At 69.2% G+C, this 42175-nt stretch carries 43 protein-coding genes, 2 tRNA genes and 2 pseudogenes; 16 read left to right on the top strand and 31 right to left on the bottom strand.

Translation table 11 applies throughout. The annotated features are described in order from the left end of the window. The 18 genes and pseudogenes from NS334_RS01230 to NS334_RS01150 all read right to left on the bottom strand — a co-directional run. A pseudogene (locus NS334_RS01230) lies at nucleotides 1-272 on the bottom strand (tail tape measure protein); the annotation flags it as partial. After that, nucleotides 265-456 (bottom strand): phage tail assembly chaperone, encoded by a 192-nt coding sequence (locus tag NS334_RS01225; RefSeq protein ID WP_058754159.1) that lies wholly within the window; start codon nucleotides 454-456, stop codon nucleotides 265-267. The pseudogene NS334_RS01230 and the gene NS334_RS01225, both read right to left, overlap by 8 nt. Then, entirely contained in the window at nucleotides 453-755 is a 303-nt protein-coding gene (locus NS334_RS01220; protein ID WP_058754158.1) for a gene transfer agent family protein, read from the bottom strand. The genes NS334_RS01225 and NS334_RS01220 overlap by 4 nt, the downstream gene beginning before the upstream one ends. Beyond that, complete coding sequence (locus NS334_RS01215) at nucleotides 752-1159, bottom strand: phage tail tube protein (protein ID WP_058754157.1); 408 nt, start codon at nucleotides 1157-1159, stop codon at nucleotides 752-754. Before NS334_RS01215 ends, NS334_RS01220 begins: the two co-directional genes overlap by 4 nt. Nucleotide 1160: 1 nt before the next feature. Further along, the gene (gene gp17 / locus NS334_RS01210; RefSeq protein ID WP_153002535.1) at nucleotides 1161-1529 is read right to left on the bottom strand and encodes a tail completion protein gp17; all 369 of its coding nucleotides are present in this window, start codon (nucleotides 1527-1529) and stop codon (nucleotides 1161-1163) included. After that, a complete protein-coding gene (locus tag NS334_RS18485; RefSeq protein WP_193752966.1) occupies nucleotides 1526-1702 on the bottom strand; it encodes a hypothetical protein in 177 nt (58 codons plus the stop codon). Before NS334_RS18485 ends, gp17 begins: the two co-directional genes overlap by 4 nt. Beyond that, complete coding sequence (locus tag NS334_RS01205) at nucleotides 1699-2211, bottom strand: head-tail connector protein (RefSeq protein ID WP_083500173.1); 513 nt, start codon at nucleotides 2209-2211, stop codon at nucleotides 1699-1701. Before NS334_RS01205 ends, NS334_RS18485 begins: the two co-directional genes overlap by 4 nt. A 167-nt stretch (nucleotides 2212-2378) precedes the next feature. Beyond that, complete coding sequence (locus NS334_RS01200; protein WP_241491766.1) at nucleotides 2379-3380, bottom strand: phage major capsid protein; 1002 nt, start codon at nucleotides 3378-3380, stop codon at nucleotides 2379-2381. A 41-nt stretch (nucleotides 3381-3421) separates the two neighbouring features. Continuing rightward, nucleotides 3422-3790, bottom strand: coding sequence for an HK97 family phage prohead protease (locus NS334_RS01195; RefSeq protein WP_058754153.1), 369 nt, complete (start codon nucleotides 3788-3790; stop codon nucleotides 3422-3424). Further along, a complete protein-coding gene (locus NS334_RS01190; RefSeq protein WP_058754152.1) occupies nucleotides 3787-4104 on the bottom strand; it encodes a DUF6127 family protein in 318 nt (105 codons plus the stop codon). Before NS334_RS01190 ends, NS334_RS01195 begins: the two co-directional genes overlap by 4 nt. Further along, complete coding sequence (locus tag NS334_RS01185) at nucleotides 4101-5177, bottom strand: phage portal protein (RefSeq protein WP_058754151.1); 1077 nt, start codon at nucleotides 5175-5177, stop codon at nucleotides 4101-4103. The genes NS334_RS01190 and NS334_RS01185 overlap by 4 nt, the downstream gene beginning before the upstream one ends. A 395-nt stretch (nucleotides 5178-5572) precedes the next feature. Further along, on the bottom strand, nucleotides 5573-6880 hold the full coding sequence (locus NS334_RS01180; RefSeq protein WP_058754150.1) for a DNA-packaging protein: 1308 nt from the start codon (nucleotides 6878-6880) through the stop codon (nucleotides 5573-5575). Beyond that, the gene (locus NS334_RS01175) at nucleotides 6877-7371 is read right to left on the bottom strand and encodes a hypothetical protein (protein ID WP_058754149.1); all 495 of its coding nucleotides are present in this window, start codon (nucleotides 7369-7371) and stop codon (nucleotides 6877-6879) included. Before NS334_RS01175 ends, NS334_RS01180 begins: the two co-directional genes overlap by 4 nt. A 147-nt stretch (nucleotides 7372-7518) precedes the next feature. Further along, nucleotides 7519-8007, bottom strand: a complete 489-nt coding sequence (locus tag NS334_RS01170; protein WP_058754148.1) for a hypothetical protein — start codon at nucleotides 8005-8007, stop codon at nucleotides 7519-7521. Beyond that, nucleotides 7994-8488, bottom strand: a complete 495-nt coding sequence (locus NS334_RS01165; RefSeq protein WP_058754147.1) for a Panacea domain-containing protein — start codon at nucleotides 8486-8488, stop codon at nucleotides 7994-7996. The genes NS334_RS01170 and NS334_RS01165 overlap by 14 nt, the downstream gene beginning before the upstream one ends. A gap of 88 nt (nucleotides 8489-8576) precedes the next feature. After that, a tRNA-Gly gene (locus tag NS334_RS01160) sits at nucleotides 8577-8650 on the bottom strand. A gap of 36 nt (nucleotides 8651-8686) precedes the next feature. Beyond that, nucleotides 8687-10099: a DEAD/DEAH box helicase gene (locus NS334_RS01155; protein WP_058754146.1), complete on the bottom strand. Its 1413-nt coding sequence runs from the start codon at nucleotides 10097-10099 to the stop codon at nucleotides 8687-8689. Nucleotides 10100-10200: 101 nt separating this feature from the next. Then, the gene (locus NS334_RS01150) at nucleotides 10201-10674 is read right to left on the bottom strand and encodes a hypothetical protein (protein WP_058754145.1); all 474 of its coding nucleotides are present in this window, start codon (nucleotides 10672-10674) and stop codon (nucleotides 10201-10203) included. A gap of 79 nt (nucleotides 10675-10753) precedes the next feature. On the opposite strand from NS334_RS01150, the gene NS334_RS01145 reads away from it, so the two are divergent. The 3 genes from NS334_RS01145 (at nucleotide 10754) to NS334_RS01135 (ending at nucleotide 13627) form a co-directional block, all read left to right on the top strand. Next, the gene (locus NS334_RS01145; protein WP_058754144.1) at nucleotides 10754-12199 is read left to right on the top strand and encodes an FAD-binding oxidoreductase; all 1446 of its coding nucleotides are present in this window, start codon (nucleotides 10754-10756) and stop codon (nucleotides 12197-12199) included. Nucleotides 12200-12282: 83 nt separating this feature from the next. Continuing rightward, nucleotides 12283-13050, top strand: a complete 768-nt coding sequence (locus NS334_RS01140; protein ID WP_058754143.1) for a SapC family protein — start codon at nucleotides 12283-12285, stop codon at nucleotides 13048-13050. 28 nt (nucleotides 13051-13078) lie between these two features. Then, nucleotides 13079-13627, top strand: a complete 549-nt coding sequence (locus tag NS334_RS01135) for a cytochrome b (protein ID WP_058754142.1) — start codon at nucleotides 13079-13081, stop codon at nucleotides 13625-13627. Between the two features lie 197 nt (nucleotides 13628-13824). Here NS334_RS01135 and NS334_RS01130 read toward each other — a convergent pair whose 3' ends face one another. Further along, nucleotides 13825-14667 (bottom strand): N-formylglutamate amidohydrolase, encoded by an 843-nt coding sequence (locus NS334_RS01130; protein ID WP_058754141.1) that lies wholly within the window; start codon nucleotides 14665-14667, stop codon nucleotides 13825-13827. A 132-nt stretch (nucleotides 14668-14799) separates the two neighbouring features. Between NS334_RS01130 and cpdR the strand changes: the two genes are divergently transcribed. Beyond that, nucleotides 14800-15177, top strand: coding sequence for a cell cycle two-component system response regulator CpdR (gene cpdR / locus NS334_RS01125; RefSeq protein WP_058754163.1), 378 nt, complete (start codon nucleotides 14800-14802; stop codon nucleotides 15175-15177). A gap of 82 nt (nucleotides 15178-15259) precedes the next feature. Then, a tRNA-Val gene (locus tag NS334_RS01120) sits at nucleotides 15260-15334 on the top strand. Between the two features lie 50 nt (nucleotides 15335-15384). On the opposite strand, the gene NS334_RS01115 is transcribed toward NS334_RS01120, so the two are convergent. The 3 genes from NS334_RS01115 to NS334_RS01105 are packed head-to-tail and all read right to left on the bottom strand — an operon-like array spanning nucleotide 15385 to nucleotide 19700. Continuing rightward, the gene (locus NS334_RS01115; protein ID WP_058754140.1) at nucleotides 15385-15756 is read right to left on the bottom strand and encodes a response regulator; all 372 of its coding nucleotides are present in this window, start codon (nucleotides 15754-15756) and stop codon (nucleotides 15385-15387) included. Further along, complete coding sequence (locus NS334_RS01110; protein WP_058754139.1) at nucleotides 15749-19174, bottom strand: CheR family methyltransferase; 3426 nt, start codon at nucleotides 19172-19174, stop codon at nucleotides 15749-15751. The genes NS334_RS01115 and NS334_RS01110 overlap by 8 nt, the downstream gene beginning before the upstream one ends. Next, entirely contained in the window at nucleotides 19167-19700 is a 534-nt protein-coding gene (locus NS334_RS01105) for a PAS domain-containing protein (protein ID WP_241491765.1), read from the bottom strand. Before NS334_RS01105 ends, NS334_RS01110 begins: the two co-directional genes overlap by 8 nt. Before the next feature lie 184 nt (nucleotides 19701-19884). Between NS334_RS01105 and NS334_RS01100 the strand changes: the two genes are divergently transcribed. Together NS334_RS01100 and NS334_RS01095 are read left to right on the top strand one after the other, a co-directional pair. Beyond that, the gene (locus tag NS334_RS01100; RefSeq protein ID WP_058754137.1) at nucleotides 19885-20889 is read left to right on the top strand and encodes a threonine aldolase family protein; all 1005 of its coding nucleotides are present in this window, start codon (nucleotides 19885-19887) and stop codon (nucleotides 20887-20889) included. After that, nucleotides 20886-21827 (top strand): DMT family transporter, encoded by a 942-nt coding sequence (locus NS334_RS01095; protein ID WP_058754136.1) that lies wholly within the window; start codon nucleotides 20886-20888, stop codon nucleotides 21825-21827. Before NS334_RS01100 ends, NS334_RS01095 begins: the two co-directional genes overlap by 4 nt. Here NS334_RS01095 and NS334_RS01090 read toward each other — a convergent pair. The 4 genes from NS334_RS01090 to NS334_RS01075 form a co-directional block, all read right to left on the bottom strand. Beyond that, the gene (locus tag NS334_RS01090; RefSeq protein ID WP_058754135.1) at nucleotides 21737-22558 is read right to left on the bottom strand and encodes a hypothetical protein; all 822 of its coding nucleotides are present in this window, start codon (nucleotides 22556-22558) and stop codon (nucleotides 21737-21739) included. The genes NS334_RS01095 and NS334_RS01090 overlap by 91 nt on opposite strands. 94 nt (nucleotides 22559-22652) lie before the next feature. Next, nucleotides 22653-23384 carry a PEPxxWA-CTERM sorting domain-containing protein gene (locus NS334_RS01085; RefSeq protein WP_058754134.1) on the bottom strand — a complete coding sequence of 244 codons (732 nt, stop codon included), beginning with the start codon at nucleotides 23382-23384 and terminating at the stop codon, nucleotides 22653-22655. Nucleotides 23385-23553: 169 nt separating this feature from the next. Next, on the bottom strand, nucleotides 23554-26109 hold the full coding sequence (locus NS334_RS01080; protein ID WP_058754133.1) for a glycosyl hydrolase: 2556 nt from the start codon (nucleotides 26107-26109) through the stop codon (nucleotides 23554-23556). Between the two features lie 223 nt (nucleotides 26110-26332). Then, nucleotides 26333-27451 carry an acyltransferase family protein gene (locus NS334_RS01075; RefSeq protein WP_058754132.1) on the bottom strand — a complete coding sequence of 373 codons (1119 nt, stop codon included), beginning with the start codon at nucleotides 27449-27451 and terminating at the stop codon, nucleotides 26333-26335. 194 nt (nucleotides 27452-27645) lie between these two features. On the opposite strand from NS334_RS01075, the gene NS334_RS01070 reads away from it, so the two are divergent. From NS334_RS01070 to NS334_RS01045, 6 genes are all read left to right on the top strand, one after another. Then, nucleotides 27646-29481: a hypothetical protein gene (locus NS334_RS01070; RefSeq protein WP_058754131.1), complete on the top strand. Its 1836-nt coding sequence runs from the start codon at nucleotides 27646-27648 to the stop codon at nucleotides 29479-29481. 410 nt (nucleotides 29482-29891) lie between these two features. Beyond that, on the top strand, nucleotides 29892-31040 hold the full coding sequence (locus NS334_RS01065; RefSeq protein ID WP_058754130.1) for a glycosyltransferase family 4 protein: 1149 nt from the start codon (nucleotides 29892-29894) through the stop codon (nucleotides 31038-31040). After that, complete coding sequence (locus NS334_RS01060) at nucleotides 31040-32119, top strand: glycosyltransferase family 4 protein (RefSeq protein WP_083500169.1); 1080 nt, start codon at nucleotides 31040-31042, stop codon at nucleotides 32117-32119. The genes NS334_RS01065 and NS334_RS01060 overlap by 1 nt, the downstream gene beginning before the upstream one ends. Then, the gene (locus tag NS334_RS01055; protein ID WP_058754129.1) at nucleotides 32116-33318 is read left to right on the top strand and encodes a glycosyltransferase family 4 protein; all 1203 of its coding nucleotides are present in this window, start codon (nucleotides 32116-32118) and stop codon (nucleotides 33316-33318) included. The genes NS334_RS01060 and NS334_RS01055 overlap by 4 nt, the downstream gene beginning before the upstream one ends. Continuing rightward, the gene (locus NS334_RS01050) at nucleotides 33315-33818 is read left to right on the top strand and encodes a serine O-acetyltransferase (protein ID WP_058754128.1); all 504 of its coding nucleotides are present in this window, start codon (nucleotides 33315-33317) and stop codon (nucleotides 33816-33818) included. Before NS334_RS01055 ends, NS334_RS01050 begins: the two co-directional genes overlap by 4 nt. A 212-nt stretch (nucleotides 33819-34030) precedes the next feature. Next, the gene (locus NS334_RS01045) at nucleotides 34031-35095 is read left to right on the top strand and encodes an acyltransferase family protein (RefSeq protein WP_058754127.1); all 1065 of its coding nucleotides are present in this window, start codon (nucleotides 34031-34033) and stop codon (nucleotides 35093-35095) included. A gap of 4 nt (nucleotides 35096-35099) precedes the next feature. Here the strand turns inward: NS334_RS01045 and NS334_RS01040 are convergent, their stop codons facing one another. Genes NS334_RS01040 through NS334_RS01030 form a run of 3 tightly spaced genes read right to left on the bottom strand, consistent with a single transcriptional unit; the run spans nucleotide 35100 to nucleotide 36986 of the window. Next, a complete protein-coding gene (locus tag NS334_RS01040) occupies nucleotides 35100-35306 on the bottom strand; it encodes a hypothetical protein (protein ID WP_241491764.1) in 207 nt (68 codons plus the stop codon). A 1-nt stretch (nucleotide 35307) separates the two neighbouring features. Continuing rightward, nucleotides 35308-36441, bottom strand: coding sequence for a tRNA guanosine(34) transglycosylase Tgt (tgt, locus tag NS334_RS01035; protein WP_058754125.1), 1134 nt, complete (start codon nucleotides 36439-36441; stop codon nucleotides 35308-35310). Continuing rightward, nucleotides 36438-36986, bottom strand: coding sequence for a calcium-binding protein (locus NS334_RS01030; RefSeq protein WP_083500166.1), 549 nt, complete (start codon nucleotides 36984-36986; stop codon nucleotides 36438-36440). The genes tgt and NS334_RS01030 overlap by 4 nt, the downstream gene beginning before the upstream one ends. An 86-nt stretch (nucleotides 36987-37072) precedes the next feature. Here NS334_RS01030 and NS334_RS01025 point away from each other — a divergent pair, with 86 nt between their 5' ends. Beyond that, on the top strand, nucleotides 37073-38266 hold the full coding sequence (locus tag NS334_RS01025) for a carbohydrate porin (protein ID WP_058754124.1): 1194 nt from the start codon (nucleotides 37073-37075) through the stop codon (nucleotides 38264-38266). Between the two features lies 1 nt (nucleotide 38267). Here NS334_RS01025 and NS334_RS01020 read toward each other — a convergent pair whose 3' ends face one another. Then, nucleotides 38268-39020 carry a FadR/GntR family transcriptional regulator gene (locus NS334_RS01020; protein ID WP_083500165.1) on the bottom strand — a complete coding sequence of 251 codons (753 nt, stop codon included), beginning with the start codon at nucleotides 39018-39020 and terminating at the stop codon, nucleotides 38268-38270. A gap of 191 nt (nucleotides 39021-39211) precedes the next feature. Here NS334_RS01020 and NS334_RS01015 point away from each other — a divergent pair, with 191 nt between their 5' ends. After that, nucleotides 39212-40780, top strand: a complete 1569-nt coding sequence (locus tag NS334_RS01015; protein WP_058754123.1) for an alpha-N-arabinofuranosidase — start codon at nucleotides 39212-39214, stop codon at nucleotides 40778-40780. Beyond that, nucleotides 40780-41814 (top strand): annotated as a pseudogene (locus tag NS334_RS01010) (glycoside hydrolase family 43 protein); the annotation flags it as partial. The gene NS334_RS01015 and the pseudogene NS334_RS01010, both read left to right, overlap by 1 nt. Nucleotides 41815-41912: 98 nt before the next feature. On the opposite strand, the gene NS334_RS18800 reads toward NS334_RS01010, so the two are convergent. After that, the coding region (locus tag NS334_RS18800) for a hypothetical protein (RefSeq protein WP_206542625.1) at nucleotides 41913-42175 on the bottom strand (263 nt) is incomplete at its 5' end.

Here is a 42175-nt window from a genome sequence, read left to right as displayed (position 1 = left end):
CCGCCCCCGCCCAGCACGCTGCCGATCCCGGCGCGGATCGCGGAGGCGGCGATCTCACCCATCGCGCTCAGTGCCACCGCCTTCAGATCCTCGAACCCCAGCTTGCCGGTCCTGACCGCGCGCGCCAGCGCCGTCTCCACCGCGCGCCCGGCGCGATCCGCGCCACGCGACAACGGCCCCTCCAGCGTGTCGCGTAGTACCGCCACGTCGCGTGCGAACCCGCTGGTGTCGGCGCGCACGCCGATCACCAGTCGCTCGATTTCCTCATCCATCCGGAAAAGCCTCCTGCATCGCCGCGATCAGCCCCGCATCGGGGGGCGTCGCCGCCTCGGGCACGCATGCATGCACCAGCGTCGCCAGTTCGTCGGGGGTGGCGCGCCAGAAATCGTCGGGACGCCACCCGAACGCGACGCCCGCCAGCCCGGCCAGCCGCCGCGCCTCCTCGGCGAAGGTCATCGTCCCGCCAGTATCTGCCGCAGCAGCACCTTCAGCGCCGGGGTCGCCGCACCCAGCCCCGCCTCGACCACCGCCTCGCCCAGCCGCTCGCGGGTCAGCGCCTCGGGCGCATCGTGCCGGCAATGCCAGAACAGCGCGACCAGATCCGCCAGCCCCAGCCGCCCCCCGGCCGCCCGCTCGACCAGCGCGAACAGCGGCCCCAGTTCCTGCTCCGCCGCCACCAGCGCCGCGAAGGTCGGACGCAGCACCAGGGTCTCGCCCGCCACCCGCACCGCCGCCTCGCCCCGCGCCGGGTTCACGCGCTCACCACCGGGCCGGAGCTTTCCAGCGCGATCGTATAGCTGCGCTCGCCGTTGTAATCGCCGGCATAGTCCAGCCGCGTCACCAGGAACCGCCCGGTCATCGTCTCGCCGCTCTCGAACGTCAGCCGGTAATCGTCGAGCGTTCCCGCCAGCGCGCTCGCCTTCACCCGCGTCTCCGCCGCCGATCCGGTGAACACCCCCGCCGCCGCGACGCTCACCGATCGCACGCCCGCGCCCGACAGCAATTCGCGCCACCCGCCCGAATCCTTGCTGGTGATCGCCACCGCCTCGCCGTTGACGCTCAGCTGGGTCGTGCGCAGCCCCGCCACCGTCCGGTAACTCACCGGATTGCCGCCATCGCCGACCTTCAGCAGGAATGCGCTGCCCTTTTCCGCCGCCATCTCACACCTCCTCCAACATCCGCACCCGCACATCGACCAGCGCCGCCCAGCGCCCCGCGCCATCGGGCAGCAGCACGTTGCGCGCCGGCACCACGGTCACGATCCGCCACCCCGCGACCACGCCGGCCAGCGACAGCAACGCCGCCTCGGCCTCCGCCGCCAGCGTCAGCGCGCGCGCACCGCTCTCGCCCTCGTCGCGCACCGCCACCCCGATGCGCAGCTCGCGCCCGGCGCGGTCCTTCGTGCCCCAGTCGCCCGCGCTCCATTCGCGCAGCGTCAGGAACGGCACCGTCCCCTTCGCCGCCGCGCTCTCGAACACGCGCGTCACCGCCACCCGCTCGCGCAGCCGCGCCAGCACGACCGCCCTCATCGCCGCCACCACGCCAGTCGCGGATCGTCGAGCCACCGCCGCACCAGCCCGCGCGCGCCGACGACCACCCCGTCGTCCCGCTCCTCGATGACCGCCCCGGGCAGCAGTTCGCGCAGTCGCGCCGCCACCCGCCCCCGGGCCCCGGCCAGCGCCCGCTCCACCGCGCGTCTCATGCGTGCGCCGCCTGCGCCAGCCGGACGCTGCGATACGGCCGCCACAGCGCGCTGACGGCGGCGGGCACCGGCGCGCTTCCCGCACGATCGGTGAACAGATGCGCCGCCAGCATCGCCACCCCCTGCCGCAGCGGCGCGGGCAATCCCGTCCAGCCGCTCGCCAGCCCGGCGGTGAACGTCACCCGAACGGCGGTTGCGCTCTTCACCCAGCCGGTGGCATCGGCGTCGATATCCACCGCAAAGCCGTTCGCCGCGATCGCGCGCACCGGCGCGGCGGGCAGCGCCTGCCACCCGACCGCGCCGTCCAGATCGGCCACCACGTCGCGCACGATCAGCACGCGCCCCGTGAACTGCTCCGCCAGTCCCAGCGCCGCCTCGACGAACGCGATCGCCAGCGCATCGTCGTCCACCGTCGCCGCCCGCAGCTCCGCGCGCACCGCCGCCAGCGCCAGCGCGCGATCGGCAGCCCCCAGCGTCACCGCGCCGGGCTCCCCCGTCACGATTGTCATACGTCCCTTACTCCTCGTCATCCCGGCGCAGGCCGGGATCCATCCGTCCGCGCACGCTGCCGCCCCTGGCGACACACCGCACCGGCAACGCCGTCAGACGGGGACGGCTTGCGCCGCCCCGCTGCCCGGCCTTGCCGAGTCCTGCGATGGCTCACGCCATCGCAGGCTCAGCTCACGGCGAACCGCATCAGCTTGATCGCCTCGCTGTTCGACACGCACCCGCCGACGCGCTTCGTCGCGTAGAAGGTCACGAACGGCTTGTTGCTGTACGGATCGCGCAGCACGCTGGTCTCGGCGCGCTCGGCGATCAGATAGCCCAGCCGGAAATTGCCGAAGGCGATCGAATGCGATCCCGCCGCGATGTCGGGCATGTCCTCGGCCTCGACCACCGGATAGCCGAGCAGCGTCGCCGGCTGCCCGGTCGCCATCCCCGGCTGCCACAGGAACTGGCCGTCGCTGGTCTTGAACTTGCGGATGCGCGCCGCCGTCGTCGCGTTCATCACGAACGTCGCGCCCTGCCGGTACGGCGCGCGCAGCGCCTGCACCAGGTCGATCAGCCGCTCCGCGCCGTTGCCGCCAAAATCGGCCGCCGCCCCGGTCGGCACATATTGCAGCGTCCCGAACGCGCGCGCCGCATCGCCGGTCGCGGCGGTCGGCGACTGCAGAAACCCGCGCGGACGGTTGGTGCCGTTCCCGTTCACGAACGCCGCGCCCTCCGCCTTGGCGAACTCGGCCGCGATCTCGCCCGCCAGCCAGCCCTCGACGTCGAACAGCGCGTCGTCCAGCATCGCCTGGCTGGCGGACGGATTGGCGTACAGCTCGCCCATCGGCGGCGCGATCTCGACGAAGGTCGGCGTCGCCGTCACCGGCCGCACGTCCGTCTCCGCCGCCCAGCCCGACGGCGTGCCCCCAGTCGTCACCAGCTTGCGATAGCCCGCCGACCCGACCTGCACGACATTGGCGATGCTCCTGATCGGGCTGGCCGCTTTCAGCACCGCGTCGATCTGCGCATCGATCTCCTTGGGGATCGCATAGCCGCCCTGATCGCCGGTCGCGCCGGCGAACGCCTTGGTCTCGATCACCGCGCCCGACCGCACGAAGCCGTCGAACGCACTTTCCCTCGCCCGCGCGCCATCCAGCACCGGGCGCGCCACCACCGTATCGCTCATGCTCTTCTCCATGAAAGGGGTTCCCCAGCGAACCCCGAACCTCAATCGTCGAGGATGTCGTCCACCCGCGCGGCCGCCTGCATCGGCACCGCCACCAGGCTCACCTCGACCAGGTCGGCGCGGCGGATCGCGCGCCACGCCCCCTGCTGCACCACGCGCGCGCGATAGCCGACCGACAGCCCCGGCAGCGCGCGACACCGCACCAGCCGCGCCACCGCCGCGTCATCCACCCGCGCCTCGATCCGCAGGCCGGTTGCATCCTCCGCGACGCTCAGCACGTCGCCGATCGCCCGCCCGCGATGCTGCATCAGCAGCGGCACCGGCCCCGCCTCGGCAAAGGCCCCCCTCCGCACCACGTCCCCGGCCCGATCGACGCGATCGAACACCGCCGCGTAACCGACGATCCTCATTTCAGCGCCTCGTCGAAGCCCAGCCGCACCGCGATCCCCGCCAGCAACAGCGCCAGCACGATCCGCACCACCCACGCCCCCAGCGCGCGCCACGCCGAGCGTTTCGCATCGCGCCACGCCCGCAACAGCTCGCGCAGTTCCGCGACGTCCCCCGCCGCTCCGTCGTCCGCCAGCCCCAGCCGTTTGAGCGCCCGCACCGCGCCCAGCTCGCCCGCCTCCTCGGCGATCGCGCGCAGGGTGGCGATATCCGCGCCCTCGCCGCGCCCCTGCGCCAGCAATTGCGCCAGCACGCTCCCGGTCGCCGCCGCGCTCACGACCAGTCCACCATCTGCCGCTTTTCGTCGCGCGTGATGAAGTCCGCGCCCGCGACCATCCGCCACAGCCGCTCGCGATCCTCGACCAGCGCGGGCACGCGATCCAGATCGATCTGCAACCGCGCGCCCGGAAACTCCGCCGCCAGCCCGTCGCGGAGCGCCGACAGGATCGTGCCCGCCAGCGGCAGCACCGTCAGCCGCCACAGCGCCTTGTTCGCCTCGCGATAATTGGCGTGCGTGCTGTCGCCCGGCAGGCCGAGCAGCATCGGCGGCACCCCGAAACCCAGCGCGATCTCGCGCGCCGCCGCCGCCTTCGTGCCGGCGAAGTCCATGTCGGCCGGGGTCAGGCTCATTGCCTGCCACTTGAGGCCTCCCTCCAGCAGCATCGGCCGCCCTGCATTGGCCGCGCCCGCGAATCCCTGTTCCATCTCCTCGCGCAGCCGCCGGAACTGCTCGGGGGTCAGCACTGATCCGTCGCCCGCGTCGTACACCAGCGCCCCCGATGGCCGCGCGGCGTTATCCAGCAGCGCCTTGCTCCACGCCGCCGCCGCATTGTGGATCGCGATCGCCGCCGACGCCGCGCTCAGGCACCCCAGCCCGTAATGATCGTCGACCGGGTTGAAGCGCCGCACGTGAATGACGCTCGCAGGGTCAAGCCGCGTCGTCCGCACCCCCACCCGGTACAGATACGCCCCCGGCCAGCCGTCCGCCCCCAGCTCGACCGACACCCGCTCGGGCCGGAGCGCGAACAGCTCCGCCACCCGCCCCTCGCCGTCGCGCAGCACCTGGACGAACGCATTGCCATGCAACAGCATCTGCGCGGTGATCGCCTCCAGCAGGCCGCGCCCGGCCACCAGCCCGCGCAACCGCTCGTCCACATCCAGCGGCGCGCCCTCGACGCTCTCCGCGACCAGCTTCACCGCGCGTTGCGCCACCGCATTGCCGCAATAGCCGGCGCGCACCTGCGCCTCGTAACCCTGCGGCCATTCCCCGATCGCACGCGGCACCCCGCCGGCACGCCCCAACGCCGGACGCGCGACCGCGCGCCCGGACTTCCATCCGAACCATGCCATGTCCGTTCTCCGAAAATTGCTACTTGGGCGAGATCCGACCGCCCACCGTCATTGCGAGCGCAGCGAAGCAATCCAGGGCGTCCTGATCCGTCGCTGGATTGCTTCGCTACGCTCGCAATGACGATTTGAAGCGCGCCTCATCCGATAAAGCGCACCCGCCGACCCCACCCATCACCACCCCGGCGAACGCCGGGGCCCAGTTGGGGGACGCCTGACAGGCTCATCGCCCGCCCTCACTCAGCCCACAAGACGCGTCCCCAAGCGCCAACATCCCGCCCGATGAAACGCCCTCCCCCCAACCGTCATCCCGGCGAAGGCCGGGATCCACCGATCCGCGCACGCCGCCCCCGCTTACCCTTGCAGCACGCCAGATGCCGGGCTGACCGACAGCCCCCTCACATCACCCGCACCCGTCCCTCGCCCTGCCGCTCCAGCATCAGCGCCGTCAGCGCCCACACGCACGCATCGGCGCGATCCGGCGAGCGTCCCGGTCCCTCATATCCCCCGCCCGCGACCAGCCCGGCGAGTTCGTCCTCCAGCGCCGGAAACGCCCGCGCATGCCACACGCGCCCGCTTTCATAGAGCGCCGCTACCGGCTCCGCCCTTGCCGCCTTGCCCCGCGTGGCATGGACCAGCCGGATCGGCAGCGACGCCTGTGCGGCGCGCAACACCTGCTCGACCATCGCCCCGCCCTGGTTCGCCTCGGCGACCACCCGGTCCGCCGACACCCGCGCCGCGCACGCCACGACCGCATTGGCCCAGCGCTCGGGGCTCGCCCCCGTCACGCTCGCATCCTCGATGACATAGCCGTGCCCGTCGCGCCCGACGCCCGCCGCGACGATCCCGCACGCATCGCCGCCGATCCCGGCGGGCGGATCGACCCCCACCACCACGCGCATCAACTCCGGCACCGTCGCCGCCCGCTGCCGCTCGATCAGCGCGCGCGACCACAAGGCACCCGCGACATCCTCGATCAGCTCGCCGTCCAATTCCTGCCGGCCCAGCCGCGTGCCGCCGTAACTCGCCTCCATCGCCGCCACGAAGGCGCCGGGCAGGTGGACGTTGTCGCGCGTGCTGCCGCGCGTCACCACCGTCCCCGGTGCACCCCGCACCGCCCGCATCAACGCGGTCGAACGCGGCGTCGTCGTCACCAGCACGCGCGGTCGCGCACCCAGCCGCAGGCCCATCGTCAGATTGTCCCAGGCAGAGGCATGGCTCCATTTCGCCAGTTCGTCGGCCCAGGCGAAATGATGCTCCGGCCCGCGCAACTTCTCCGGCGCGGCCGCCGAATAGAGCGTCGCCACCGCGCCATTGCCGAACCGCACTTCGCTGCTGGTCGGTCGCCACACCATGCCGTCGGCGGGTCGCGAAACCGCGACCACGCCGCTCGGCCCCTCGACCATCACCTTGCGCGCATCCTCGATCGTCGCGCCGACCAGCGCGATCCGCGCGCCCGGCACCGCACGCGCCATCGCCCGCACCCATTCGGCGCCCGCGCGCGTCTTCCCGAACCCGCGCCCGGCCTGCAACAGCCACACCCGCCAGTCGCCCGGCGGCGGCAACTGCCCGGCATGTGCCCACACATCCCACGCCTGCGTCAGTTCCTCGACCGTGCCGCCGGCCAGCGAGGCGACCAGCCGCTCGGCCGCCTCGGCATCCAGCCGCCCCAGCCAGCGCAGCGCGCGCTCCGCCCCCGCGCTCATACCGGCGACGCCGTGCCGGTGCGCTTGGCGAAGGCGCGCACCCGGCGCAGCAACTCGCGCTCCGCCGCCGCCCGCGTCGCCTTGCCGTCCGCCGCCTTGCGTTTCGCCGCTTCCGTCGCCTCGCCGGTCGCCACGCGCCGGCGATCCAGCAACAGCATCGCCGCGCCGACATCCAGCGTCGTCTGCGTTTCGCCCAGCACCTGCCGCAGCACCGCCGCCTCCAGCCGGTCGTATCCGACGTCCAGCGCCGCGCGCCACATCAGCGCGAACCGCGCGCTGCGCCGCCGCATCGAAAAGGCCGATCGCGCCGTCTTCCCGATCGCCCCGGCCGCCGCCGCGACATCGCCGGTCATCGCCAGATGATCGAAGAACGCCCGCCAATGCTCGACCGTCCAGGTCCGCGACTGATGCTCCTTGCCCTCCGAGAGGTCGTCATCTGCCGGCACGTCGATCGTCTCGCCGCCCGCCGTCACGTCATCGTCCCCGTGCATCCCCGCCCCCCGCTACCGCCCAAACGCGATCGGGCCGGCGCGACCGGAGCCAAAGCCCCGAGCCGCCCGGCCCGATTCACATCATCTCGATGTTCACGTTTTGTACCCAAGCAGCGTCGCGCTGTCAAGCGGAAACGCGCATCGTGCTCACGAAGGCTTGATCGTGTTCATCAATTCATGGATCGCCTTCACCTGCGGCGGGATGAACTCGTCGCCTTGTCGCTCATGCGCCGAACGGAACACCGATTTTGCCAGCCCCTGCAACAACAGGACGCCGGCCGCGAACATCGCGATGATGACGCCGGATTGCAGATAGACCGGCAGGCGCATGAACCACGGCGGTTGCGCCATCATGATCGCAATCGGAAACAGGAAGAGGATGATGGCGCCCGTCACGACGACCACGCCGACCTGCCGCCGGATCGTACGTGTGTCGGCCGCCTCCTGTCGCAGGTCGTCGACATAGCGCGCCAGTTCGGTCTGGTATTTCGACGCGAGCGCCACTTGTTCCAGGGCCAGTTCCATGCGCGTCACGCGCTCTTCAATCTTCGTGTCCTCGACGACAGTCGGCGCACGATGGCTTAGCGCGTCGCCGATAACCTCGGAGAAATCGAGGTCGTCTTCAGGCGGCGGCACGCTGGCGCGATGCCTTCAACTCGTCGAAATGCGCCTTGATGTCGTGCAGGGCGATCGGGGAATAGGCACCGTTCTGATACGCCTTGCTCCAAGGCGTGCCAGGTTGATGCGTCAGGTCGGAAAGCTGGAAGGCGGACAGTTTCCCATAGGTATCGAGAATGGCGGCCAACACCCGCTCCTCCTCGGGGGCGAACGATTCCTTGAACGCCACGTCGGTGCCGGGGATCGTCGCGGGTGCCGTTACGGGGTTCGGGCCGAAGCGTTTAAAGGCGCGATACAGGTCCGGATAGACCGGCCCATACTGCCATGCCTGCGGTTCGGTCTTGGACAGCGGGCGCCCGATCAAGGTCGTTGCCCAGCCATCGGCGACATAGACCAGCTTGATGAGTTGCATGACCGTCAGCGGCTTCTCACCCGCATCACGCAGTTCGAGGATACGGTTGGCGATCGCACGCGGATCATGAGCATTGGTGCGGTTCATGCGGCCAACCCTCCCTGTTCGCGTCCACCTTCGGACACATATAGGGTATAGCGGACGTCCGCACAACGCACCGTCAGAGTTCAGCAGGTGGAGCGGGTAACGGGAATCGAACCCGTGTATTCAGCTTGGAAGGCTGCTGCACTACCATTGTGCTATACCCGCGCTGCGGACGCTCCTGCCACGGAGCGCCGCTGCAGGTCAAGCGACGCGCGGCACGCCGACGTGCAGGAAGTCCGGCACCGGGCCGTTCCACGCGCCGTCCTCGACCGCGTCGATCGTCGGCGCGCGCTCGCGCAGCGGCGCGGCGTCCTCGCGCTGCCGGCGCGGACGTTCGCGACGCGGCGTGTCCTCGGCCACCGCCGCGCTGCGCGGGGTGCGGCGCGGCGCGTCCTCGGGCGCGCGGTCGGTGCGCGACTCGCGGCGGGGGCGCTCCTCGCGCTCGCGGCGGGGGCTTCGCTCGCGCTTCGGCGCGGGTTCTTCCGCCGCCTCCGGCACGCTCTCGACCCGCGCGATCTTCTGCCCGGTCAGCTTCTCGATATTCTCGATATTCTCGACGTCGTCCGGGCCGACGAACGTATAGGCGACCCCGGTCGCGCCGCCGCGCCCGGTGCGGCCGATGCGGTGGACGTAATCGTCCGGGTGCCACGGCGCGTCATAGTTGAAGACGTGGCTCACGCCCTTCACGTCCAGCCCGCGCGCCGCGACGTCGCTGGCGACCAGGATGTTGACGTCGCCCTTCTTGAACCGCTCCAGCTCGGCCAGCCGCGCGGGCTGGTCCATGTCGCCATGGATCTCGCCGCTGGAAAAGCCATGCCCCTTCAGGCTCTTGTTCAGTTCGCGAACGGTCGTCTTGCGGTTGCAGAAGATGATCGCGGTCCGCACGTCCTCCTGCGCCAGCAGCGCGCGCAGCGCCTTGCGCTTCTCGAACGCCGGGCCCTTCACCGGCACCACCCACTGGGTGATGTTGGTGTTGGTGGTCGCGGGGCGCGCGACCTCGATCGTCTTGGGATTGTTCAGGAAACGATCGGCCAGCTTCTTGATCGGCGCCGGCATCGTGGCGCTGAACAACAGCGTCTGGCGCTGCGCGGGCAGCTTGGTGCAGATTTCCTCGATGTCGGGGATGAACCCCATGTCGAGCATCCGGTCCGCCTCGTCGATCACCAGCATCGAACAGCCGGTCAGCAGGATCTTGCCGCGCCCGAACAGGTCCATCAGCCGCCCCGGCGTCGCGATCAGCACGTCGACGCCCTTTTCCAGCGCCTTCACCTGATCGCCCATCTGCACGCCGCCGATCAGCAGCGCCATGGAGAGCTTGTGGTACTTGCCGTAGATCTCGAAATTCTCGGCGACCTGCGCGGCCAGTTCGCGGGTCGGCTCCAGGATCAGGCTGCGCGGCATCCGCGCGCGGCTGCGCCCGTGCGCCAGGATGTCGATCATCGGCAGCACGAAGCTGGCCGTCTTGCCGGTCCCGGTCTGCGCGATCCCGATGATGTCGCGCATCATCAGCACCGGCGGGATCGCGCTCGCCTGGATCGGCGTCGGCTCGGTATAGCCGGTGTCGCCAACGGCGCGGAGTAGTTCGTCGGATAGGCCGAGGTCGGCGAAGCTCATGCGGATGTCCGGGCTGTCGGGCGGCGCGGCGTGGCGTTTCCCATTGCCGTCCGCGCTTCCCGATCTGCCGCCCAAAGTCAAGGATTTTGCGCCGCTCGGGCCTATTTCCCGCCCTTCTTGGGCACGAGCAGACGATAGCGGGTGATCGCGCAATAGGCGCCGGACCGCGATCGGATGCCGTCGCGCTTGGCGCACAATTGCCCGTCGGCGGTCGGTTTCAGGTAGAATCCGCGATAGAAATCAAGGGTCGGACAATCGTCGTCCAGCTTCGCGCGGATCCGCCGCGTGCCCCCGACCACCAGGTCGACCTCCCCCTCGCGATCGACCGCCGCGCCGGTCAGCGCGGTCACCGCGATGCACGCCGGCCCCTTCTTTTCCTCCCAGCGGATCGGCGACTGCGCCGGCGCGACGCCCCGCGCGGGACCGGGGGAAACCCGAGGAATCCGAATGATCAAGCGCTCATGGATCGTCAGCTGCGCGAATTGAACGCCGTCCAGCGACTCAGGCACGCTCGCCGACACCACGAAGGGTGCCGCCGATGCGATCAGCAGGACGGGCGGAACACGCAGAGTCATGTCGTGGTCCGGTCATTGCCGCGCGCGCTTGAACGATCGATGAATTGCACGCCGCCGCGCCGTTCGGCACTTAGGCGCCATGACCACCCCCGCCGCCCGCCTCGCCGCCCGGCTCGCCCCGCTCCTGCCGCCGCGCGCGATCGTCACCGATCCGGACGTCATCGCCCAGTCGCTCACCGACTGGCGCCGCCGCTATCGCGGCGCGTCGTCGCTGCTGTTCGCCCCCGCCTCCGTCGCGGAGGTGCGGGCGATCGTCGACGCCGCCCGCGCCGAAGGCGTGCCGCTGGTGCCGCAGGGCGGGAACAGTTCGATGGTCGGCGGCGCCACGCCCTCCGCCGACGGGCGCGCCGCGATCCTGTCGCTGCGCCGCATGAACCGCCTCCGGCATCTCGACGCCGAGGCGGGGCTGGCGATCGTCGAGGCCGGGATGATCCTGTCCGACCTCCATGCAGCGGCACTCGCCGCCGGCCGCCGCTTCCCGCTGTCGCTCGGCGCGAAGGGCGTGGCGACCATCGGCGGGCTCGTCTCCACCAACGCCGGCGGCACGCAGGTGCTGCGCTTCGGCACGATGCGCGCGCTGGTCGCGGGAGTCGAGGCGGTGCTGCCCGACGGATCGCATTACGACGGCCTGTCGGCGCTGAAGAAGGACAATCGCGGCTATGACATCGACCAGCTGCTGATCGGCGCGGAGGGGACGCTGGGCATCGTTACCGCCGCGACGCTGCGGCTGGTGCCGGCGGTCGCGGCGCGCTGCGTCGCGTGGGTCGGATTGGCCTCACCCGATGCGGCGCTGGCGCTGCTCCGCCGCTTCCAGCGCGCCACCCCGGCGCTGGAAAGCTTCGAGCTGCTCCCCGCCGAATCGCTGGCGGCGGTGCTGGCGCATATCCCCGCCACCCGTGCCCCGCTCGCCGGCACGTACCCGTGGCATGTCCTGCTGGAGGTCACCGCCGACACCCCCGCCGACGATCCCGCCGGCCCCGTGGAACGAGTCCTGGCCATGGCGCTGGAGGACGATCTGATCGACGACGCGACCATCGCCGCCAGCGAGGCGCAGGCGGAGGCATTCTGGCGCATCCGCGAGTCGATCTCCGACGCCGAGCGCGCCACCGGTCCCGCCGCGCAGCACGACATCTCGGTTCCGGTGGAGGCGATGCCGCGCTTCATGGTCGAGGCGGCGGCCGCGTGCGACGCGCGCTTCCCGGGCACGTGCGCGTCGGGGTTCGGGCATCTGGGCGACGGCAACGTCCATTTCCACGTCCGCGCCGCGCCGGGCACCGATCCGGCGCATTGGTATGCCGAACAGGTGCCGGTCGTCTCCGCCTTCGTCCACGACCTTGTCGTCGCCGCGGGCGGGTCGATCTCGGCCGAACATGGCATCGGTCAGATGAAGCGTGCGGAGCTGGAACGGCTTGGCCCGCCCGGACGCCTCGCGGCGCTGCGTGCGGTGAAGCGCGCCTTCGATCCGCACGAACTGTTCAATCCGGGAAAGCTGGTGACGCTTGCGCCGGCCGCGCCCATTCAATAGCACCTGCACGGGTCCGGGGGGGCGACTGGACGTGACGCACCCGCGAGCAATCGTACACGAATCCGTCTGTTCTGGAGATTCCGATGGCCAGCGCGCCGCAACTTCCGCTGTTCTACAATGGCCTCGAACCGCTTTCGAGCGAGGTTCACGCCAATTACAAGGTCAAGCCGTCCGACACCGCGCCGTTCCTGGTCAACCAGCATGCGGTCCCCGTCACCGTCGAGGAATTTCCGCTGATCCAGCGGCATATGCCGATCGTCTTCTCCTCGGGCGACGACGCGATTCCGATCGCGCTGATGGGCCTGAACGAAGGCGTGAACGTGTTCATGACCGACGAGGGCAAGCTGGCCGACGAGAGCATCTACGTCCCCGCCTATATCCGCCGCTATCCCTACATGCTGGCACGTCTGCGCCCCGATACGGACGAACTGTCGCTCTGCTTCGATCCGTCGTCGCCGACGATCGGCGCGTTCGAGGACGGCGATCCGCTGTTCGTCGATGGCCAGCCGTCGGAGCTGACTCAGAATGTGCTGAAGTTCAACGAGAACTTCGAACAGGCTGCTGCCCGCACCGGTCAGTTCATGAAGGAGATCAAGGAACTCGACCTGCTGATGGAAGGTGAAGTCACCATCCAGCAGGACGGCATCGAGCAGCCGTTCGTGTATCGCGGCTTCCAGATGATCGACGAGAAGAAGCTGTCGGAACTGCGCGGCGATCAGCTGCGCAAGATCTCGCAGTCGGGCATGCTGCCGCTGTTGTATGCGCACCTCTTCTCGCTCGCCCTGATGCGCGATATCTTCGCGCGGCAGGTGAAGCTGGGCAAGATGCCGCAGCCGCAGCTGACGGTCTGATCCGACCCTGACGATAGAAGGAACCGCGATGGCGACCCGACTGCCCACCACGCAGCGCTACTCCAGCATCGCCATCGCGTTTCACTGGACGATCGCGCTTTTGGTGATCGTCAACCTGATCGTCGGCATCGGCCATGAGGCGGTGCCGGCGCTCCGGGCCTGGATGCCGGGGCACAAGGCGATCGGCATCACCGTGCTGGCGCTGACGCTCGCACGGGTCGCCTGGCGCCTCATCCACCGGCCGCCCCCGCTGCCCGCCTTCACCCCGGCCTGGGAACGCGGTGTCGCACATGCGACGCACTGGACACTCTATCTGCTGCTGATCCTCATGCCGCTTACCGGCTGGCTGATGGTATCGGGGCCGGAGGGCCGGCGCCCGTTCACCTGGTTCGGCGCGTTCGACATTCCGTATCTTCCCGTCGGCGGGACGACCGCCGGCGCCGGGCACGAGGCGCATGGCATGCTCGGCTGGCTGATGCTCGCGCTGGTCCTGCTCCACATCGCCGCCGCGCTGCGCCACCATCTGATCCTGCGCGATTCGATCCTCCTGCGGATGCTGCCATCGGGAAGGCGCTGACCCGACATGACCGCGCGGCGCGTCGGTTTACCGTTTTTCGGGAACGTCACGCAGTGGGGGTCTTGCAACCAAACGCCGGCTTCCTAAGTTATGGCTGTACGGTGCTCGTGTCCCCCCTTTCGCGGGCCCGTATGACACGCTTCGGCGTGTCTCCTCCCTGAACCTTGGCCACCGGGTGCGTGCACCCGGTGGTTTTTTTATTCCGCGGCGGCCGTCAGCGCGTCGGGCGCGGTCAGCGCTTCCTCGGCCAGCGCATCGATGATCGCGCGCAACAGCCGCGTGGTCGCCGCCGCTCCCGGACCGGGCTGGTCGAGCCGCCGGTCGAGGTACAGCGTCCGGTCGATTTCCAGCTGGATCGCATGCACGCCGTCGCCGGGCCGCGCATGGCGCTCCAGAATATGCCCGCCGGCATAGGGCGTGTTCATCGCATGATGCACGCCGGCGGTGATCAGCTCGCCTTCTACGCGCCGTACGAACCGCGCACCCGCCGCCCGGCCGAAGCGGTCGCCGATCACCACCCGTGCCCGACCCCCGGCGATCGGCGGCATCGAATGCACGTCCAGGAGCACCGCGCAGCCGAACCGTGCGCGCGCCGCCGCGAGTATCTCGGCCAGCCGTTCATGATAGGGACGATGATCGGCCGCGATCCGCTCCTCCACCTCCGTCGCGCTCAATCGGCATCGCCACAGTTCGCCGGCGCCCGCGGTCCGTCTCGGCACCAGCCCGATCCCGGCGCGCACCTTGGGTGAGGCCGCGCTGCCGCGGCAGGCGCCCTCGTCCAGCAACGGGTCGCGCTCATGCTCGGCACGGTTCAGGTCGATCCACGCGCGCGGCGCCGTCTGCAACAGCAGCGTTTCGCGCTCTCGAGCCGCCAGCGCGATCGCATCGACATGCCGGTCCTCCAGCGCGGCGAGGCTGGCCAGCGGCGCGCGCAACGCCATCCGCAGCGTCGGCGGATAGTCGCGTCCCGCGTGCGGCACCGACAGCACCACCGGACTTTCCGGCGCCAAGTCGCCGATCATGCGAAAAGAGCGCGTCATTCCGGCTCACCCTATGGAAGCCGTCCCGTCACCGCAACGTGTCGTCGCTGTCCGCGCGTTCACCATGTCCACAGGTGGAAAAATCAACGCCCTTCGGGCATATGGAGCGCGAACGGGAGTTTGGTGGTCGCGATGGTACGTATTCTGCTGGCGGAAGATGATGCGGTGATGCGCGAGTATCTCGCCCGCGCGCTGGAGAAGTCGGGCTACGAGGTCAGTTCGGTCGATCGCGGCACCGCCGCGCTGCCGCTGCTGGAGCGCGAGCGGTTCGACCTGTTGCTCACCGATATCGTGATGCCGGAAATGGACGGGATCGAACTGGCACAGAAGGCGCAGGAAATCGCGCCGGGGATGCGGGTGATGTTCATCACCGGGTTCGCGGCGGTAACGCTGAAGGCCGGCAATGCGATGCCACAGGCGCGCGTCCTGTCGAAGCCGTTTCACCTGCGCGATCTGGTCCTGGAGGTCGATCGGCTGTTCGATTCCGGCACCGCCAACGAGCTGATCTGAGGTTCCGGCACGGTTTCCGCAAAAAAAGACCAAAACCGCTTGCGCGCCTCGGCACCAGTCGTTAGAGGCGCACCCCTACGGAGGGCGTGTAGCTCAGTGGTAGAGCACTGTGTTGACATCGCAGGGGTCGCAAGTTCAATCCTTGCCACGCCCACCATATAAAAACCCCGCCGGACCATCGGTTCGGCGGGGTTTTTCTCGTATCGTTCAGCCCACGCGCGTCATCTGGACGCACCGCAACAGCGCGGCGGACAGGGTATCGGGCGCGCTCGGCTTGGGGCAGACCATCGCCAGCGGGTAACGGCGGCGCAGGTCGGCGTCGTCGGCGTGGCCGGAATGGAACAGCAACGGCACTCCCGCCGCATGCAGGCGATCGGCGGCCGGGAATACCGTGTCGTCCGCCAGCCGCACGTCGAGCAGCGCGGCGGCGAACCGCGCACCGTGCCGATCGATCGCCTCCTGCGCCTCGGACAGCGTGGTGCACGGTCCCTCGACCCGGAACCCGGCGTCCTCGATCGTCCCTTGCAGGTCGAGCGCAATCAGCAGCTCGTCCTCCACCAACAGCACGAGATCAGTCACGGGCGATCACGCCCGCCGGCAACCGCATCTCGCGCCGGAACGATCGGTCGGTCACGATATTGCTCATTTCACCCCTCAGTTGCCGCACGCTCGTCTCCACCAGTACGGAGCCGAAACCCCGCGTCGCGGGTGGCGTTCCGGGAGAGGTTGCGGCGCTTTCGTTCCATATCAACACGATTCCGCTCTGGTCCGCCGTCCAGGTGACGCGCAACGCGCCGCCCTCGATGCCGCTCAGCGCGCCATATTTCACCGCGTTCGTCGCCCATTCGTGCAGCACCAGCGCCAGCGACGACAGGCAGGCACGATCCAGCGCGACGCGCGGCCCCTCGGTCTCGACCGCGGCGTGGTCGCGATACGGTGCCAGCGTCGCCGCGACGAGCTCGTCCAGCCCCACCGCCTGCGGCTCGCCCGCCGGAGAGGCCAGCGAGTGCGCGCGGCCCAGCGCGGCGATACGACGCCGGATATCGTCGGCGAAGGTTGCCACGTCACTCTGGCTGCGCGCCGCCAGGCTGATCATGCCGGAGATCACCGCGAACAGATTCTTCACCCGGTGGTTCATCTCGCGCAACATCAACTCGCGGGTTTCCGCCAGCGCATATTCGGACGTGACGTCGATCGACACGCCGATCAGGCGCAGCGGCACGCTGCCCGCAACGACGCGGCCGAACCCCTTCACCCAGCGCGTCTGTCCATCCTCGCGCGGCACGCGGAAGATCGTCTCGTAATCGCCGTTCCGCTCCACCGCACGGCGCAGCGCCGCCTCCACGGCGGCGCGATCCTCGACGTCGATCCGATGGAACAGGCGGTCGATATGGGTCGCCTCGGCGGGATCCAGCCCGAACAGGCGCTGCTGGACGGCATCGGCGACGGTTTCGCCGGTTTCCGGCCGATATTCCCACACGCCGATCCCGGCCGCCTTGATCGCCAGGTCTAGCCGCTCGCGCTCGGCGGTGAGCTGCCGCTCCATCGCCAGCGCGTCGGTGATGTCGGTCATCACCAGCGAGGTGCCGTCGATCGCGCCGCTCTGCGCACGATACGGCAACACGCGCATCGACAGCACGCGGTCACCGCCCGCCGTCATCACCCGCCGCTGCGTCGCAGGCGCGCCGCCCGCCACCGCACGCGCGTCATCCAGATGCTCGCTGCCCTGCAACCGGCTGGCGACGTCGGTCAACGGTCGGCCGCGATCGGTCGGCTTCAGCGGAAAGATGCTGGTCGCGGCATCGGTGTAGCTGCGCACGCGCAGGTCCGCGTCCAGCACCACTACCGCCAGTTCGGTCGATTCGTAGAAATTGCGGAGGTCGGAGTTGGCGACGGTCAGCTGATCGACCTTGCTTTTCAGTTCGTCGTTGACGGTCGACAGTTCCTCGTTCGTCGATTGAAGCTCCTCGTTCATCGACATCATTTCTTCGTTGGAGCTTTTCAGCTCCTCATTCGCCGTCTCCAGTTCCTCAATGGCGGAGCGCAGCCGGTGGCGCGTCAGCCGCAGTTCGTCTTCCAGCGCCTCCAGATGATCGTCACCCGGCTCCAGATCCGACAGATCGGCCGGGTCGGCCGGGCGGAACGGCCCGCTGTCGCGGAACACGAACAACAGCGATCCGTCGCCCAGCGGATCGCAGATCACCTCGGTCGGCTGGACGCCATAATCGGTTTCGATCGTGACGTCGCGGGCCACCACGCGCCGCTTCTCGTCGCGGGCCTGCCGCAACAGCGGTCCGATCACGGTTCGCAAGCCCGGCCGCGCCAGGTTCACCGCGCTGCTGCCGCCGGTGCGCGTGACCGGAAATTCGAAATAGCGGCTCAGCTTGCCATGGGCGGAGATGATCCCGCCATCCTGATCGACGATCAGGCTCGGCGGCGCGTAACGCTCCACCATCCGCCGGATCGCCAGCGTCTCCTGCGCCAGCGACGCGCTTTCGCCGCGCCCTTCGCGTTCGCGCCGCGACACCGGTGTGCGCCCGCTGCCGGGCAGGTCGATGGGATAGTTGGGCGCTCCGGGCGTCCGTTCGAACAGCCGCGCCGACTGATCCAGCGGCCGGAACAGATGCTCGAACCGCCCGACGCTCTCGGACGGGCCCAGGAACAGGAATCCGCCCGGCCGCAGCGCATAATGCAGCAACGGCACCACCGATTGCTGAAGCCGGTCGTCGAAATAGATCAGCAGGTTGCGACACGACACCAGATCGATGCGCGAGAACGGCGGATCCTTGACCAGACTGTGCGAGGAAAAGCGGATCATGTCGCGGATCGGCGCGACGATCGAGAACCGCTCCGCATGTGGCACGGTATAGCGTTCGCGCAACGCGGGCGGCAGATCGATCAGCGCGGCGGCCGGATAGCTGCCCTCACGCGCGATCGACAGCATCTGCTCGTCGATGTCGGTGGCGAAGATCTGCACGTCCGCGGCCACGTTGGCCAGTCGCGCCGCCTCGGCGAACAGCATCGCGATCGTATAGGCTTCCTCGCCGCTCGAACAGCCCGGCACCCAGACGCGCAGTTCCTCGTCGGCGGGACGGCCACGCACCAGCGGATCGATCACCCGCGCGCGCAGCGTCTCGAACGCCTCGGCATCGCGGAAGAAGCGCGTGACGTTGATGAGCAGGTCGCGGAACAGCGCCTCGCACTCGTCGGCATCGCCGCGCACCCGCGCCAGATAGGCGCGGCTGGTGTCGATCCCCAGCACGTGCATCCGCCGCTCGACCCGACGCACCAGCGTCGATCGCTTGTAGCCCGAAAAATCATGGCCGATCGCGGCGCGCAGCACGCGGCACAATTCGTCGACATGATCCGCGACCATGTCGGCCTCGGCCTCGACCGGGTCGCTGCTGCGCCGCCTGAAGAAGCCGCTGATGCATTCCAGTATCTCGCCCGCCGGACGGACGAAATCGATCAGCCCGGTGCCGACCGCCGACAGCGGCATTCCGTCATAACGGGCGCTTTCGGGCTGCTGCACTACGCAGATCCCGCCATTCTCCTTGATCGCGCGCAGCCCGGTCGTGCCGTCCGCGCCGGTGCCCGACAGGATCACGCACGCCGCGTTCGATTGCTGGTCGCTGGCCAGCGAGATGAAGAAATCGTCGATCGGCCGCCGCAGACCGCGCGGCTGCTGGAAATCGGTCAGTTCCAGCACGCCGTCGCGGATCGCCAGCCCGTGGCCCGGCGGAATGATGAAGACGGTGTCGGGCGCGATCCGCTCGCCGCCCGCGCATTGCAGCACCTTCAGCACGGTGTTGCGGTCCAGCAGCTGCGCCAGCATGCTTTCGTGGTTGGGATCCAGATGCTGGACGACGACGAAGGCCAGCCCGGTCGGCAGTTGTGCGGGCGTCAGCATCTCGCGCAGCGCCTCCAGCCCGCCCGCCGAGGCACCGATCCCGACCACGGGGACGATCGCGTCGCTGACCGCCGTCGCCTCAGTCACCGGTTACACCGTTCAGGTCGTCGAGCATCAGCTTGGCCTGCGCGACCGTCGCCGCGCTGTTGGCGATCGTCATCAACGTCCCCTCCACGACGATCCCGGCCTCTCCCGCGATCGGTGCCAGCCGCCCCAGCACCGCGCCCAGATCCCGGTCGTAATCGGCCAGCAGCTCCGGCTGCGACCGGCTGACGTCAAATTGCGATGCGAAGATGAAGCTGGTCGCGCCGTTCAGCGACCGCAGTCGCGACATGTAGAGCAGGTTCACGAACGGTGTCCCGTCCTTCCGGAAATTGACGATCGCGGTCCGGACGTTGGGCTGACGCGGCCGGGTCAGAAACTCGCGCAGCCGCGTCCGCTGCTCGTCGTTCGGCGCATCGCGTTGCAACAGGCGGCAATTCTTGCCGACCACGTCCGCGGCATCATAACCGGTCAGGTCACAAAAAGCCGGGTTGACCATCAACAGCGGATTATCCTCCTCCACCGATGCCAGCGCCAGCGCGACACGCGACTGTACAAGATAGTCGATCAACGATCGGGGAAGTTCGATGTCCACTCAGGCTAAGGCTCCAGCGGGGATAAACTTGGATTGCATCCGGTAACCGGCGTACAACAACCCGTGAAACACGCAAGCGCTCCGCATTACATGTCGATGACGCAAGATCGACCGGCTGCCGATATTGACCCGGACGACCGCCTGATCGAAGGCAGCGGCCATGCGCTTCTTTTCCGACAATGCCGCCCCCGTCCACCCGGCCGTGCTTCGCGCGATCGCGGCGGCCGACTCGCTCGACACCGCCTATGACGGCGATCGCTGGTCGAAGGCGCTCGACGAACGCTTCTCCGCCGTGTTCGAAACCGAGGTGCGTGTGCTCTGGGTGCCCAGCGGCACCGCCGCCAATTGCCTGGCGCTCGCGGCGCTCTGTCCGCCGCACGGATCGATCGTCTGCCACCGCGAGGCGCATATCCAGAACGACGAATGCGGAGCGCCCGAATTCTACACCCATGGCGCGAAGCTGTTGCTGGCGGACGGCGATGGCGCGAAGCTGACCCCTGCCGGCGTGGCGGATGTGCTCGACCGGCAACGCTACGACGTCCACCAACAGCGTCCCCACGCGCTGTCGATCACCAACGCCACCGAATATGGCCGCGTCTATACGCCTGCCGAGGTCGCCGCGCTCGGCACGTTGGCGAAGGCGCGCACGCTCGGCTTCCACATGGACGGTGCGCGTTTCGCCAATGCGGTGGTCGCGACCGGCGCGTCGCCCGCGGACCTGACGTGGCGCGGCGGGGTCGATGCGCTCAGCTTCGGCTTCGTCAAGAACGGCGGGATGAATGCCGAGGCGCTGGTGTTCTTCGACACCGCGCTGGCCGCTGACACGCTCTATCGCCGCAAGCGGGCCGGCCATCTGCTGTCGAAGGGTCGTTACCTCGCCGCGCAACTGCTCGCGATGCTCGACGACGATGTGTGGCTCGACTGCGCCCGCGCCGCCAATGCCGGCGCGGCGCTACTGGCGCAGGCAGCGGGCGCGCGGCTGCTCCACCCGGTCGAGGCCAACGAGGTGTTCCTGCGCGTCACCGCCGAGGAGGCCGCAGCCTTGCGCGCCGCCGGATTCGACTTCTACGACTGGGGCGTGGGCGAGGCGCGGCTGGTGGTCAGCTGGAACCAGCGCGCGGAGGATATCCGCCCGCTCGCCGACGCGATCGCCTCGCTCGCATGAGCCCCGCCGATCCCCCCAACAGCACGCGCGCCGGTGTGCTGATCCCCTTCGCGCTGGTCGTGTTCATCTGGGGATCGACCTGGATCGTGATCCGCGATCAACTCCACGGCGGCGCGCTGGCGGTGCCGGCGAGCTGGTCGGTGAGCTATCGCTTCCTGGTCGCCGGCGCGACGCTGGCCGGCGTGGCCGTGTGGCAGCGCGCGCCGGGCACCCGCGCCCTGTTCGCGCAAGGCGGCTTCTGGCGCTTCGCCACGCTGCTCGGCGTGCTGCAGTTCGTGCTCAACTTCAACTTCGTATATCGTGCGGAGGAGCATATCACCTCCGGGCTGGTCGCGGTGATCTTCGCGCTGCTGCTGGTCCCCAACGCGCTGTTCGCGCGCGTCTTCCTCGGGCAGCGGCTGGGGCGGCAGTTGCTGGTCGGATCGGCGATCGCGATGAGCGGGGTCGCGCTGCTGTTCATCAAGGAGGCGCGCGGCGACCCCGGCGGGCCGACCGAATCGCTGATCGGCATCGCCTTCACGCTGTGCGCGATCCTGTCCGCCTCCACCGCCAACGTCATGCAGGCGACGAAGACCGCCGCGCGCTATCCGATGATCCCGACGCTCGCCACCGCGATGCTGATCGGCGCGGGTCTGGATGCCGGCTGGGCGTGGATCACCACCGGGCCGCCGGTGTTCGACGGGCGTCCCGGTTATGTCGCCGGGGTGCTGTACCTCGGCATCATCGCCTCGGCATTGGCCTTCACGCTCTACTTCCGCATCATCCGCACGATCGGCCCGGCCAAGGCGGCCTATAACGGCGTGATCGTGCCCGTAATCGCGATGCTGCTGTCGACCGTATTCGAGGGCTATCGCTGGACACCGCTGGCGGTGGCGGGGGCCATGCTGGCGGCGATCGGGCTGGTCGTGGCGCTCAGGGCGCGGAGGCCGGCGCGGTAATCCGGGTAGCGCGGCTGCCAGCCGAGCAGCCGCTTCGCCTTGCCGTTCGCGACGCGCCGGTTCTCGGCATGGAAGGCGCGCGCCGCCGACCCCAATTGCTCCAGCGGCACGATCGGCGGCGGTGCGACGCCCAGCAGCAGCGCGGCATAGGCGACCACCGCATCCTGCGCGGCGGGTTCGTCGTCGGCGAGGTTGTACGCCCCCGCCGGGGCATCGAAGCCGGCGACCACCCCGCTGGCGATGTCGGCGACATGGACGCGGCTGAACACCTGGCCGGCGATCCCGGTGCGGTGCGCCTCGCCCGTCGCCACGCGTTCCAGCGGCGAACGGCCTGGGCCGTAGATGCCCGGCAGCCGGAAGACCCGCGCTCCCGCCGCCAGCCACGCCGCGTCGGCGCCGTTGCGCAGCGGTCGCCGCCCACGGTCCGCCGCCGCGTCCTCATCCACCCATGCCCCGCCGGTGTCGCCATACACGCCGGTCGAGGAGAGATAGCCCAGCCACCGTTCCCCCAGCACCGCGCCATAAGCACGCAGCACCGGATCGCCGATCTTATCGGGCGGCACCGATGACAGGACATGCGTGCTCGCCGCGATACCGGCGCGCACCGCCGCGGCGTCGTCGAAGCGTATCGTGCCATCGCGTCCGTCGCGCGTCGTGGCGAGCAGCGGCGCACCCGCCGCATCCGCGATCGCCCGCGCGGCATAGCCCAACCCGAACACGAACAACCGCATCGCCTGCTCCTGACCGCTCCGGCATGGCGCCGTCTCGGCGACGAGGAACGCGCGCGTCAATCCGCCGGTTGCGCGCGCTCCCTTTGGGCGGCCTTCAGGCGAACCGCACCCGCGCCTGAACCCGGCGACCGCGGCGCAGCGCGACGCCCGCGACGGCGAAGCCCGCCACCATCATCGCCCAGGTCGCCGGCTCCGGCACCGCCGACATCGCCTGCGCGCGGATCGAGGTCACCGACAGGTCGGCGAAGGTGGTTGGCCCATAGGTACCCGTCGCGGCATTACGGTTCGTGATGCGCACGTCCCCCTTCGCATTGTCGGCGGTCGTCAGGTTGACCACACTCGCGTTGGTGAAGTCCGCACTGCCGAGCAGATCGCGCAGCGTATCGAAGCTGACATAGAACAGCGTGTTGTCGGGCGGAGACAGGGCGAAGTTGGTGTCCTCGACCATGTACATCAGGCTGTCCGTGCCGCCCTTCCCCGCGCCGTTGGTGGCGCGCGCCGTGCCGCTGTAGCTGCCGGCGAAGTTATAGGTGCCGCTGCCGATCGTCAGCGCCGCACTGACCGGCGAGGCGGCGCCGCGCCCGAACAGATAGTTCAACGTGCCCGTCTGCACGCGCGTATCACCGCGCGACGGATCGACGGTGAAGATCGCGCTGAACGGCAACCCGGCCAGGCTGGCCCCCGCTGTACCGAAGGTGCCCACCGCATCGAAGCCGCTCAACACCGTACCCGTCACCGTCACGGTCGCGGGCGCCGCCATTGCCGGTCCGGCGATACCGGCCACCGCCATCCCCATCGTTCCCGCGAGCACCATCTTCAGCATCATCGTGTTCCCCTGTGTTCCAGGCGTAAATGATGGAACGGGCCGAAGGTGCCGTGCGCTAACGCTTTTTGCTAACAGGGTTTTGTGTCGACATGCCCGATCGCGGGACAGGTTTTGGTAAACGCTGTCCCGCGTCGGAACGAACCATCGCGATACGGGTTCTTGGCGCCCCTCAGATAAAGCCGAAGCTGCCGCCGGTGAACGACAGATGGTCGGCGGTGATGCCGGCGACCAGGATCGAGTCGCCATGCCCCAGGTCGATCAGCGATCCGCCCTGCACGTTGGTGACGGTCGGCGCATGGTCGAAGCCATAGGCCGTCAGGTCGATGCGATCGCCCCTCGCGAAGTCGGCGATCACGTCCTTGCCCGAGCCGTCGGCGAAGACGAAGCGGTCGGCACCGGCCCCACCGTACAGCGTGTCGTTGCCCGCGCCCCCGGTGATGACATTGTTCAGCGCGTTGCCGCGGATCACATTGTCCTGCGCATTGCCGGTCGCCGACACCGCCGTGCCGGCCAGCGTCAAATTCTCCAGGTTCGCCCCCAGCGTCCAGTCGATGGACGCGATGACCGTATCGACCCCGCCCAGTCCACCTGCGACATATTCGACGATCCGGTCGCCGACATGGTCGACATAATAGGTGTCGTTGCCGTTGCCGCCTTCCATCACATCGGCGCCGGTGCCGCCGTCGAGCAGGTCGTTGCCGTCGCCGCCGTACAGCGTATCGCTGCCGGTGCCGCCGTACAGCCGGTCGCTACCCGCACCGCCGCGCAGCACGTCGTTGCCGTCCAGCCCGTAGAGTGTGTCGTCGCCGTTGCCGCCGTAGATCGCATTGTCCAGCGCGTTGCCGGTGCCGACCCGCGCCGCGCCCGCCAGATACAGCGCCTCGACATTCGCGCTCAGCGTATAGTCGACGGTGGCATGCACCGTGTCATAGCCGCCGTTGCCCCCGGCATGGAATTCGACGACCTTGTCCAGCGCATTGTCGACGTAATAGGTGTCGTCGCCATTGTCGCCCTGCATCACGTCGATGCCGCTGCCGCCTTCCAGCACGTCGTTGCCGTCGCCGCCGTACAGCCAGTCGTTCCCCGCCCCGCCGTGCAGATAATCGTTGCCGGCATTGCCGCGGATATAGTCGTCGCCACCCATGCCATACAGCTTGTCGTCGCCCGCGGTGCCGTTCAGGCCGTTCGCCAGCTCGTTGCCGGTTCCGATCCGCGCATCGCCGGTCAGGTACAGATGCTCGACATTGGCGGTCAGCGTATAATTGATCGAGGCATAGACCGTATCGACCCCGCCCGCGCCGTTCATGTTATACTCGATCACCTGGTCGCCGGCATTGTCGACGACATAGGTGTCGTTGCCGGAATCGCCCTGCATCACGTCGGCGCCGGTGCCGCCGTCGAGATAGTCGTTACCCTCCGCGCCATAGAGCGTGTCGTTGCCCGCGCCGCCGAACAGCGCATCGTCGCCGGCATAGCCCTTCAGCACGTCATTGCCGTCCATGCCCTTCAGGATGTCGGCCGCGTTGGTGCCGTGCAGGGCATTGTCCAGCTCGTTGCCGGTGCCCTTGGTCGCGGTGCCGGTCAGGTACAGGTTCTCGACGTTGGCGGCCAGCGTATAGTCGACGCTGGCGCGCACCGTGTCCACGCCCTCGCCGAACTTCTCGACCACCTTGTCGCCGACATGATCGACGATGTACGTGTCGTTGCCGGTGCCGCCGACCAGCGTATCGGCGCCGGCGCCGCCGTCCAGCCGGTCGTTGCCGGCACCCCCGTACAACTTGTCGCTGCCCGCGCCGCCGTACAGATTGTTGTCGCGGCTATTGCCGGTCAGGATATTCGCGAGCGCATTGCCATAGCCGTTGACGGCATTGCCGGTCAGCGTCAGCGCGACGTCGGTCAGGCCCAGCGTGGCATCGACACTCGACGTGACGGTGCGCGCCGTGTCCGCCGTCGTCGCCAACTGGTCCAGCATCGTCAGATAGGCGGCCGCCGCCTGCTTGTACTGGCCGTCGCTCAGATCGCCCTGGAAGGCGGCGTTCGACTCCCAGTAATTCTGATAGACCATGTCATGATCGGCCATCCACTGCAGCGCCAGCTTGACGAACTCCGGATTGTCGCTGTTCAGGCCCCATTCGCCGACCGCGGTCGCCTTGCCGTGCCTGGCGGCGAAATCCTGCTGCCATTGCAGGCCATAGGGTTGCTTGATGAACCAATCGAACGCCTTGGCGGCATCGGCATTGTGCCAAGCGGTATTATAATACATGTCGACGCCGATCACATCGACATAATTGTCACCCGGATAGGCGTCTTCCGGGTTCATGTCCCACGTGTCGAGCGCGGAGCACCATTCGAAGACGAACTTGTCGGAAACGCTGCGCGCGGCATCGACGAACTTGCGGAACGCCGCGACGTAATTCTGCGGCTCACCCACGGCCGACGACGAATTCCAGTCGTTGCCGTTGAACTCCCAGCCCAGCCGGACATAGATCTTGTTGTCGCCCTGCGACGCGGCGGCCAGCTGCTTGGCCATCGCCACATACTTGCCGTCGTACTTGCCCGCACCGGCATCGCCCAGTGTTGCGCCATACGGAATCAGCGGGATCGACCACATGATGTCGATATCGTGGTTCGCGAACATGTCCGCCTGCCACTGCACCGACGACAGCCAGTCGTTCCACCCGGCAGTGCCCCCATGCAGCTGGATCGCTTCCAGCCGATCGCCCATCCATTGTTGATCAGCCGCAAGATCGGCAACACTGTTGCCGTTGTAAATCGACGTTAACATGTTGAAAAGTCTTCCCGCCTTGCACGATATCCCCCGATACCGCGCGTACCCCCAGAGTTTTCCTTATAAACGGGGTATATGACGGGTTAACTATGTTTCCCGGCCTATCGTCGTAACTTACGCCCGTTTGACCCGAAACCGGAAAGGGACGGGCGGTCGAGCGTCAGGGCAGCGGCGGCGCTGCCGGACCGGGGGTGTCGCCGCCGAGGGCGGTCGGTTCCTGCCGTACCGCGCGCGGATCGCGGCGCGGCCAGCGGTGCGACAGCCGGATCGCCGGCAGCTCGATATAGCTGTAGGTCAGCATCGCCATCGGGATCGAAATCGCGATGACCCCGGCGATGTACGCCCAGCCGGTCAGCCCGGTGGCCGCGATCAGCCACAAGGCGAAGGTGTGCATCAGATAGACCGAGAAGCTGATCTCCCCCAGCTTGCGCAGCGTGACGTCCAGCGCGTGCGGCAGCTTCAGCAGGAACGATCCGAAGAACAGCGCATAGCCGAACGTCCACGACAGCGCGATCGCGCGCAGGCTGAAGTCGATCTTGCCATGATAGCCGCTCAGGCCGAAGCCGATGACCAGCCCGGCCGCGATCGCGGGCACCAGCACGGCGGCGGGGATCAGGAACGCGCGCAGGTTGCGCTCCGACACCGCGCGATAGGCGAACAGTCCGACGCCGCATGTCGCCAGCATCCCGGCGCGGCCCATCGGCGCGCGGTGCCCGGTCAGCGTCAGCACCGCCATCGCCCCGATCAGCGCGACGAACAGCGCGACGATCGTCGTCGCCGAGCGGTTGCGGTTCAGGAAGAACAGCCCCGCGAACAGCACGTACCACACCGCCTCGATCGACAGCGTCCAGGAATTGCCGACATAGTTGCGGGTGTGCAGATACTCGGAGGCGAACGCGACCTGCGCGACGATCGTCTTCACGCTGGGTACGTCACCGATCACCATGGCGGTCAGCGCGAACGTGACCAGGTACAGCGGATAGATGCGCAGGATGCGGCTGGTCGCGAACCGCTTCAGGCTGCGCCCCTTCTCCAGGCTCAGCGGGATGACGAAACCGGAAACCAGGAAGAAGGCGATCACCGCCGCCTGCCCGGCGTTGAACCATTCGGTCAGGAAACGCTGGTCGGTGCCGAAGATGCCGGCGCGCTCGGCGGCGTGCTGGAACGCGACCATCAACGCCGCGATGCCGCGCACGATGTCGATATTGCCGAAGCGCAACGCGCCGGGGCGCGCCGGAACGATCGGGACCGGCGCGGAGGACACGGCCACGTCGTTCATCGCGTGCGCCGCCCGGCACCGGAGGCGGACGGCCATCGTCCCTTGGCAACGAAAGCCATGCGCGGATCCTTGCACGATAAACGGAATGGCTGGCATGATAGCGCGCCGCACCGCAAGTGCAACTATGTCTCAGGTTAAGCGCTTGTGCCGACGGTGTGAACGGCGGGTTTGGCGGGAGCACGGGAATGACACGGATGTCGGTCGCTTCGCTGTCGGACGCTGGCCCGAAACGCTTTGTGTTGCCTGCGGTGGCGCTGGCGGTCGCGACCTGCTGCACCCCCGCGCCGTCGCAGAGCGCGACCGCCGACTGGGTGTCGCTGGCCACCGCGCCGCGAACCAGCCCGGTCGATGGCGACGGACTGCACCGCGAATGGACCGGCGCCGACGGGCAGCCGGTCTCGCTGACCGTCCTCGCGCCGCGCGTCGCCGGTCGCCCGACGATCACGTTGCGCCCGGCGGACGGCGACAACGCCCCCGCGATCACGGCGGCGCTGGCGAAACTGCGCGCCAGTGGCGGCGGCACGCTGCGGCTCGCGCCGGGAAGCTATCCGATCTCCGGCGGACCGCCCGCGCTGCCGCTGGACAGGCTGACCGACGTGCTGGTCGACGGCACCGGCGCGCAACTGGTCTTCGCCAACTGGGGCGACGGCATCCTGATCAGCAACGCCGCACGACTGGCGATCCGCGGGCTGTCGGTCGGCTATGCCAGGCCTCCCGTCGTCGCGGCGCAGGTACGCGGCGGCGCGCTCGCCTTCGCCGGGCCCACGCCGCCGCCCGGCGCCCCGGTCTTCCAGGTGACGGGCACCGGCCCCGGCGGCGCGCGAATGCTGCTCGGCAGGCAGGGCCGCGCGCTGCAAGCGGACGGCGCACTGGGCGGGAATGCCCTCGGCGGCTTCGCGCCCGGCGCACCGGTTCGCGTCAAACTGTCCTATTACAAGGGCGGCGCGATCCGCATCTTCGATCCCGATGACAAGCCGGTGTCGCACGACATCACGCTGGACGGCGTCACCGTGCGCGATTCGGCGGGTGCGGGGGTGGTCGTCGACCTGATGGGGCGCGGGCTGGCGGTGATCGGATCGCAGTTCGGCACCGACGGCGGTGCGGGAATCGCCTATGACGCGCTTCATGTCACCGCCGCGACCGGCGACATCCTGGTCGAGCACAATCAGTTCGCCGGCAGCGGTGACGACGCCATCAATCTCGCCAGCCCGATCTTCGATGCGCAGATGGGGCCGGGCGGGCGGACCGCGCTGATCGGGGGCAACACCGCGCACATCTATCCGGGCGCGCGGCTGGCGCTGTTCGACGCCGGCCTGCAACTGGTCGGCACCGCGCAGATCGCCGGTCGTTCGCCGCGCGACGGACAGGGGCGGATGCCGACCGAATTCACTGCCCCCGTCTCGACAAGCGGCGTGGTCCGCTACGCGCGCAACATGGACCTGCTGGGACAGCGTTATGCCGTCGTGGACAATCAGGTCGCCGATTGCGTCTGCCACGGCGTACTGGCGCAGAATCCCGACGGGCTGATCCGCGACAACAGCTTCTCCGGGCTGCGCTACAATGCGATCCGGCTGCTCACCAGCGCGATGTGGAAGGAAGGCGCCGGCGCGCTCAACGTCGTCGTCGCCGACAATCGCGTGCAGGGAACGGGCGCGGACGAGCGCGGCGGGATGGTCTGGGCGGCGATCACGGTGTTCGGCGAGCTCGCCGGCAACGGGGCGGGCGGACAGGCGCCCATCGCCCCCACCCCGCTCAACGCGCGACTGCTGATCCGCGACAATCAGATCGCGGAAGTGGGCCAGGGCTGCATTTCGGTGTCGAGCGCGACGGACGTGACGCTGGACGGCAACCGCTGCACCGGGTTCGACCGTCGCGCCGCCCGCACGCCGATGTTGATGGAACGCGCGAGCATGGCGGCCTGGCTGGCGCGGCTGCCCGCCAAGAGCGCGTATCTGGCGCGCGGCGACGGGGTGTGGATCGATCCGACCACCACGTCGGCCGTTACCCGCGACGGCGCTGCCGGCGGTTGACGGCGGGGCTTCGGCCTTGCGCCGGGCGGAACCCCACGGCTAAGAGCATCGCCCAAGGGATCACGACATCGCCGGGGGAAACAAACTGTTGCCGGGGGCTGCTGGGGAACGAACCGCGTCGTCGACGCCGCGCGCCGCCGCCCCGCCGGGGTCGGACGGATGATTGCGTCCCCGCCGCCCCCCGCGCCGTGGCGCGTCCTGCGCGGTGCGGCCGCCCCGTCCGGCAACGCCGGGTTCCGTCATATGGATATGGCGGCGCTGCGCGACCGGACGGCGGGCCATCCTGACCCCGGCGTCCCGGGACGCACCCGATTTCCGGCGCCGTTCACCGCGCGGCACCGCGCACGCCGGCGGACCACGCCGTATCGCCATCGCCCATCGACCAATCAACAACATGGGATCGCCGTCCAGTGGATTTGACAACGCGCCCGCTGCGGATCTGCCTCGTCATCGAGGCCGGGGGCGGTGGCGCCAGCCGCCACGTCCTCGATCTGGCCGACGCGTTCCAGCGTCGCGGCCATCATGTCCACCTGCTCTATTCGGCGGTCCGCGCCGACGCGCGCCACCTGGCGGAGATCGCCGCGCTACCGATCATGTCGCAGGCGCTGGAGATGCACCGTTCGCTGGGGCTGCACGATCTGCATTCGGCGCGCGCGCTCGGCGCCGCGCTGGCGGCGGCGGGGCCGTTCGACATCGTGCATGGCCATAGCTCGAAGGCCGGCGCGATCGTCCGCCTCGCCGATGTCGGCAAGGCGAAGCGCGTCTATACCCCGCACGCCTTCCGCGGACTGGATCCGGGCGTCGGGCTGGCGGCGCGCGTGCTGTACAATGGCGCGGAGATCGCGCTCGGCGCGTTGCGCACCGATGCGCTGATCGCGGTGTCCAGCGAGGAACTGGCCTTCGCGCGCAAGCTGCACATCGCCGATGGCCGCTGTCACCTGATCCGCAACGGCGTGATCCACATCCCCGACGTCACCCGCGACCAGGCGCGCGCGCGGCTCGGCCTGCCCGATGACGCGATCGTCATCGGCTTCGTAGGGCGGCTGTCCTATCAGAAGGCGCCCGAACGCTTCGTAGAGGCGATGCGCCGCGCGATGGATCGTGTGCCCGCCCTGCGCGCCGTGATCCTGGGGGACGGCGAACATGCGGCGGAGGTGGAGCACGATCTGGCCGCCACCGGCCATGCCGATCGTTTCATCTGGCACCGCCAGTCGAAGGCGCAGGAGCTGCTGCCCGCCTTCGACGCGGTGATGATGACCAGCCGCTACGAGGGGCTGTCCTACGTCCTGCTCGAAAGTCTCGCCGCGCGCGTACCGATCGTCACCACCGACGTCGCGGGCGCGCAGGACGTGATCGGCGACAGCGGCTGCGGGATGATCGTCGCCAACGGCGACGGCGCGGTCGACGCGCTGGTCGACGCCGCGACGCTGATCGGCACCGACGCCGCCGCTCGCGCCGGGATGGCCGCCGCCGCCGCGCGGCGCAGCGACGAGCTGAACGGGCCGCGCATGATCGACGAGACCGAACGCCTCTATCGCCAATTGCTGGGAGCATCCTGATGCCGACCGTCCATATCAACGGCCGCTTCCTGACCCAGCCGGTCAGCGGCGTGCAGCGGTACGCGCAGGAGATCGTCACCGCGCTCGACACGCTCGCGGGCGAGGGCGCGCTGGGTGCCGATTACGAACTGCTCACCCCGCCGGGCGCGCGCACGCTCGACCTGGCGCACATTTCCACGCGCGTCATCGGCACCCGCGCCGGGCATCTCTGGGACCAGGTCGATTATGCGAAGGCGGCGCGCCACGGCACCGCGCTGTGCCTCGCGATGACCGGCCCGGTGCTGCTGCGGCGGCAGGTGGTGGTGATCCACGACGCCGCGGTGCAGCGCCACCCGGAACATTTCAGCAAGGCCTATGTCCTCGCCCATTCGGTGCTCGACCGGCTGCTCGCGCGCCGCGCCGTCGTGGCGACCGTCTCCGAATTTTCGCGCCGCGAACTGGCCGAGGTGCTGCCGGTCGCCGAGAAGGATATCGTCGTCGCCCCGAACGGCGCGGAGCATCTCTCGATCGCGCCCGATACCGGGGTGGTGGAGCGGCTGGGCCTGACGCCGAACGGCTATTTCCTCACCCTCGGCAACCTCACCCGCAACAAGAACCTCGCGGTGGCGCTGCGCGCGCTCGCCCGCCTCGCGCCCGGCAGCGCGAAGCTGGTCGCGGTCGGGCGCATGGACCGCTCGGTGTTCGGCTCGGCCGGGTTGCCGGAGCCGGGGCCGGACGTGCTGCTGCCCGGTCGGCTCGACGATGCCGAGGTCGCGGGGCTGATGCGCGGCGCGCGCGCGCTGATCTTCCCCAGCATCTACGAAGGGTTCGGCATCCCGCCGCTGGAAGCGTTCGTCAACGACTGCCCGGTCCTCGCCAGCACCGCGCCGGCGGTGCGCGAGGTGTGCGGCCCGGCGGCGGATTATTTCGAGCCGCACGACGATGCCACGCTCGCGCGCCTGATGCAGATGCTGCTCGACGATGCCGATGGCGCGATCCGCCGCGACCGCCTGACCAAGGCGCGGGAGCGCGTGGCACGCTATACGTGGCGCGGGTCGGCGCGGATCCTGGCCGACGCCTGCGCGAAGGTGTCGGCATGAAGGTGCTGATCGTCAACGTCCTCTACCCGCCGCACAAGATCGGCGGCGCGGAGAAGTCGGTATCGCTGCTCGCCGAGGCGCTGGTCCGCGCCGGGGACGAGGTGGTCGTCGCCACGCTCGACGACACGCCCGCCCCCAGCGTCGAGGTTAAGAACGGGGTGAAGGTCCACCGCCTGCCGATGGACAATATCTACTGGCCCTACGATCCCGACGCCGCGCCGCAGCCGAAGCTGAAGCGGCTGCAATGGCACGCCCGCAACCGCTGGAACCGCGCCGCCGCGCGCCGGCTGGGCGCGCTGCTCGACGTCGAGCGCCCCGATGTCGTCCATTGCAACGTCATCACCGGCTTCAGCCCGGCGATCTGGCGCGAAATCAAGAAGCGCGGCCTGCCGCTCGTCCAGACGCTGCGCGATTACGGCGTGATGTGCACCCGCTCCGCGCTGTTCAAGAACGGCGCGAACTGCGCGACGCGCTGCCTCGAATGCCGCGTCCTGACCGCGCCCGGCAAGCGGGAATCGGCGCGCGTCGATCAGCTCGTGTCGAACAGCGAATATGTCATCCGCCGCCATCACGACGAAGACTATTTCCCCGGCGTGCCCGCGCGCCGCATCTTCAACATCGTGCCGCTCGACGAGCAGCGGCGCGATCCGCAGCCGGCCGATGCGCCGTTCGTCTTCGGCTTCATCGGCCGCGTCGAGGCCGAAAAGGGCATCGACGTGGTGCTGGCCGCCACGACGCGCCTGACGCGCAGCGACTGGCGGCTGCGCATCGCCGGGGTCGGCGCGGCCGATTACGTCGCGGACCTGAAGGCGCGCTACCCCGATCCGCGCATCGAATGGGTCGGTTTCGCGCAGGCCGGCGACTTCTACCGCTCGCTCGATACGGTGCTGATCTCCTCGGTCTGGCCCGAGCCGCTGCCGCGCACGCTGATCGAGGCGCTGTCCTACGGCCTGTCGGCGATCTGCGCGGAGGCGGGCGGCATCCCGGAGATCGCCGACCTTGCCGCGCATTCGATCACCTATCCGCCGACCGATGTCGCCGCGCTGGCCGCCGCGATGGACGTCGCGCTCGCCGATGCGCCGGCATGGCGCGCGGGCGGACTGAAACACCCCGACGCGCTCGGCTGGTTCGCGGAGGACCGCATCGTCGCGGAAAACCGCGCCGCCTATGCCGATGCGATCGCGGCGGTGGCGCGATGACGTGGCGGCGTGACCTGTTCGCCAACGCCAACCGCACCGGCGTGCAGGGCGCGGCGATCGGCTGGTTCCTCAACCCCGGGTTCGCGGTGGTCACGCTCTACCGCGTGATGCGCTGGGGTCGGGTACGTGGCGGCGCGCTCGGGCGGCTGGTGTCGGTCCTCGCGTGGCGGCGGATCGTCAAGGGCTATGGCTGCTATATCGATCCCACCGCCGTGATCGGCCCCGGACTGCGACTGCCGCATCCGGTCGGGATCGTCATCGGTGCGGACACCGTGATCGGTGCGGACGTCACCCTGTACCAGCATGTGACCTTCGGGCGGCGCAACGCCGGCGAGGCACGCTATCCGCGCGTCGGCGACCGCGCGACCGTCTATGCCGGCGCGACGGTGATCGGCGGCATCACGCTCGGCGACGGCGCGACGGTCGCCGCCGGCGCGGTGGTGCGCCACGACGTGCCCAAGGGCGGTGTCGCGCTCCCGGCGAAGGGCGAGGTGCGGTAGCGCGCGGCGCGGCTGCGTTCCCCATTGCCCCGCCATCCATGTTCGCGGCTCCTGTGGCACGGTGCGCCGCAGCCAGCACCCGAAGCGAAACCTGCCCGCCCTACCTGGACCCCATTGCCGTCGCAACGCCGGTCGGATGTCGTTGCGCCGTCGACTCACCCGGCATCATCCGTCATGGATCATACCCCATCCGAAACGGACGAGAACCGCCGATGCCGAATCGCACCGACGCCACGCTGCCGCACCTCGATCTGCTGCGCTTCGCGGCGGCATGCGGGGTGATGGTGCTGCACCTCGGCACCGCGCTGTCCGCACCCGCGCGCGCGATGCTGGGCCCGATCGGGGGGCTGACGATCCTGGTCGACCTGTTCTTCACCATCTCCGGCTTCGTCATCGCCCATCGCTACGCTGGCCGGCTGTCCGACGTCGTGGCGATCGGCGACTTCCTCTGGCGACGGGTCGTCCGGCTCGCCCCGCTGCACTGGGCGACGCTCGCCTTCTACCTGCTCATCGGCGTCGCGGTGTGGAGCGGGCTGGCCACATCCGACGATCCGCGACGCTATGATCCCGCCTGCCTGATCCCCAACGCGCTGGCGCTGCACGCGCTGGGGATCTGCCACAGCCTCAGCTTCAACGGCGTCAGCTGGTCGATCAGCGCGGAGCTGGGCATGTACCTGCTCGCCCCGCTGCTGCTGTTCGTCGCCGTGCGCGCGCCGCTGGCGCTGGTGGTGCTGGCGCTCGGCGCCGCCGCCGCGCTCGACGCGACCTCGGGCGGGGCGTGGCTGTCATGGACCTGGTACTTCGGCGTCGTGCGCGCGCTGCCCAGCTTCGTCGTCGGCATTCTTCTGGCGCGCGCGGGCGACCGGCTACGCCACTGCCCCGCGCCGCGCACGCTGGCGGTCGCGACGACCGCGCTGCTGCTCGGCGGCGTGATCGGCGGCTGGGCGCCGGCGGCGCTGCTGCCGCTGGCCTGGGCGGTGGTCGCCGCCACGGTCGCCGCCGACCTGTCCGCGCGACCATTCACTCATCGCACCGACCGACTGGGACCGATCAGCTACGGCATCTACATGCTGCACCCCGTCGCCCACACCGCGATCGTCGCGATCATCGGCGAGCGGTTGCTGCACCTGACCGGCACGGCGCTCGACCTGCTGGTGGTCGCGACCGCCATGGCGACCGTGCCGCTCGCGCATTGGTCGCTGACCCGGTTCGAGACGCCGCTTCGCCACCGCCTGTTGCGGCGACGGCCGGCGCCGCTCGTCCCGCTCGGCTCGTAGCGCGTTACTTCTTCTCCCCGTCGCGTCGCGAGTTGGCGAACAGCAGCGCCGCCGCCACCGCCGCCGATCCGATCCCGACGCCCAGCCACGTCTTGCCCGGGTTCCAGTGGCCCTTGCGCTGCAACGCCGCCGCGCCGGTCGCGCCCGCTTCCTCATGCGCCTTGGCCGCCGCGGCGGTGGCCAGGATCTCGTTGGGTTGCTCGTCGCTCACGTCACTCTCCTTTTGGCGCGTCATAGCGCGCACGAAAGTCATTGGCGAACGCCGCCAGCCGCCCATCGGCGATCGCGGCGCGCAGGTCGGCCATCAACGCCTCGTAGAAGGCGATATTGTGCTCGGTCATCAACATCGCGCCCAGCATCTCTCCGGCCCGTACCAGATGATGCACATAGGCGCGGCTCCACGTGCTGCACACCGCGCACGCACATTCCGGGTCGAGCGGCCCCTGATCCTCGGCGAAGCGTGCGTTGCGGATGTTGATCGGACCGGTCCGCGTGAACGCCTGCCCCGTCCGCCCCGATCGCGTCGGCATCACGCAATCGAACATATCGATCCCGCGCTCGACCGCGCCGACGATATCGGTCGGCTTGCCGACGCCCATCAGGTAGCGCGGCTTGTCGGCCGGCAGTTGCCCCGGCGCATAGTCGAGGCAGCCGAACATCGCCGCCTGGCCCTCGCCCACCGCCAGCCCGCCGATCGCATAGCCGTCGAAGCCGATATCGATCAGCGCGTCGGCGCTCGCCTTGCGCAGCCCTTCATCGAGCGCCCCCTGCTGGATGCCGAAGATCGCGTTGTCGGCGGCATGATCCCCGCCGCCGTCGAAGGCATCGCGGCTGCGCTTCGCCCAGCGCATCGACCGCTCCATGGCGGCGGCCTGCACCTCGCGTGTCGAGGTGGTCGGCACCAGTTCGTCGAACGCCATCACGATGTTGCTGCCGAGCAACCGCTGGATCTCGATCGAGCGTTCCGGGGTGATCATGTGCCGCGTCCCGTCGAGGTGCGAGGCGAACGCCACGCCCTCTTCCGATCGCTTGGTCAGCGCCGACAGGCTCATCACCTGATAGCCGCCCGAATCGGTCAGGATCGGCTTGTTCCATCCCATGAAGCCGTGCAGCCCGCCCAGCCGCGCGACCCGCTCCGCACCGGGGCGCAGCATCAGGTGATAGGTATTGCCCAGGATGATGTCCGCGCCCGCGCGCTCGACATCGGCGGGTTTCATCGCCTTGACGGTCGCGGCGGTGCCGACCGGCATGAAGGCGGGGGTGCGGATGACGCCGCGCTGCATCGTGATCGTGCCGGTCCGCGCCGCGCCATCGGTCGCCGCGATCGAAAAAGCGAAGCGGGTCAACGCCGCCGCCCCTTGCGCCGCGCCTCGGGGGCGGGCGCGTCGTCCTTCGTCACCGGTCGCCGCCCCGCGGTCGGCCCCTGCGCGTCGACCGGCATCGTGCGATAGGTCAGCAGTTCCGCCCGGCTGATCGCATGATCGCCGTCGCGATCGTACCGCGCGAACAATCGCGAGAAATGGTCCTGCAATTCGGTCAGCGACACGCGCTCGTCATTGTCGCGATCGACCTCATACGGGCTGGGCAGCGCGGCGCGATCGCCCAGATAGCGCAGCGCCCAGTCCCCGAACGCGATATAGCGCATCTGCCCGGTCTTCCCCGGATCGAAGGCCGCGAACGATGTGGCGACGCATGTCTCCAGTTCGTACCGCTCGACCTTCGCATCGCCATCGCCGTCGCACGCGGCGATGAACATCGCGACCGGCTCGACGACCATCGTCGCGGGGGTCTGCGGCGTGGCGGGCAGGGGCGCGCGGACGGTGATGTCACCCTCCTGCGGCGCATCCTGCGACGCGGCCGCGGCGAGCAGAAGCAACGCAAACGGAATCATCACCGCTCCGTGGCAGAAGCGGCGGCGTATCGCCAGCGCCTTGCGGCCGTGGCAGCGGGGATTCGATCGGCGTGCGGGACAGAACGATGACACGTTGGCAGGCCGGGCGGTGGTGGGCGGTGACGTTCGCGCTGGTGCCGGGGATCGCCGCCGCACAGAACCAGCGCCCGACCGGCTATCCGCGCGCCGCCAATGAGCGCAGCGGCGGCCCCGTCACCACGTCGGCGGTCTACACCGCCGACACGATCGCGAATGTCGCGGGCGGGCGGGCGCGCGGCGTGCGCTATCTCGACAATCTCGATCTTCAGGTGGCCGTCGATGCCGAAGCCCTGCTCGGCTGGCGAGGGGCACGGGCGTTCGGCTACGTCATCTACAACAACGGCACACGCTTCTCGCCGGTGCTGAGCGGCGATTTCCAGGTCGCCTCCAATATCGAAACCGGCGTGCCAGCGACGCGGCTGTTCGAGGCGTGGGTGGAGCAGGATATCGGCCGCGCCGGCTCGGTGAAGGCCGGGCTCTACAATCTCAACGCCGAGTTCGACACGACGATCGCCGGCTCGCTGTTCCTGCTGTCGTCGCACGGCATCGGCCCCGACATCGCGCAATCCGGGCGGCGCGGCCCGTCGATCTTCCCCGTCACCTCGCTGGCGGTGCGCGGCGAGGTCGCGCTCGACGATCGCTGGCTGGTGCGCGCGGCGGTCCTCGACGCGGTGCCGGGCGATCCCACCCGCCCCGCCGCCACCGCGATCCGGCTCGGGCGGCGCGACGGCGCGCTGATCATTGCGGAACTGGCGCGGCTGGGCCCGCGAACCAAGCTGGCGGTCGGAAGCTGGCGCTATATCGCGCGGCTGCCGCGCCTGACCGGCGCCGCTCGCGAGGAGGACGGCAATCGCGGCGCCTATGCCCTGGTCGAACGGCAACTGACCGGGGCGGATCGCGGCGGTCAGGGGGTCGGCGGGTGGCTGCGCTATGGCTTTGCCGACCGTCGCTACAATGCCGCGGCGCATTATGTCGGCGGCGGGGTGGTGCGCACCGGGACCCTGCCCGGCCGCCCCGCCGATCAGATCGGCCTGTCGGCCGCGATGGTGGCGTTCGGACCGCATTATCGCCGCGTCGAGCGGGTCGGCCCGCACGAGACGGTGGTCGAGCTGACCTACCGGCTGGTCGCGCGGCGCTGGCTCAACGTCCAGCCCGACCTGCAATGGATCGTCCACCCCGGCGGCCGCCGAGACGTCGGCAACGCGTGGGTCGCGGCGCTGCGCGTCAAGATCGGACGGTAGCTCAGGACTCCATCGCGAAGCGCGTGTCGTCCAGCGCCAGGTCGACCAGCACCCGCATCGCCGCCGTCGCCCCATCGACGTCCTGCGCGACGATCATGTCGTACACGCGGACATGGTCGGGGATCGGGTTGCGCGGCAGCGCGCGCGCGCGCTGCTTGAACTGCGTCGTCCAGTGCACCGCCGCGCCGATGCTGGCGCTCAGCACGACCAGCGCGTCGTTGCGCGTCGCCTTCAGGACCGCATTGTGGAAATCCCGGTCGGCCGCGCGTCCGGCGTCGGTGGCCAGCGTATGGCGCCGCATCGCGGTCAGCGCATCCTTCATCGCCTTCAGGTCGGCGCGATCGCGGCGCTGCGCCGCGAACCCGGCCGCCGCCGGCTCGACGACCGCGCGCAGCTCGAACAGCGCCCGCACGAACTGCACGTCGGGCGCGCCGGAAAACGCCCAGGCCAGCACTTCCGGATCCAGCAGATTCCACCGCTCGCGCGGCAGCACCCGCGTCCCCGCCTTCGGCCGGCTTTCGACCAGCCCCTTGGCGGCCAGCACCTGCATCGCCTCGCGATAGGCGCTGCGCGACACGTCGAGCTGTTCGGAGAAGGCCACCTCGCCCGACAGCCGGTCGCCGGGAGCATATTCGCCGGACAGGATCGCGGTGCCCAGCTTGTGCGCGATCGCGCCGTGCAACCGTCGGCCGGTGCCGCGTCCGGTCGCGCGTACGCCATCGCTGGCAACGGGGCGCTCGCCCGGTTCCGTCATCGCCCGACTACCCCCCGAATCGCCGTCGATTTCTTCCACGACCCTCCCCTTTCCGCAGCGATATCCACTGCGCTCGCCCGTGTTTTCGCTTCTGGAAACGGGCGTTGCAATCCAGCGTAGCGAAATATATTGTCCGAGTAATCAGAAAATCACGGCGCGGTCGCGGATCATGCCGGCATCGGGAGGATGGAATGAAGCCACGTCTGTTCGGAATCACCGGCGCGCTTGCGCTTGGTCTGGCATCGCTGGCGGGGGCTCCCGCGCTGGCGCAGGAGGCGACGCCGCAGGCCGCGACGATCACGCTTCATGCCGATACGCCGGGGCCGACCTACGACAAGCGGATCTTCACGCAGTTCGCCGAGCATCTGGGCAACGGCATCTACGGCGGGCTGTGGGTCGGCAACGATCGCAGCATCCCCAACACGCGCGGATTTCGCAACGACGTGGTGGGCGCGCTGCGCGACCTGGGCACGCCGGTCATCCGCTGGCCGGGCGGCTGCTTCGCCGACGAATATCACTGGCGCGAAGGGATCGGGCCCAAGGCCAAGCGCCCGGTCAAGATCAACACCCACTGGGGCGGCGTGACCGAGCCGAACACCGTCGGCACGCATGAATTCTTCGACGTCACCGAACAGATCGGCGCGGAGGTCTATATCTCCGGCAACGTCGGCAGCGGCAGCCCGCAGGAAATGGCCGAGTGGGTCGAGTACATCACCTCCCCCGCCGGCTCGCTGGCCGACGAGCGCGCCAAGAACGGCCACAAGGCGCCGTGGAAGCTGCCCTATTTCGGCATCGGCAACGAGCTGTGGGGCTGCGGCGGCAACATGAAGCCGGAATATGCCGCCGACGTCACGCGCCGCTACGCGACGTTCATCAAGGCCCCGGCGGGCACGAAGATCCAGAAGATCGCCTCCGGCGCGAACGTCGAGGACTATAACTGGACCGAGGTGATGATGCGCGAGGCGGGCGACCAGCTCGATGCGCTGTCGCTCCATTACTACACCGTTCCGGGCGGCTGGGCGCCCAAGGCATCGGCGATCGAGTTCGGCGAGGAAGGCTGGGCCGAGACGCTGGCGCTGACATGGCGGATGGAAGAGCTGGTCACCAAGCACAGCGCGATCATGGACAAGTACGATCCGAAGAAGCGCGTGTACCTGGCGGTCGACGAATGGGGCACGTGGTACGGGCAGGATCCGGGCACGCATCCGGGTTTCCTGCGCCAGCAGAACAGCTTGCGTGACGCGCTGGTCGCCGCGATCAACCTGAACATCTTCGCCAAGCACGCCGACCGCGTAAAGATGACCGCGATCGCGCAGATGGTGAACGTGCTGCAGGCGATGATCCTGACCGATGGCAAGAAGATGGTGCTGACCCCGACGTACCACGTCTTCAAGATGTACAAGCCGTTCATGGACGGCACGGTCCTGCCGCTCGACATCAAGTCGCCGTGGTACAACAAGGACCAGTGGACGATGCCCGCGGTCAGCGCGTCGGCGGTGCGCGACAAGGCCGGGGTGACGCATGTCGCGCTGGCCAATGCCGATCCGAACCGTTCGATCACCGTCACCACGACGCTGACCGGGCTGAACGCCTCGCGCGTCTCCGGCCAGGTGCTGACCGGACCGGCCGTCAACTCGCTGAACACCTTCGACGCGCCGAATGCGGTGGTGCCGACGGCGTTCAACGGTGCGGCGCTGAACGGCGGGACGCTGACCGTCACGCTGCCGGCGAAGTCGGTCGTCATGCTGGAGCTGAACTGATGACGTGGTCGCGCCGCTCGTTCCTGGGGGGCGCGACCGCCCTCGCCGCCACGCCCGCGTTCGCGCGCGGGCCGGCGAAGGGGCTGGACGGGATCGTCAATCCGCTGGTCCGCCAGCGCGCCGACGCGCAGGTGTTCCGCCACACCGACGGCTGGTATTACATGACCGGATCGGTGCCCGAATACGACCGGCTGGTGCTGCGCCGGTCGAAGACGATCGCGGGCCTGTCGACTGCGACCGAGAAGGTGCTCTGGCGTCACGCGGCGAAGGGGCCGATGTCGGGCTTCCTGTGGGCGCCCGAGCTGCACCTGATCGATAACAAATGGATCATGTATTTCGCGGCCGGCCCGAGCGGCGGCGGCGAGGATGTGTTCCGCATCCGCACCTTCGCGGTGGTGTGCGACGGCGCGGATCCGATGACGGGCACATGGTCGGTGCTGGGACAGCTCCAGACGCCGTGGGATACGTTCACGCTCGATTCGACCAGCTTCGTGCACCGCGGCACGCGCTATCTGGCGTGGGCGCAACGCGAGCCGGGGATCGAGACGAACTCCAACCTGTACCTGGCGCCGCTGGCGACGCCGCTGACGCTGGCCGCCAAGCCGGCGCGGCTGACGATCCCGGAATTGCCGTGGGAAATCCGTGGCTTCAAGGTCGCGGAGGCCCCGGCGGTCCTGGCACGCAACGGGCGGTTGTTCATGACCTATTCGGCGAGCGCGACCGATGCGCGCTATTGCATGGGGATGCTGACGGCGCGCGACGATGCCGACATCATGGACCCGGCCGTGTGGAGCAAGTCGCCCGAGCCGGTGCTGAAGACCGACCCGGCGCGCAAGGTGTTCGGCCCCGGCCACAACAGCTTCACGGTCGATGGAAAGGGCCGCGACATGCTGGTCTATCATGCGCGCGATTACGAGGCGATCACGGGCGATCCGCTGTTCGACCCGAACCGCAACACGCGCGTCCAGCCGATCCGTTACGACGCGAAGGGCGTGCCGCAGTTCATGCCGCCGGTCGCCAACGGGCCGCTGCCGCGCGGCTAGGCTTCAGTCCGACATGATTCCGGTGCGGCGGGCGCGTCGCGCCGGATCGGAATCCGCGCGTTGCGGAAGTAGCGGTGGAATCGGGCGCGTCAGTTGGAATCGTCGCGGTTTCGCGGGGTGGTCGCGGATTTTGCGGGTGTCGTGTTGTCGGGCATCCGGCGTGCCGGCCGGGTGACGGCTAGCGGCAATGGTCCGACTAAATAGCCGCTGCGAATGGGGTGCGAAGAAGATCGACCTTCGCGAGAGGTTCGCCAGTCTTGGTTCCCGTCATCCCGGCCCAGGCCGGGATCCATGGTGCCGCAGGAGCCGACGATCCTGCGTTTGCGGAACGGTGGATCCCGGCCTTCGCCGG

Origin of the sequence: Sphingomonas endophytica (assembly GCF_001476895.1) — a bacterium.
GTDB lineage: Bacteria > Pseudomonadota > Alphaproteobacteria > Sphingomonadales > Sphingomonadaceae > Sphingomonas > Sphingomonas endophytica_A.
Note: the sequence above shows the minus strand (reverse complement) of the source record. Positions and strands in the feature narration are given on the sequence as shown.

Bases quoted from the DNA above. Each gene is read 5' to 3' on its own strand.
- NS334_RS01045 (WP_058754127.1), top strand. From the start codon at position 34,031: ATGCCGAATCGCACCGACGCCACGCTGCCGCACCTCGATCTGCTGCGC.
- NS334_RS01135 (WP_058754142.1), top strand. From the start codon at position 13,079: ATGGCGACCCGACTGCCCACCACGCAGCGCTACTCCAGCATCGCCATC.
- NS334_RS01030 (WP_083500166.1), bottom strand. From the start codon at position 36,986: ATGATTCCGTTTGCGTTGCTTCTGCTCGCCGCGGCCGCGTCGCAGGAT.
- NS334_RS01225 (WP_058754159.1), bottom strand. From the start codon at position 456: ATGACCTTCGCCGAGGAGGCGCGGCGGCTGGCCGGGCTGGCGGGCGTC.
- NS334_RS01195 (WP_058754153.1), bottom strand. From the start codon at position 3,790: ATGAGGATCGTCGGTTACGCGGCGGTGTTCGATCGCGTCGATCGGGCC.
- NS334_RS01085 (WP_058754134.1), bottom strand. From the start codon at position 23,384: ATGATGCTGAAGATGGTGCTCGCGGGAACGATGGGGATGGCGGTGGCC.
- NS334_RS01155 (WP_058754146.1), bottom strand. From the start codon at position 10,099: ATGAGCTTCGCCGACCTCGGCCTATCCGACGAACTACTCCGCGCCGTT.
- NS334_RS01075 (WP_058754132.1), bottom strand. From the start codon at position 27,451: ATGAACGACGTGGCCGTGTCCTCCGCGCCGGTCCCGATCGTTCCGGCG.
- NS334_RS01165 (WP_058754147.1), bottom strand. From the start codon at position 8,488: ATGAACCGCACCAATGCTCATGATCCGCGTGCGATCGCCAACCGTATC.
- NS334_RS01070 (WP_058754131.1), top strand. From the start codon at position 27,646: ATGTCGGTCGCTTCGCTGTCGGACGCTGGCCCGAAACGCTTTGTGTTG.
- NS334_RS01095 (WP_058754136.1), top strand. From the start codon at position 20,886: ATGAGCCCCGCCGATCCCCCCAACAGCACGCGCGCCGGTGTGCTGATC.
- NS334_RS01060 (WP_083500169.1), top strand. From the start codon at position 31,040: ATGCCGACCGTCCATATCAACGGCCGCTTCCTGACCCAGCCGGTCAGC.
- NS334_RS01140 (WP_058754143.1), top strand. From the start codon at position 12,283: ATGGCCAGCGCGCCGCAACTTCCGCTGTTCTACAATGGCCTCGAACCG.
- NS334_RS01185 (WP_058754151.1), bottom strand. From the start codon at position 5,177: ATGGCATGGTTCGGATGGAAGTCCGGGCGCGCGGTCGCGCGTCCGGCG.
- NS334_RS18485 (WP_193752966.1), bottom strand. From the start codon at position 1,702: ATGAGACGCGCGGTGGAGCGGGCGCTGGCCGGGGCCCGGGGGCGGGTG.
- NS334_RS01100 (WP_058754137.1), top strand. From the start codon at position 19,885: ATGCGCTTCTTTTCCGACAATGCCGCCCCCGTCCACCCGGCCGTGCTT.
- NS334_RS01080 (WP_058754133.1), bottom strand. From the start codon at position 26,109: ATGGGCGATCGGCTGGAAGCGATCCAGCTGCATGGGGGCACTGCCGGG.
- NS334_RS01200 (WP_241491766.1), bottom strand. From the start codon at position 3,380: ATGAGCGATACGGTGGTGGCGCGCCCGGTGCTGGATGGCGCGCGGGCG.
- NS334_RS01025 (WP_058754124.1), top strand. From the start codon at position 37,073: ATGACACGTTGGCAGGCCGGGCGGTGGTGGGCGGTGACGTTCGCGCTG.
- NS334_RS01015 (WP_058754123.1), top strand. From the start codon at position 39,212: ATGAAGCCACGTCTGTTCGGAATCACCGGCGCGCTTGCGCTTGGTCTG.
- NS334_RS01020 (WP_083500165.1), bottom strand. From the start codon at position 39,020: ATGACGGAACCGGGCGAGCGCCCCGTTGCCAGCGATGGCGTACGCGCG.
- NS334_RS01145 (WP_058754144.1), top strand. From the start codon at position 10,754: ATGACCACCCCCGCCGCCCGCCTCGCCGCCCGGCTCGCCCCGCTCCTG.
- NS334_RS01205 (WP_083500173.1), bottom strand. From the start codon at position 2,211: ATGACAATCGTGACGGGGGAGCCCGGCGCGGTGACGCTGGGGGCTGCC.
- NS334_RS01090 (WP_058754135.1), bottom strand. From the start codon at position 22,558: ATGCGGTTGTTCGTGTTCGGGTTGGGCTATGCCGCGCGGGCGATCGCG.
- NS334_RS01055 (WP_058754129.1), top strand. From the start codon at position 32,116: ATGAAGGTGCTGATCGTCAACGTCCTCTACCCGCCGCACAAGATCGGC.
- NS334_RS01150 (WP_058754145.1), bottom strand. From the start codon at position 10,674: ATGACTCTGCGTGTTCCGCCCGTCCTGCTGATCGCATCGGCGGCACCC.
- NS334_RS01130 (WP_058754141.1), bottom strand. From the start codon at position 14,667: ATGACGCGCTCTTTTCGCATGATCGGCGACTTGGCGCCGGAAAGTCCG.
- cpdR (WP_058754163.1), top strand. From the start codon at position 14,800: ATGGTACGTATTCTGCTGGCGGAAGATGATGCGGTGATGCGCGAGTAT.
- NS334_RS01050 (WP_058754128.1), top strand. From the start codon at position 33,315: ATGACGTGGCGGCGTGACCTGTTCGCCAACGCCAACCGCACCGGCGTG.
- NS334_RS01180 (WP_058754150.1), bottom strand. From the start codon at position 6,880: ATGAGCGCGGGGGCGGAGCGCGCGCTGCGCTGGCTGGGGCGGCTGGAT.
- NS334_RS01215 (WP_058754157.1), bottom strand. From the start codon at position 1,159: ATGGCGGCGGAAAAGGGCAGCGCATTCCTGCTGAAGGTCGGCGATGGC.
- NS334_RS01175 (WP_058754149.1), bottom strand. From the start codon at position 7,371: ATGCACGGGGACGATGACGTGACGGCGGGCGGCGAGACGATCGACGTG.
- gp17 (WP_153002535.1), bottom strand. From the start codon at position 1,529: ATGAGGGCGGTCGTGCTGGCGCGGCTGCGCGAGCGGGTGGCGGTGACG.